The following is a 57,671-nucleotide window of genomic DNA, read 5'->3' as shown; positions in this document are numbered from 1 at the left end:
GTAGATAATTATATTAAACGTGAGGAACCCAAAAGCATATTATGTATTCCAATGCTTAATCAAGGTAAATTGCTGGGACTGATTTATCTAGAAAATAATTTAACTACAGGAGCATTTACACGCGATCGCCTAGAAGTTCTCAAGCTTTTAACTATCCAAGCTGCAATCTCTTTAGAAAATGCCATTCTCTACAATAATTTGGCTGAAGCGAATGAGCAATTGGCGGATTACAGTCATATATTAGAGGAAAGGGTGGTAGTAAGAACAGCAGAACTTAACGAAAAAAATCAGCATCTGCAAGAAGCTCTAGAAGAATTACAAAGTACCCAAAGTAAATTAATTCAGAGTGAAAAAATGTCTTCATTAGGGCAAATGGTGGCGGGAATTGCCCATGAAATTAATAACCCTATCAATTTTATTCATGGTAATATCACTCACGCAACTGACTATGTTCAACAATTGCTAGATTTGATTAATCTCTATCAGCAACAATATCCCCATCCCTCAGAAATAGTGGAGCAAAAAATCGAGGAAATGGATGTAGAATTCTTGACAGAAGACCTTCCAAGAGTTCTCGATTCGATGAAGGTGGGAAGTTCCCGTATCCGAAATATTATTCTGAGCTTACGTAACTTCTCTCGTCTAGATGAATCGGAAATGAAGCCTGTCAATATCCATGAAGGCATCGACAGTACTCTAATGATTTTGCAGCACCGACTAAAAGAAAATAATAATCGCGCGGAAATTGAAGTATTCAAAGAATACGCACAACTGCCGGATATTCTTTGCTATGCTGGTCAACTAAACCAAGTGTTTATGAATATTTTAAGTAATGCGATCGATGCTTTAGAAGATTACAACAATGGAGAAGATTCTCCAAGGAAAAATCCCCAAATTCGTATTCGTACTGAATTAGGAGAAGTAAACACGTTGAAGATTCGGATTGCTGATAACGGCTATGGTATGACTGCACAGGTGATGCAGAAAATATTTGATCCATTTTTTACCACTAAGGCAGTAGGAAGTGGTACGGGGTTGGGGTTGTCAATTAGCTATCAAGTGGTAGTAGACAAACACAAGGGTCAGTTAAGCTGTGAATCAACTCTGGGAGAGGGGACTGAGTTTGTGATTGAGATTCCACTGCAACAATAAGGGAACTCCAAGAAATAAATTATCCAATTTGGATATTTTTTTATTTGGAAGTCTCTAAGACAAGCTAATGATACTGGAAAATTTACGTGAGTCTCTGTTGGAGACTCACGTAAATTTAGCATAGGGTTCGGGTGAGAACTTCACCGAACCGTATTCGGAAGATATCAACGAACGCTTGTCACCTCTACATTTGCCGCGATGGGCATAGCCCCGCCGGAGGCGATCGCCAAATCATTGAGAGATGGATGTTGTTTTTGTTTTGCTTGTAATTCCTCACCCAAATGCTTGTAAGCAGATGGATCTATTGGCATCAAAAACTCCCCAACCAAGTTCCCTGGTTGACGGCGGCTACTCAAACCCATATCCTGAAGCAACTCATCAATGTAATGGAATGTAAAAGGAGTTACACACGCTCCACTGACGAAAGCATAAGGTCTATCTTTCTTCCTCCATTCCAACTGTGCTGTTACGTCCTCTAGCATCTGTTGCGGGGATGGTAAAGGCATATTTCCTTTGATATACTCTGATAACCATCTCGCACCAATTTCTGCTGATAACTGGGCACAGAAAGTATAGTTATAACCAACAAAACCCATCTGGGGAACATGAGGGTGAATGAGATGGCGGTAAAGATGGATAGTGCCTTGCTCATCAAATACGTGTCTGCGGTACTTCTCTTCTAAAAAGGGGATATCCTGAAGAAAACCTGTGCCAAAGACAACAACATCTGCCTGTATTTTCTCGCCGTTACCCAATTCGACGCCAGTAGCAAAAAACTTGTCGATTTTTGTCTTCACAGCACGAATTTTGCCTGCGCGTATATGCTCAAAAAAGCCTTTAGGTACTAAGCCGATACTACAACCAATTAATTTGTTCATCGGTTGTTTGGGTAACATCCCACAAGCATCAAAGGGAAACTGCAAGCGCAGGATAGTCTCATTTAGTCGCCAGAATGCCCATACCAGTGGCTTCCCAAAAGTATGCAGCCACTTTTCCCATCCTTGAAGTTTATGATAGGGCATCCAAGTTTCTGCAAACCGAGTCAAGAAAATATACTTGATGTTGAACAAACCGAGAAAGAAGTTGGGAAATTTCCACAACGCTTGACGGAACACAAGGGTACATTCCTTAGCCTTGCTAGCTGCGAGATTCGCTAAATCGGTAGCTGACTTGCCAAAACCGACAACAACCACTCGCTTACCCTCAATTACAGAGCCGTCATTAAAGTCGTTAGTATGTATTACCTGACCTCCGGCAGCAATAAACTCTTCCATCCCCGGCAAGTTAGGAATGTAGGGAATATCATAAAGACCATTGCACACAATTACAAAGTCGAACTCGTAATTTTGTTTTTTGATCTCCTTACCATCTTCTTGAAAGCTAACATTAACAATCCATCCAGGGGTATTTCCTGATTTGCGCTCCACTTTAGTTACGTTTGCACCGAACTGAATTTTTTCTGTGACACCAAAGTGTTGGGCATAGGATTCAAGGTAAGCGCATATTTGCTCTCCTGAAGGCCATTCTGGATAAGAGGCAGGCATAGGATAGTCTGAGAAAGCATAGGTGTCTCTGGGATTTTGGATCGACAGTCCTGGGTAAGTTCTCGACCTTTCCCACACACCACCAAGTCCCTGCCGCTTCTCGAACAATGTAACTTCATAACCTTCTTCAAGAAACGTCTTGGCTGAGACTAATCCGCTCACTCCTGCCCCAATCACGCATATTTGTTTCGCTGTCATCTTGGATTTTCCTTAATTATTATCGGACGGAAAAGTACACGGAGTAAGGGCAATTCATGAATTGCCCTTACCTACCTGAAAATTAAAGTTTTGACTATTGTTTGCGTAAATCCTATATTAAATTGGCACAGGAATTTGATATGCGCTATCGTTAACTGATGAAGTCGGAAAATGATTGTCGCGGAGGTATTCTGACTGTTCTTGAGACTTGATTACATAAGTTAAGTATTCATATTGCGAGGGTAGATTTTTGCTCAGGTAATTGGCTTTTTCCTTAATTGCCTGAAATTTAGCTAGCGCCTTCTCGTCGTCAAGATGCTCCAGCAGAGGTAAACTGCCTTCAGGCTTATGATTGAGTCCAAGTAACATTACCGAATAAGAGTATGTCTCGAAGCCATGAAAATATGGATTGATATTCTTTTTATTTGGTAATCTGCTTCTCCACAACTTTAACTTTTCTTGCAGTTCCGCAGGAACTTTAATTTCTTGCTTAGTTGCTTGCCAAAACTTTGTATCTGCTCGATCGCTGGCACGGTAATGGAGTACCAAAAAGTCCCGAACACCATCTAGACAGTTAGCGATCGCTCTATTATAGTTGCGGATCAACTCTTCATTGAACGACTTCCCTGGAAAGTGATTGACTAACTCTTCAATTCCATGCTGAATAAAAAATATCCCAGTAGATTCCAATGGTTCAACAAATCCACTGGAAAGCCCTATTGCTACACAGTTTTTCACCCATGAGTTTCTGTTACGTCCAATCCTCATCTGGATATGAGAGGCTTTGCAATTATCAGCGACATTTCCTAGATGCTGGCGAAATTCTTGTTCTGCTTCCTCCGCAGAGATGAAGGCGCTGGAATAAACATACCCTGTACCATCTCTACCATACAAAGGTATATTCCAGACCCAACCTGATGAGAGAGCAGTTGCAGTTGTGTAAGGGTTGATGCCATTTTTCTGAATATCGGTTGGTATCTGCATAGCGATCGCGCGATCGCACAGTAGCGACTCTGAATAAGAAATGAATGGCTCACCAAGAGCTTGGTTAATCAAAAGACCACGGAAACCAGTACAGTCAATGAAAAGGTCTCCACTGATAATGCCATGCTCGTTAGTCTTGAGACTGTCTATACTTCCATCCTCAGTTAAATTTACATCTACCACATCATCAACAATTTGTTTCACGCCCCTCTGTATTGAATAATCTTTCAAGAACCTAGCAATTAGATTCGCATCAAAATGGTAGGCGTAAGGATACTGCCCTTCAGCATCAGCAAGTGTTATGAGATTTTTTTCAGAAAAATGTTTATCTGAGAATAAATGTTCTACTCTATCATCAAAGATTTTGCCGTTAAGATATCTAGGAGACCTTTGACGATCGCACAGCGTCGGTGCCATGAAGCAGGAGTAATCAAATGGCTCATTGGCACTCTTAAGTTTCAACCACCATTCAGAGATACTGAATCCATCAATAAAATCAAATCTTTCAAAAGGGTGGTAAAAGTGTCTTCTATCTGAATTCCAATCAACAAATTTAATCCCCATCTTATAAGTAGCATTGCATTTTGGCATCCATTCATACTCTTGTAATCCCAGAAAATCAAAAAATGACTTGATGCTACTAAAAGTTGCTTCCCCAACTCCAACCTTGGTAATATTAGAAGACTCTACCAGAGTAATCTGAATATTCTTTTTCAAGGCTTTGCTCAAATAAGCTGCCGTCATCCAACCTGCCGATCCACCACCAACAATTACAACATTTTGTATATGCTGTGACATAGTAAATTTTCTCCTTGCGGCTTTAATTAGGTATTAATTGTCAATTTCAAGAAGCTGGGTCGTTAATTTATGCAGCTATCAATGGTTGCTCAATTTTATGGGTTTTGGCATATACCAAAAGACTATTTGCAAATTGGGTGAAAACTGTAAATAAGTTCTCAACCATTTCAAAAGCTTCTTGTTGGGCTGCTTCTGATAGTTGAATATCTTGTAAGAATTGATCTATTCCAGATGAACCTTTCATGTGACCAGTTTCAACATCCAAATGTAAATCTGCAAAGTATCGGCATTGTTTTTGGGTAATTGTTTTAATTTCTTTGCCAATCTCTGCTGCTATGGACAACATTATATTGCCCGTTGCTTCAGTAACTTGAATGACTATTATTTTTTGGATAGGAGTAGCTTGCGAAGTATGTCGATAGAGTTGATAGTTCAACCAGCGAGCATTCTGAGTTTCTTCACTCCAAAGAAATTTCAACGCATCACTAAATTGCAAGGTTTTGTCAAATTCTAGGTTCTTCAAATCTTCCAGAAACCACAGCCAATGATCGTCATCTTCATAAGTATACTTGTTAATTAATGTCTGAATTGGATCGTTTGTTGGTTCTACTCGCAAAAAATACTTATTCAGTTCTGCAAAATTCATAATAAAATGAGCAGCGCAGGGTGCCCAAGCTAACCTTTGTCTGGGATTTATACTTTTATCTTGCATAAAAGTAAACAAAGGCAATTGAGCAAATTCTTGTTTTTTTTGTTCAATCAATGCTAGTACTTGTTGCATTTTTAATTGTGTCGATTTTCAATGTTTAATATTCAAGCAGAAGTAACTTTTTGACTTTATTTTGAGAAGGCAATCTGCCCAAGCTTTGGTTGTTAAATTCCCAAAAATTTTTGATAGTCATTAGCTCAAAGCCCACTATTTGAATAGCAAATAATAGACCTCTTGCAAAAGTCCCTAACACCCCACCCCCAACCCCTCCCCGCTCTTCGGGAGGGGAGACAAAGCGTAGCTTTGGCGGGGTGGGGTTCTTTCTTATTTTTGATTTATGCAAGAGGTCTAATGTCTACTTTGTTATATTGCAATACAGTTTAGTTAAGAGTGTGTAGATAATTGGTCTTTGAAGAACTGATAAATCTCGCTCGCATCTACACAGGGTTTTAGGTGTATTGTGTTATATCGTATTGAGGCTAACGCTAAATTGTAACCAGCTAATTTACTGTTATTGTTTTTACTTTAACTTCAACATATCTATGTAATAAACGTAGCTTTTACTTAAGTACGCTTGTTAAGAAATGGTCTTATGTGAGCGTTTCCTGCGCTCAGAAAAACCAAATCGGTCAGTTAAGCGTTCTACTCTAGCTAATATTTGAAAGCAGACTCGTATATACTTGGAAAGATTTTGAGATTTGTTATAGCTAAATATAGTATCAATAATTACTCATCATACTCCAGTACCACTTTAGACTCAGCAGTACGCCCAAATTCTTCTGGCGTATGTAGCCATAGTGCTTAGGCGTAGCCCGCACTTCTCTACGAGTTGAATTGAGATCACAACGTCTGTCTGGGAATTTTGCTATTATTTGCTACTTTAAAATATATGCAAATAATTGAAATTTCTCCATTCCAAGCATTTCGCCGGAGTGTAGCAACAGTGATACAGGTAGTTCCAAAGGAGCTACGCTATGTAACAATCCTGACATTACTGGGTGGTGCAGGCCCAGCGATCGCCATTTGGCTCAACAAAACGATCATTGATGAAATTACCCGCTTATTGAGTACAGGGACAACGCAGAATGCCATCGCCCTGATACTTTCGCAACCGTTGCTACTGTACAGTATTGCAGGTTCGCTGTTGGTCAATTTGGTTAGTGATGCGATCGCTAACATCAATGCCTTTGTATATACTTCTCTGCGGGATCGCATTTTCGGCTTTGTCCAAGGACAAGTAATTGAAAAGGTTGCCACTTTTGAAGATATTGCTCTGTTTGAAACACCCGATTTGCTCAATTTGGTGCAGTTGACCGAAAAGGGAGTGCAAAGACTTCCAGAACTTTGTCTCAGGCTGGTGACGATGTTAGAGGGAATTTTTATCTTCATTCCAGCCATACTGCTTTCGGTGTCCCTGGCTTGGTGGGTACCGCTAATTTTGTTTAGCTGCGTTACCCCTGTGATGTATGTGCAGATGAAATACCGTAAGCAAGCTTGGGGAGTAGAAAGAACTCAAGCGAGTGTTTTTCGGGAAATGAATTTATATAAAACGGTTTTAACCGGGGAAACATACGCCAAAGAAATACGCTTGTTTAGCTTGCAACCCTTACTACTAGAACGCTGGCACGGACTTTACCGTACCATTTTTAGGGCAATGGAACAAATCCGCCGTCGGGGGACAACAGCAGTTATTGGTTGGTCTTTATTGAGTGGGTTCGGCTTGGCGTTGCCATACATATATGTAATCCAGGGAGTGCTAGGCGGAACCCATACATTAGGAGATTTGGCACTTTACACTGGGGTAATTTTGGAAGTGCGGCGGAGTTTGGATAATCTGATGTCTGGCGGGTCAGAGTTATATAATATTGCACTAGCAACAACGCCGATTTTTCAGCTTTTGGAGTTAGAGCCGCATTTGTCCCGTTCTCATGCAGAGTTGCAATCAAAGCCAGTAACAAAGCTATCGGGAGAAGTCAGAGAATCGGCTGTTAACAATCGGAACTTTCAAAAAAATGGGAACGATCGCCGATCGCAAACAGGTATTGACATCAAAAATCTATCCTTTACCTATCCCAACAGCAATCAGCCAATTCTAAAAAACATCAACCTGACGATTCACCCCAACGAGATGATTGTACTGGTGGGTGAAAATGGTGCTGGCAAGACTACATTAGCAAAGCTATTATGTCGCCTCTACGATCCTAGCCAAGGTGCGATTATTTGGAATGGGCAAGATTTGCGATCGCTCCCATTAGAAGATTTGCGATCGCGTATTGATGTAGTCATGCAAGATTACGCTCGTTTTCCAACTACTGTGCGCGAGAATGTTGCTTTTGGGGATTTACTTAAAATAAAAGATGACGACGCGATTATGGAAGCGATCGCTGAGGCTGGTTTAGCAAGAGTAATTTCAAATCTCGATCGAGGTTTGGAAACTCTCTTAGGCAAACAGCTAGAAGGTGGTATCGATTTATCAGGAGGACAATGGCAAAGACTAGCGATCGCTCGTGCTTTGCTGCGACTCTCTCCAGCCGAACTAGTCATCCTTGATGAACCGACAGCAAACCTCGATCCGAAAACAGAACATGAGATTTACAATATTTTGCGTAACCTGGCGAAGGGGAGAATAGCCGTTGTAGTCAGCCATCGCCTCGCTTTGGCAAAACTAGCAGATCGAGTAGTAGTACTAGAACACGGTCAAATTATCGAAGTAGGCACTCATGATGAACTCATGGCACTAGGCGGACAGTATCACTTGATGTTTTGTCGTCAAGCTAGTAGTTATAACTGATACTATTTCTTTGTGATGCTGCGCTAAACCTTTGAAAATAATTGCTTACTCTTACACCGATCCGCTATTAGAATCTTCTCCCGATCGAGCCGATTGGGGATGGGAGGTGGATCGGGTTTATGAAGATTTGGGCAAGCCAGACTCTTCTTTCCGATCGCAATTACAACAATTATTTACCGATTGCCAAACTGAACCAGCAAATTATCTCCTGATTCGTCGGTTGGAAGAATTAGGAGATACTGTAGAGGAAATTAGCGATCGCCTCAATCAACTCGAAGTCATGGGAATCGCAGTAATCGCCACTGAACAGCCCTACACTTCCGAAAATTATCCTCTGGGCGCTGACTTGCTGAATTTGCTACACGCAATCCAACGTCAGCAACGTAGCCGTCGCATCCGCCAAGGACACGCCCGTAATCGTCTTGAGGTTGCACCGCCACCCGGTAAAGTTCCCTACGGCTATCGCAGAGGTAAGGGAAAATATACCATTGATCGCAGTACATCACCAGTTGTCAAAGATTTTTTTGAACACTTTTTACTTTATGGTTCCCTGCGGGGTTCAGTGCGTTACTTGGCGAAAAAATACGGCAAGAAAATCTCTGTCACCACAGGAAGACGCTGGCTGACTAATCCAGTTTATCGCGGCAATACAGCTTACCAAAATGGTGAAATTATCTCCAATACCCATATTCCGATAATTTCTAAGGAAGAAGCAGCCCAAGTTGACCGACTTTTGCGCCGTAACAGCCGTTTACCATCTCGAACTGCTAGCGCACCGCGTTCTCTGGCTGGGTTGGTTGTCTGTGCGGAGTGTCAGTCACATCTGACAGTTACCCGTGTTACCCAACGCAACCAAGATAAAGAGTATCTTTATTTACGTTCTACTAGCTGTCCCCAAAGCCCCAAGTGTAAGGCTATTCCCTACCAAGAGGTGTTGGAACATACCATTGAAACCGTTTGCCGTGATTTACCTCTGGCAGTAGCAGGAATGAATTTTCCCCAGTTGGATGCATTCAAGAATAGTTTAGGGCAAGCGATCGCGCGTCAGCAAGAAATACTTGCTCAGTTACCCGCTTTAATTGAAACTGGAATTTTAGATGCCGAAACAGCAAAGTTAAGGGCTTACAAACTCCGCACAGAAATTTCTGCACTCGAAGCAAAGTTGGCGATTCTCCCTCCAGTTAACTTGCGTTCTGTTGCTCAAGCTGTTTCTATACCACAATTTTGGTTAGATTTATCGGAAACAGAACGAAGATTTTACTTTCGAGAATTTATTAAGCAAATTGAGATTGTTTGTCAGAATAAAGAATTAAAACTCCAAGTTATTTTTATTTTTTGATTGATATCATGTCCGGTTGATTACTTATCAAACCCGAAGAACCCCACCCCGCCAAAGCTACGCTTTGTCTCCCCTCCCGAAGAGCGGGGAGGGGATTAAGGGGTGGGGTGCAATGACTGTGGGAATCATAACTAATTATGCGGACATGATATTAATTAAAACGCTATTTTTGAGACGGTTGATCCTTAGTATACGCAACAGGTTTTGGCCCTGCATTCCGCACATTGATAATTTTATTCAGGATATCAAACCAAAAAGACGCACCCATAGCAATAGCAAAACCACTGACTATCCAACCGCAAATTAATTTAAAAACCTGTGATATTCTGATATAAACTCTATTCGATTCCGCCGTATCTAATAACTCAAACTGTTGATTAATATTTTGCCAGCCAATGGGTATAGAAGCATTTCCTAATAGCTTTTCAATCTCCTTTCTGGCTGCTTCATCGTTAATATAATCGATTCGTTGACTTGCACTTTGAGTAATAGTAGAGCGGATAACCGAATCCTCCGACAGTCTTTTAACCAAGTGAAATGTATCAGTATTGGTTAAAAAGGCAACTAATATTCCAATTAAAATAGCAACTCCTTTGGCATTTCGCTTATAAACACCGCTTGCTCGATCCATTGAGCGATCAAACCATGTTTCTACTTCATTTTTAAATTGATTCACTTCGTCTGTGAGATCGCCAATCTTTATTCTGCTACGTTGAGCAATTACACTAAGGCTCCTGATTAAACTATCAGGGACTTCATCAGGTAACTCCTTATTAACAAAATCTATAAATTTCTGGTCAATATCTCCATAAATTTCTTGAATTTTTGTGTAACTTGCACTAGTGGGATTATTAATACCTTTTTTAAGTTCTTTATAAGAGGCTAATATCATCTGTAAGTTAGTTTTTGCTTCTTCACTAGGATGTTTAACATGATTAATTAGCTCAGGAATTTTTAAGGTATCTAATAAAGTAATTGAAAATGTTTCAGAAGGAAGATAGGAAGGGCCGCTTTGTTTTTCTAGTACTAATTTATCAGGTTTTTTAGTAATTTCCTGGAAATGCTTTTCTATTTTACCCTTGGCTTGGTGATTCAATGTATTAATCAAAGGATCGTTATAAAGTTTCTGTACCAAATGGATTGCATTAATAATATCTGATTTTTCACTTTCACTACCACCTGATAAAAGTAATTCGATTGAAGTTCTTAAATGTTTTGCTCTCCATTGTAATAATGTGGCAATTAGTTCCTGAATTTCGGAAGCTAGCAGGCTCAAAATCAAGTAAATAAAAACCAAGCCAAGAGTAATATCTACAACTACAGGTAAATTCATTGACAGTCTCCAATAATTTTTAGCTATTTATTGTTATCGAAAGTGCTTAAAAAATTGTATGTCATAGATATCTAAATTCAAGATTTGCTTAATTAAAATTAAAAAAGCAAAATCAGTTTATTTAGACAGTTTTATTAAAGACTATTTTAAATTAAAAATTATTGAATTTACTTTATTGGAAAATAAATAATTAGATTTTTCGTAAAACTACTATTCAAAAATTTGGTAGACAAATTTTTGAAGTATTCAGTATATCATTTAATTGGTGTAGCAATCAGTTACAAAATTTCTGGACTTAGCCAGATAAAAAGTAAATAGATAAAATTTAAACTAAGCGTCCCCTTAAAAAGAAAATACAAGTTTATTTACGGACTATCTAACAGGTAATAAATAATTGGTTGTATTATTTTTATCATTTATTATCTGAAATGTGATTTAAATAACCAATATAAATTTTTCAAAAAATAGGGCTAATTATAAAAAATTGAGTTAATCTTGGAAACTAGCAATTGTTAAGAACATACGTTGTTACTGGGTGGCAACATGGGAGATTCGCTAGATGTCTCTATGTAATCAAACCAGCAAGTAAAATGATTACCAGAGAATATGCAAGAAGGAAGCTTTATTTGGAGTCATCTGGAAAAACAGCATCGCACGGTTGGCAAATGGATTGATTGGGTATGGCTAATAGTATTGCTGTTGGCAGCAGTATTACTGTTTAGCATCAATCTGGGAGGGTTGCCGCTGCGAGACTGGGATGAAGGTACTGTGGCACAGGTTGCTCGTGAAATTTGGCACGCTCCAGCAGGTTCAATGCCTTGGCTTTACCCAACGTTAGGAGGCGAACCATATCACAATAAGCCGCCTTTGATGCATTTGCTAATAGCTTGGGCTTATTCTCTAGGAGGCGAAAATGAGTTGACGACGCGCCTACCTGGAGCAATTTTAACAGCAACATCTGTACCTTTACTGTATTGCATTGCTCGAGAGATATTTCGCCACCGTTGGGCTGCTATTTATAGCGCCTTGATTTACCTAACAATGCTACCCGTGGTACGTCATGGGCGGTTAGCAATGTTAGATGGGGCGATGGTAAGTTTTTTGATGGTGATGATGTTGTGCGTGTTGCGATCGCGCCGAGATTTACGCTATTGTCTTGGTGTTGGCATTAGCTTTGGGTTTATTTGTTTAACTCAAGGATTGTTAGGTGTATTACTCGGTGCGATCGCAATTGTATTTCTGTTTTGGGATACGCCACGACTACTCACTTGTTACTATCTCTGGATCGCAATCTTAATTGGCATTCTACCTGTAGCTGGTTGGTATGGTGCGCAACTAATTCACTATGGTTATACTTTCGCCCAAATTGGTATTGCTAACCCATCACTAGGCCGAATTGGCTCAGTTGGAGAAGGGAATTCTGAACCACCTTGGTACTATGTGATTGAACTTCTCAAATACACATGGCCGTGGTTATTATTTTTACCACAAACTGTCCGCTTAACCTGGGAAAATCGCAACCTTAGTTGGGCAAAACTAGTAATGGCGTGGAGTGGGGTTTATCTGCTGGTAATTTCCTTCATGATTACCAAAGTTCCCTGGTATCTATTCCCGATTTACCCTAGTTTAGCTTTAGCTTTTGGTATCCAATTATCAGAAACGGAAAATTCGCCTTTACTCTCATCTTATCCCCGTGCTTGGGTTGCTGGTTTGGCAATACTTGCTGTGGCTGCTTCTGCTGGTAGCATATATTTCAGTGCGGGTACAACACCAAAAACAGACTTACAACTGATTTTTGCCGCAGTAGCTTTAACTATGACCTTAGCAGCTATTTTGGCAGAACGAGGTGACGGACAATTTCTGAAGATTTTGTTTTGGGGAAGTTATATTTCGCTGCTGCTGTTAATGAAATCTAACTACTGGGTTTGGGAATTATCTGAAGCCTATCCAGTTAAACCAGTCGCCGCCATGATTGTCCGGGCAAATCCAGCGACGAGGAAGATTTACACATCTTTTCCTTACCATCGTCCCTCGTTGGATTATTATAGCGATCGCACCATCATTCCCGCTTCTGTTGGTGAACTAGAATATTATTGGCACTACAACGGCCAACCCTACTTTTTACTTCATGCATCTGATTTCACCAATCTTGAACTAGAGTCGATGAAGCTAATTGACCAAGCTGAAGGTTGGAAGTTAGTCACAAAAGATACTAATCGGCTGTAAATGTAATGTGGGGCATTGGGCACTTGTACTGAGCCTGTTGAAGTATTGAGGATTGGGCATTAGACATATCCAGAAATTAATTATTCGTTGCCTAAAACTTTTGTAGAGACGTAGCACTGCTACGTCTCTACAAGTATTTTCACTCCTATGTCTATGAAGCATTTTCAACTAATCAGCGATCGCTCTTGAAGCGGACATAATGTAAAACCATGTCCTATTTGGGGTAATAAGACACGGTTTTATCAGAGTATTTAGTTATAATATTACAAAAATCAAAGTAGAATTTGATTTATACCAAAGTCATCGATTTACTGGGATTTGTTTCCTGAGTCATTAACTTTCTCTGTTGTGGGAAGAATTTGGCGATCGTAACTTGTCTTTTCTTGGGTCAAAGCGATCGCACCAAAGAAAATCGCACTACCTACAGCCAAGGCTACCATCGGACGCTTGAGTAGGATAAAATCTCTGAGAATCCTCGCTAAAGGTCGGCTTTGACGACGTAGCGACGAAGACATCATCAATTGTCTCCAAGTAAACGGATCGCGGACATAATGACCACTTTGGCAAACTACTAGCCTTTCCTGGCAATAGGGGCAGCAAAACAAGCCCATGCGTGTTTTAACTGGTTTAGGCGTAGCATTTCTTTGGCAAATTGGGCAAGTAACATAATGATTATCAAAAGTGTGTATATTCATTTACCTCGTCCGCCTAGTCCACTTACTCGCTCTATAACAATAGCTATATTGAATTGGGGTCAATCAATGTACGATCTGATATCAGGCAATCAATCATACATACATTCTATTACTACCAAGGATGCCTCAATAGTCGCAACACGAGTATAGCTAGATTTAAACAAGGATGACTCATGGTTAATGTTTACGGGTACTTCCACCCAGCCAAAAAACTTTGTTGTCTCTAGAAAAAATAGTGTTGGTGCCCACTCGCACCCCACTAGCCGCAGCTACGCTCAACTTAGGCATCGCTGACCCTTAAATAATAATTCTCTCTCATTTAACCATTCTCCCCACACAAATTTTCCACAATGACATTTTTAGCTAAAGCTTTGTAAGTTAAGCAAATAAAGTCTACTTGTCCGGTTGCTAAATAATGGCTCACAATGATAAGTAACAGATAAAAATTTAAATTTTTTCTTACATTTACCCCGCCTCTCAATGACTCTCTTGCCTCCCACTCAACTGAGGAAGGTAACGGAACAACCTGCCTTTCCTACACCTTCCGCTCGTTTAGCTCACCTAATTAATCGTTTTCAACCATCCCCAGAAACAGTGGTGCTGTTTTTAGCCATGCTCATTGGCGGTGGTACTGGTATGGGTGTAGTCACCTTTCACTATTTAATCCAGTTGGTTCACCAGCTGATGCTGGAAAATTTAATGGGTCAAATTGGCGCCTGGGGTGCTTGGACTTTAGCCTGCGTTCCTACCCTTGGCGGATTAATTGTTGGCTTGATGCGTTGGCGCACTCAAGACTTTGGCCCTGGACTTTCATCTCTCATCGCCGCCTCTCAGGGAACAGAAATTAGGCGACCACTAAGACCAGTTAGCAAAATGCTGGCCGCATCTGTTTCTTTAGGGAGCGGTGCTTCTTTGGGGCCAGAGGGGCCAAGTGTCGAAATTGGCGCAAATTTTGGGATGTTGTTCTCTGTGATCCTGAATGTATCTCAAGAACGACAACGTTTGCTATTGGGTGCTGGCGCGGCGGCGGGACTAGCGGCGGGATTTAATGCTCCCATCGCTGGAGTATTTTTTGCTCTGGAGGTAGTAATGGGAGCGACATCTTTCGCTACTTCTGCTGTCAGTGTGGTGCTGTTAGCTGCGGTGGTAGCAGCATTAATTGCCCAAATTGGTTTGGGGGCCCAACCTGCTTTTGATTTACCTGTTTACCAAGTTCGCAGTCCTTTGGAATTACCCCTTTACCTTGGCTTGGGTTTAGGGGCCAGTCTCGTTTCTCTGGCTTATACTCAATCAATTCGGGGAGCAAAAGCTTGCTTTGCTGGAAAAGTTCCAGGTTTTGCCTTTTTGGGACGAATTCCTGAGCCGATTCATCCAATTATTGGCGGTGCAATTATTGGCGCAGTTGCTTTGCAATTTCCGCAAATTCTGGGCGTCGGTTATGAAACTGTAGAAGCAATGCTTCAAGATGTGGAGTTTCCACTCTACTTATTGGTGGTGTTGTTGGTGGTGAAATTATTGATGACTGCAATTAGTGCAGGTAGTGGTTTCATCGGCGGTTTGTTTGCACCAGCAATGTTTTTAGGTGCTTCTTTTGGATCGGCTTACGCCAAAATGTTAGCCGTAGCATTCCCGACAATTTGCGATCAAATGGCGGCTCCCCCAGCTTATGCGATGGTGGGAATGGCAGCAGTGCTGGCTGCTAGTGTGAGAGCGCCGTTAACGGCTATTTTAATGCTGTTTGAATTAACCCGCGACTATCGAATTGTTTTACCGTTGATGGCAGCTGTCGGTTTGAGTGTTTGGTTAGTAGAAAGGATTAAACCAACTTTTAACTCTAACTCTAATCTACAACAAATTGGTCTTTCGGAATTGAAAGATGAACAATCGGAAATTGTGCAGCAAATTTTGGTAGAAGATGCCATGTACCCTTGTCCCAAAAAGTTACCTGCAACTTTGGGAGTATTAGATGCCGCTGTAGAAATGACCCGCGATCGCGTTCGTAGTGCTTTAGTATTTGATGAAGCAGAGCAATTAGTTGGTATAATTTCTTTGGAAGATATTAACCGTGCCCTTGCTATTTGGCAAACATACCCAAATTCTCTAACTGAAATTCCCGATAATTTATCCAGTCAAACCCTCATAGACATTTGTACTACTGAAATCCTCTATGCATGGCAAGATGAACTTTTATCTGAGGCTTTAGACCGAATGAGTCTTCGAGGTTTACATCAATTACCAGTGGTAGCACGAGACCAACCCGATCGCATTTTGGGTTTATTAGAAAAAGAGCAAATTGCATTAACCTGTAATTTAGCAGTTACGCGCAAGGCACTTCGCCACTATTTACCAGTCTTACCTACTACAGATATAGTCATTAGTCATTAGTCATTGGTCATTAGTCATTAGTCATTGGTCATCAGTCATCAGTCATTATTTTCACAAAGGACACTTGACTAATGACTGTTTATAGTCATTGTTTTTCACAAAGGACAAAGGACAAATGACAAAGAAGAATTGACTAATGACCATTTATTTATTAAGCCGTGGCTTCTATGGCTTCATCATGTTCACGATCTTCTGGATCTACCTGTCTCAGACGAATGTGCTTTTTGCCTAAAGTGATCAGAAACTCATCTCCTGGTTTAAGATTCATCTGTTTTGTATAAGCTGAACCTATAAGTAAGTTACCATTCGATTGCACACTAATTCTATAGCTAGCACTACGTCCACCACGCCCATTAGCACTGGGTGTACTGTCTAACTGAATGCCTTCAGCATCAATTAGGGCATTTAAGAACTTCATCATATTGACGCGTTCTATACCATTTTTGGTAACGGTATAGTAGCCGCACTTCTTGGCTTTGTCTTCTTTGCTCTCGCTCTCTAGCTCTTTGACTTTTTTGAGCAGTTCTTCGCCGAGTAAGGGTTCAATTTTTTTCTGTTTAGGCATCAACTTAGGTCGAAAATGAATGTTTGAAGTGTTTGAATCGATTTTATTTTAGCTGAGGTTGAGCTAACAGGAACATAATCCTTTAGTTTTTATCTCAACCTAGCCAAGTATATTACACTCAGATGCACAATTGTTATGCGATTACCAATATTGGCAAGACAATCTATTTGAGAAAATGCTGGCAATGCTGATAACTATATATATAGTTTGTGAATTACTGCTAGACTATATAAGTTTTAAGTTTTCTAAACTAACCTCAAGAGGTTGTCTATTTCTTAAGGATGAGAACTGAGTCACAGAATGATAAGCAAAACTGATCCTTAATCATTGGTCATTGGTAATTAGTCATTGGTTATTTAGAAACGACAAACTAAAGAAGTCTCAGAGTCGGAAGCCGACATCAGAATTTCTTTTCAAGGAGACGCAGCGCCAACGAAGATAAAGGACAAACAACAAAGCTTGCCAAAATGAAATTAACTACCAGAGGACACTATAGTGTAAAGGCGTTGCTAGATTTAAGTTTACAGCCAAGATATGGGCCTGCATCTGTGAGAGCGATCGCAAAACGCCAAGATATTCCAGCTCCTTACCTCGAAAAACTACTAATAGAAATGCGCCGTGCTTCAATAGTTAAATCAATTCGTGGTAGCATCGGCGGATATCAATTGGCAAGAGAGCCTGCACAAATATCTATAGGAGAAATTTTAGAAGCTGTTGGCGAGACTAGCCATTTACCTCATCACACCCCAGCACCAACACAAGCTGAAGATTGGGTAACGTTTAGCCTCTGGCAGAGACTCAACCAAAAACTCAAAGAAGCTTTATACAGTATTACTCTGGCAGACCTTTATTACGATGCTCGCAGTCGGCAAGCTTCCCTTGGAGAAGAAGCTAGTTTTGTGGTTTAGTCAAGAGTCAATAGTCAAAATATTGACCCTTGACTTTTAACCCAAGACTTGCAACTTATGACTAATAATATCTATATCTTAATAATTGCAGCATTTTTAGATTATTTAATTGGCGATCCTTGGGATTGGCCTCATCCAGTGCAAGTTATGGGGTGGGTAATTTCTCGCCTGACCAAATTTTTTCTCCACTTGTGTCAAAATTCTCTAACACAACGCCTAGCTGGAATTGTACTAGGCATTATCTTGATAATTGGTAGCGGTCTTGTTGGCTTTTTGATGATTCAAATTGCCAGATGGGTTCATCCACTCTTAGGTATTGCAATAAATAGCATTCTTTTGGCTAGTTGTTTTGCTGGCAAAAGTTTGCGAGTAGCAGCGGAGGCTGTTTTACAACCTTTAACAGTCGGAGATTTAGAGAAGGCTCGAAAGATTTTAAGTAATTACGTTGGTCGAGATACCCAAAACCTCTCACAAGCAGAAATTTTGCGGGCCGTTTTAGAAACGGTTGCAGAAAATGCCACCGATGGGGTAATGGCTCCGCTTTTTTATGCAATTGTTGGTATCTTTATACCAGTTGTGGGGCCAACTCCTTTAGCTTTAGCATATAAAGCCAGCAGTACTCTTGATTCAATGGTGGGCTATCGGGAAGCACCCTATACTTATTTAGGATGGTTTTGTGCGCGGTTAGAAGATTATTTGACTTGGCTACCTTGTCGGTTAACAGTTGTGACTCTGGCGCTGCTATCGGGTAAACCGATTCATATTTGGCAAATTTGTCGTCGGGATGCAATTAAAGATCCTAGTCCCAATTCTGGCTGGAGTGAGTGCGCCTATGCTGCATTTTTAGGTGTGCAGATGGGGGGTACAAATTGGTATCGGGGAGTAGCTAAGTACAAACCACTGCTAGGAGATGCTATTTATGCCATTACTGCAACTTCTATTCAGAATGCTTTACAGCTGACTCGATATTGTTTTTTGCTATGGTTAGGGATAGCGATCGCAATATTCTTAATACTCCCAAATAGGTAATGATAAATATAAAGTTAGGAGTTAGAGACGCGATTAATCGCGTCTGTACAGGAGTTAAGAATAAAAACTCCTAACTCTTAACTCATCACTCCTAACTTATCACTCGCTATGTCTGCCAAAGTAGTTGAAATTCTCTCATCCGAAGAAATCCGTCGTACCTTGACTCGTCTTGCTTCTCAAATTGTCGAAAGGACGCGTGATTTGTCTCAACTGGTGCTTCTTGGTATTTATACCAGGGGTGCGTTATTAGCCGAATTATTGGCGCGTCAAATTGAGACACTGGAAGGTGTAGCTGTGTCAGTCGGCGCTTTGGACATTACATTTTATCGAGATGACCTTGACAAAATTGGATTGCGGACTCCAACGAAAAGCGAAATTCCTTTTGACCTTACGGGGAAAACGGTTGTACTCGTGGATGATGTGATTTTCAAAGGACGGACGATTCGCGCGGCTTTGAACGCAGTCAACGATTACGGTAGACCAGAGGTGATTCGTTTAGCTGTGTTAGTAGACAGGGGCCATCGAGAATTACCAATCCACCCAGATTTTATTGGTAAGAAGTTGCCTACAGCTAAAGAAGAAATTGTCAAAGTTTACTTACAAAATTGTGATGGACGAGATGCAGTCGAGTTGATTGCAGATTAGGCTATGGAGGCAGGGGAGCAGAGGGGCAGGGGGCAGGGGGCAGGAAGTACAAACTTTTTGTGTCTGATAGATAAATCTTGCATTTTGTCCCTCATGTACTTGAAAAGTAATGTCAGTAATCAAGCGGACATGAGATTACGGGTAAAGTTAACTGTCAAAAGGAGTCTGTAGAACCTTGTTAAAAAATAAAGATTGTTTGGCTGTCTTGTCAGCAAACCACAACTTCTAATGAGAAAATAAGACATTCCAACCAAGCGATCGCCATTTGATTGTTAACAAACCTGTTAATCAGACCCAATTTTTTTGAATTTAAAGGAAACAAAAGCATTATGGGACATGACTTAGAAAATTAGTGCCTTAAAATACTCCTGAAAGCCAGTCTTTGTTTAATAAGGTTTGTGTAGAATTTGGTGGTGAGGTTATTTACTTGATTCTCAATTGCAACAATCCAGGTTTCATTTATGAGTCAGTCTTTTTCTCAAAACCAAGCAAGACGAAATCGCCAAAAGAGACTCTGGCAACAAAAATGGAGTTTAAAGACTAAAGCAATAGTTTGGGCACTAAGTATCAGTGTCCTTCCTGTGGTTGCAATTGGAACGGCTACTTACAACTATGGAATTAGTTTAATTAACACACAAATTCCGCAAGTAAGACAAGAGAGTGCAAGAAGTTCAAGAGAAAATGAACTTGCTCTACAAAGACAATTGTCACTCTTGTTAACTGGTATGGGAGTGACAGCAATTTTAGCAGGTGCGATCGCTGTTTTTGTGACGAATCGAGTTATGAGTCGAGTCAGCAAGGCAGCTGCAATCTCTAATAATATTAAAAAGAGGCTACGTCCAGACAGTGAGTTTACTCAAGTCTTCATCGCTAGCCAAGATGAATTAGTGATGTTAGAGAGAAACATCACCTTATTTACAGACCTACTTTCGGTTTTGGTACAGGAGAAAGAAGCCGAAGCTGATTATTCCCAACTATTAATCAAAATTACCCGTTGGGTTCGAGAATCATTCAATGAAGAAGATGTTCTCAAAACTACCTCAGAAGAAATTCGTAAAGCTCTAAGCATTGATCGCGTCACCATCTTTTGCTTTGACTCCAACTATAATGGAACCTTTATCGCCGAATCAGTAGCACCCGGTTTACCTAAAATATTAGGGGTTACAGTCTCTGAGCCGGGATTTGAGGCAGGGTATATAGAAAAATATCAAAATGGTAACATCCATGCTATTGATAATATCCATCAAGGCAATCTCAGTGATGCTGATATTGAGTTGCTGGAGCAATTTGCTGTCAAATCTAGTTTATTAGCACCTATTCTCAAAGGCAAACGGCTATTCGGTTTATTGATTGCACATCAATGTTCTAGACTTCGCTTTTGGCAACAATCTGAGATTGATTTGTTCTCTCAGATAGCCATGCAAGTAGGATTTGCCCTTGACTACGCCAACCTTCTACAACAAGTAGATACCAAAGCAGATAACGCTCAGGTATTTATCGAAATTAACCGCAGCATTCGCCAATCGCTCAACGAAGAAGATGTCCTTAAAACGACGGTGCAAGAGGTTCGTAAGGCATTGAGTACTGACCGAGTACTGGTTTATAGCTTTTACCCTAATTGGTCTGGAATTATAATTGCCGAATCAGTGGTTCCAGGTTATCCCAAAGTTTTGCGGTCTGAAATCCAAGACTTATGTTTTGGTCAGGGTTATGTAGAAAAGTATCAATCTGGTCGTGTTGTAGCCACAAACAACATTTACCAAGCTGGTTTGGCTGATTGTCACATTAGCCTGCTTGAATCCTTTGCTATCAAAGCAAATCTGGTCGCCCCCATTCTCAAAGATGAACAATTATTTGGCTTATTAATTGCCCATCAATGCTCCAGACCCCGTGATTGGCAACAATCTGAGATTGATTTATTTGCTCAGATAGCGATGCAAGTCGGGTTTGCTCTCGACCATGCAAGACTGCTGCAACGCATTGAGGCTGAGGGTGTGCAAAGTCAGTTGTTAGCAGATACTATCGGCATTATTCGCCAATCACTCAACGAAGAGGATGTCCTCAAAACAACTGTGGAAGAGGTTCGCAAAGCTCTGAGTAGCGACCGAGTGATGGTTTATAGCTTTGATGCTGATTGGTCTGGAACAGTGATTGCTGAATCAGTTGTTCTCACTTACCCAAAAGTTTTGCGAGCTGAAATCCAAGACCCATGTTTCGGTCAAGGCTATGTAGAAGAGTATCAGTCTGGTCGCGTTCTCGCAATCAATAACATTTATGAAGCTGGTTTAGCTGACTGCCATATTAACTTGCTCGAATCCTTTGCTGTCAAAGCAAATCTAGTAGCTCCCATTATTAAAGATGAACAGCTATTTGGCTTGTTAATTGCACATCAATGCTCCAGACCCCGTGATTGGAAACAAACTGAGATTGATTTATTTGGCCAGATAGCGATGCAAGTAGGATTTGCTCTCGACCATGCAAGACTCCTGCAAAGAATTGAAGCTGAAAGGATGCGAAGCCAGTTATTAGTGGATATTATCCGCAGCATTCGCCAATCCCTCAAGGAAGAGGATATCATCAAAACTACTGTGGAAGAGGTTCGCAAAGCACTGAGTACTGACCGAGTGTTAGTTTATAGCTTTTACGCTAATTGGTTCGGAATTATCATTGGTGAATCAGTGGTTCCAGGTTATCCCAAAGTTTTGCGGTCTAAAATTCACGATTCTTGTTTCACTCAAGGCTATGTAGAAAAGTACCAATCTGGTCGCGTTGTCGCAATCAACAACATTTATGAGTCTAGTTTGGCTGATTGTCACATTAAACTGCTCGAATCTTTTGGTGTGAAAGCAAATTTAGTAGCCCCAATTATCAAAGATGAACAGCTATTTGGCTTGTTAATTGCACACCAATGTTCTGAACCCCGTGATTGGCAACAATCTGAGATTGATTTATTTACCCAGATAGCGATGCAAGTAGGATTTACTCTCGATCATGCTAGGCTCCTACAAGCGTATCAAACTGCTGAAGCTAATTCTGATGAATAGTAGGGGCGCGCAGCTGTGCATAGGTGTCAACTTAATGCTAAACCCGCTTGGTGACAACGTTTTGCCCTCACCCCCAGCCCCTCTCCCCAAGGGAGAGGGGAGCTAGACATTCATTCCCTTCTCCCTTGGGAGAAGGGGTTAGGGGATGAGGGCGTAAGGGATTTGCAAAACGCCTCTCCGATATAGTTTTCGGCTTAAGTTGACACAAATGGCATCTGTGCGCCCCTAATTGATATATGTATTTTTACGTTACGCTTAGTGTAACTTTTGACGAAGAAGCTGCTAAAGCGATCGCTAATGGTAAAATTCGATGTTCCTGAATTTGAATCCTGGCGTGGAGTGTTTCTGCTGTATCATCTGGCAGTACTGGGACTGCGGCTTGCATTAATATTGGGCCGCTATCCATTTCTAAGCAAGCTATATGCACTGTACAACCAGTAATTTTTACCCCAGATGCCAAGGCTTGTTCTACAGCATGGATTCCCTTGAAACTAGGTAACAAACTAGGATGGATATTAATAATCTTCTCAGGAAAGGCATCAATGAAAACTGATGTTAATAGTCGCATCCACCCTGCCAAAATCACCCATTCTACATCGTAGTGCTGTAATGTCTGCACAATTTTACGATCGAACTCTTCTCGGTTTTGATAGTTGCGGTGATTTAATAAGACAGTTTCTACACCTCTATTAGCTGCTCTGACGGCTGCTTTCGCCGAGGGATTATTGTAAATTAAAACTTGAATTTGGGCATTTAGCCGCCCATCTTGGATAGCTTGGGCAACTACATCAAAATTGCTGCCATTCCCAGAAGCCATAATTCCCAGTTTTAAAGGGGCGAATTGTTGGTAATCATCGCTAATGTTGGGAGAAATTAAGCTAAGGGTAGAATCAAGGCGGAGAGTCATAACAGCTAGGAGGGTTAATTTATAGATGCCAAAAATATATACTAAGTCGTGGTTGGATAATGATACAGTAGCCGCGTGGATTTTTCTCGCACCAGCATTAATTTTGCTGGGTGTTTTTATCATTTGGCCAATCGTCTATTTGTTCTATCTCAGTTTCACTGCTGGTAGTTTCAGCTTAAAAGGTATTTATTGGATAGGCTTAAAAAACTATTGGCGCTTGCTACTCGACCCCGATTTCTGGCAAGTTCTGGGTAACACCTTTTATTTTACTGTTGCCACCATCATTCCCAGTTTAGTTATCTCCTTGGGATTGGCAGTACTATTAAACCGTTCTATTCCCTTGCGGGGCATTCTGCGGAGTGCTTATTTTCTACCTTCAATTATCTCACTTGTGGCAGCCGGTTTGGGATTTCGCTGGCTGTTTCAAACATCAGGGCCAGTTAACGGACTTTTAGATTTTTTTGGCATTTCAGAAATCCCCTGGCTAGGAGATACATTTTGGGCAATGCCAGTAATTATTTTAATGAGTATTTGGAAACAACTCGGTTTCAATATGGTAGTTTTTTTAGCAGGGTTGCAAGCAATTCCTTCCAGTCGTTATGAAGCAGCAGACTTAGATGGAGCGAATGCTTGGCAACAATTTTGGTATATTACTTTGCCCGGATTGCGCCCGACTGTGATATTTGCAGTCATTACTACCGCAATTTTTACATTGCGGAGTTTTGAGCAAGTTTTTGTGATGACTGGTGGTGGCCCACTGAATTCTACTAATCTGCTGGTTTACTACATTTATCAAGAGGCTTTTGGACAGTTTGATTTTGGTTATGCAGCAGCAGGAACGACTGTGTTATTAGCAGTGACGTTAATACTAGTTTATTTGCAACTGCAAACTTGGGGAGAGGAGTAGAAGAGGGAGGGGGCAGGGGGCAGGGGGCAAGGGAGGTAGGGAGGAGTTTTGGAAGTTGCTAAATCATGCTGCAAAGATGTAGTGCATTCAACTATAGGAATCCGGTTTGATTTCTGAAAAAAATTAAGTATTTGTAGGGTGCGTTATGACTTTAGTCTAACGCACCAAACCCTTGAAAATGGTGCGTTACGCTTCGCGATAACACACCCTACGTGTTGTTCAAAAATCAAATAGTAATCCTATAGAAACAGCTAGAGTTTTTATTTCTTTGATAGGCTGCGATATTCCCAAGGATTTATAAATTTAGTATCGCTCCAAACGCCGAGCCGTTGTTCCTTCGCTTTGGCTTCGGCTTGTTGAACTAAGTCTTTACTAGGACATTTATTTAAATAGGGACGATAGACTTTTGCTAAACCTTCTTGCAACAATACCTGTTGTACAAAAGTGCCATTTTTTAAACGGACTTCGGCAATTTTACGCCCATAGCGATCGCTATCAGTAATATTCAAAGTCACGCGATCGCCTCCTTGTTGCACCAGTTGTTGCACCCGTTCTTGGGCTTTCACACCCCAAGTAAATTGATTGCGATCGCTAGTACGTTTACTTTGCTTTTCTTTGTTGGTATGAGCTATTTCTGGCGCATCTACACAAGCAAAGCGCACGGTAAAGTTTTTGCCATTGGTATCTTTGACTACTAAAGTATCGCCATCACTGACTCGCTCAACTGGTTCTCCAGAATTACCAATAAAGCGATCGCAGCCCATCAAACCCCAAATTATGATAGTTGCACAAAGCCAAAATCGCACTGGTTTAGTTAATTTCCCCATCCAAATTTACCTGCATTACCTCTGTGGGATTGATAATAGCAAAATACAAAGATATATTTGTTAACTGTTGACATAGTTACACAGGTAATTCAAAAAGCGATCGCACTTTGATTGCTTCTGTAACAGTAATCATCAAACATCTGCCTCCAGTTGACTGTGGAAGACAGCAAGTATCTATTCTATTGTCATATTCCCGGAGCTGCTACACTAGTTATGAAAGACCTAAAACAAGTAATAATCAAATAACTAGCGGTATATCCACCAAACCTGAGTCAGGTGATTCCTACAAAAAAAACTATGAAAGCTGAAGCAGAAAACCATTTCAGGCTGACTTGTGAAGTAGAAACTACCCTAAAAGTGATTGGCGGACGCTGGAAAGTTTTGATTATTAGAGAATTAATGATAGGTGTCAAACGCTTTGGTGAGTTGCAACGAGCTTTACCTGGAGTTACGCAAAAGATGCTAACCCAGCAACTCAGAGAAATGGAGGAAGATGGAATTATTCATCGAGAAGTTTATCCCCAAATTCCACCCAAAGTAGAATATTCACTGACACCTTTAGGAGAAACTTTGCAACCAATTCTCTATGCTATGCACGAATGGGCTGTGCAACATTTAGCTCAAACAAATCATCATTAATATTGAGCATAGGTAATAAATAATAATTGTTAACTTACAATTTGAGCTAGCACATTTCTCCAAATTACGAATTACGAATTACGAATTACGAATTACGAATTACGAATTATTTTATTCGTTGCTTCTTAAATATTCAATCGCTGCCTCTAATTTTGAAGGGTAACTTTCAGCAAACCTTTCAAACCAAAGTCCTTCAGACGAAAGTGGATCTACTTTGGTTAACCATTCTTTCGCCTGCACTTTTAAAACTTCTAGTTGTTTGGCCTTGAGTTGTTCTTGTCGAATTCTTTCCTGTTCTAGTTCTTGCTGTCTTTTTAATTCAATAGCAGCATCCTCTTCGGCAAAATCAGCCTTAACATCTGCCAAAAGCTTATCCATAAAAGATGCTGACTTTGGCGATGATGGAATAAACGATTTGGCGGTGGCTGATTTTGACTGCTGCTGTTGTGGTTGTACTTCTTGACATTCAGTTTGGAGTTCAGCTAATAGCTTATCAAGGGAATCCATTTTTGCAATTCCTAATAAATAGTATAGCTAGTCATTAATAGCATTGAGTAGCACTTCCGATAGACTCAAATCTTCCATATCTTCCATAGTAATGGTGTCACAGATATCAAACTTAGCACCAGCACTTTGGAGTTCATCATCTAAGACTTTGAGAAAGCGGGTAGCTTGTTGATCTGTGCCAACTTGAATAAAAGAAATAGCTAATTCTTCATCTCGTTCGATGCGACGAGAAGCTTCAATAATTACCCTCATGACTGCTTTGCGATCGTCCGGTTCACCATCAGTAACCACTAAAATTGTTTCACCATTTGGCTTGGTTTGACCGGCTGCTTTGCGTTGAAGATAATCATCAGTTGCATGTTTTAACACACTTGCCAAGTCAGTTGTACCAGAGGGATCGTTCTCTCGAAAAATTTGTGATACCTTGCTGGATGTGACATTTTCGTATCGTTTAAATTTACCAGAAAATACATAGATAGTAATGCCATCTGGGTCAAATTGCTCACACTTGCTAGCTAAAGCCAAAGTTGATTCTTGGGCTGCAATCCACCTAGTTCTACCACCCTTTTGATCTTGGGTTGCCATGCTACCGCTTTTGTCAATAATCAAGGTATAATCACGATTTTCTAGCATTATTCAATTCTCCAATTAATAATTAACAGTTACTGAACTATGGGCGATCAACACATTAGTCAGTTATGGCGTTGCTCAAGACATCTGCAAGGCTCATATCTTCTAAGTCGTCTAAAGTGACGGTATCGCAAATATCAAATTTAGCGCCGACACTTTGCAACTGATCATCCAAAGCTTTGAGGAACTTAGTTGCTTGGGCATCTGAACCTACTTGAATAATCGAAATTCCTAATTCTTCATCACGCTCCATTTGGCGAGTAGCATGAATGATCACTTCAAACACAGCCTTGCGATCGTCTGGTTCACCATCGGTGATAACTAAAATTGTCTCTCCGTTTGGCTTGGTTTTACCGGCTGCTTTGCGTTGAAAGTAGTTATTGAGGGCATCCTGAAGTACACCTGCTAAGTTTGTGGTGCCAGAAGGATCATTTTCGAGAAATATCTGGGCGACTTTGGCTGAGGTGACATCATCGTAGCGTTTAAATCTCCCAGAAAACACGTAAACGGTGATCCCATCTGGGTCAAACTGTTCGGCTTTTCTGGCCAAGGCGAGAGTAGACTCTTGAGCGATTTCCCATCTACTTCTACCACCCACTTGGTCGGGTGTAGACATACTACCGCTTTTATCAATGATTAAGGTATAGTCGCGATCGCTCATCATAATCTTCCTTTGATTGTTACACTGTGGTTCTAGTCTTAGTCTAATCCACGAATTTAACGATACCGTAAGTACTTTAAGGTTTCGTATCAATTATGCTATTCAAAAAAGCCGCATCACAGTTGATGAATGCGTTGGCGTAGCCCGCCACAGCGATCGCCTAAGCAAACCTAACCTCATCTCTTTGTTCCCCCAGAACACAATCCTCTCAATCCCCAATTCCCTGTTGCATCCGTAGTGATTCTGGGAATAATAAATACTACTCATGCTGACACACAGGGAACTAAACAAAAGCTATTTAGCTCCATTTTAGAAATAAATTTGGGTATGAACCATTCTCGATACTTAGATAACCACGAGCAAAAAAACACACGAGAGCAAAACTTCTCCCCAGCATTTCTGCATCAAATAATTAATGGCATCTCTGACCCAATTTTTGTCAAAGACCGTCAACATCGTTGGGTATTACTGAACGATCACTACTGTGATTTCGTCGGTCATAGCCGAGAAGAATTAATTGGCAAGTCAGACTATAATTTTTTTCCGCAAGTAGAAGCTGATGTGTTCCGGGAAATAGATGAACTGGTTTTCACGACAAATATTACTAATGAGAACCAGCATCTTTTTACTGATGCTCAGGGTATAACCCATCTCATCTCTACAAAAAAGTCTTGCTTTCAGGATGAGACTGGTAATCAATTTCTGGTTGGTAGTATTCGAGACATCATTTTACAGAATGAAGTCGGGAAAGTTCAAGATGTGACTGGCATTACCGATAGTACCAATCTTATGGAAACCTGCGAGGCACTTCGGGAAACCCTGGAAGAACTGCGCCAACAAAACGAAGAATTAGCGATCGCTCGTGAAAAGGCTGAATTAGAACATCAGCGTTACCAGGATTTGTTCGATCTCGCCCCAGATGCTTACTTGGTGACGGATCTAGTCGGTATCATCAAAGAGGCTAACTATATAGCCGCAGCCTTACTATCTGTGAGACAAAAATTTCTGGTAGGTAAACCATTCATCCTGTTTATCGCTGAATCAGGCCGCCAAACCTTTATGAACCAATTGGCAAGTTTACAGCAAGTGCAGGATTGGGAAATCGATCTACAGCCACAAAGAAGTGCAGCCTTTCTGGCTCGGATCAAAATGGTTGCTATGTATAATTCACAGGGTCAGCAGGTCGGCTGGCGTTGGTTGCTTTGCGACATCAGCGAACAGCAAGCTGCGCTGCACAATCGCCAGCAAGCAGAGAAAGACCTACACCGCCTTAATGCTGTACTCCAAGCTCAACAAGAAGCTTCCATCGAAGGAATTCTGATTATTGATGAAAATTTTACAGTTACATCATTTAATCAGAAATTCTCCCAGTTATGGCAAATTCCTGCGGCACTAATCCAAAAAGGGGACGATCGCCAACTCGTGCGATGGGTACTAGACAAACTAGTAAATCCAGACGAATTTGTAGCGAAAGTGAAGTATCTTTACCAGCATCCAGAGGAAAGCAGCCATGATGAAATTTTCCTCAAGTCTGGAAAGATTTTTGAGCGCTATTCTGCACCCGTGCGTAAACAGCAAGGGGCTGGCGATGAGATATCACCTTTAGGAGATTACTACGGTAGGATTTGGTATTATCGCGACATTACCGAATATAAGCAAGCAGAGGCAGAACTCAGGGCTTCAAAGCAAAGGCTGGCATTGCTGATTGAACAAACACCTTTAGCCATTATTGAATGGAATACCAACTTTGAGATTCAGACATGGAATCGCGCAGCAGAAAGAATCTTTGGGTACACCACAGAGGAAATGCTGGGGAATCGTTTTGAGATCGTAGTACCTGAAAATGCCAGAAAGCACGTAAATGAGATTATTACTGCCCTGTTAACACAACGTGGAGGAAGTTTTAGTGTCAACGAGAACATCACTAAAGATGGCAGGACGATGGTCTGTGAGTGGTATAACAACCCCTTAGTCGCTCCTGATGGCCAGGTGCTTGGCGTTGCTTCAATGGTGTTAGACATCACAGAACGCAAACGCGCTGAAGAGGAACAGCAAAAATTTGTCGCATTGATTGAAAACAGCAGCGACTTTATTGGCATTGCTTCAATGGAAGGACAAGTTGTCTATGTAAACCCTGCTGGACTCAAGATGGTGGGACTTAGTAACCTGGAGGTAGCCAAAACCAAATTCTTGGATGATTTTCATTCACCAGAAGCTTTTGTAGAGTTGAAAGAGCAAATTACTCCTTTAATGATTCAACATGGTTTCTGGCAAGGCGAGTTTCGCCATAGACATTTTCAAACAGGTATAGAAATTCCCACTGATTGCAGCATCTTCATGGTTAAACATCCTGAAACAGGAGAGCCTTTCTGTCGGGTAGCTGTTGCTAGGGACATTACAGAACGCAAACAAGCTAAGGAAGCCCTGCTAAAGTCGGAAGCGCAACTCAGACAACAAGCCGAAGAACTTAAAGTTGCACTCCGGGAACTTCAAAACACCCAAACTCACTTGATTCAAACTGAAAAGATGTCTAGTTTGGGTCAACTAGTTGCAGGAGTAGCACACGAAATCAACAACCCAGTCAATTTTATCTATGGCAACCTCACTCCTGCCAAAGAATACACCCAAGATTTACTTTCACTTTTGCAACTTTACCAAAGTCATTATCCTGAACCTGTGCTAGAAATTCAGGATTTTGTAGAACAAATCGAACTAGACTTTTTGAAATTAGATTTCCCACAAATAATCAACTCAATGAAAGTTGGGGCAGACCGCATTCGCGAGATTGTACTTTCCCTGCGAACGTTTTCGCGCTTGGATGAAGCCGAAATGAAAGCTGTTGATATCCATGAGGGAATCGACAGTACTTTGATGATTTTGCAAAACCGCCTCAAGGGTAATGACCAGCGCCCAACAATTGAAATAATCAAAGAATACGGCAAACTACCGCTGGTTGAATGTTACGCAGGGCAGCTAAATCAAGTATTCATGAATATTTTGTCAAATGCGATCGATGCCTTGGAAGAGTCATTTGTCATCTGTCATTTGTCATTAGGAAACAACTCTAAACAAAGGACAAATTACAAAGGACTAATGACTTCTCCGACAATTTGCATTCGCACCCAACTACAGCAGCCAAATCAGGTAACAATTAGGATTGCCGACAATGGATTGGGGATACCAGAAGATGTCAAAAAACAACTATTTGATCCCTTCTTTACTACCAAACCCATCGGCCAAGGTACGGGGATGGGGCTTGCCATTAGCTACCAAATCATTACAGAAAAACATGGCGGTTCTTTAGAATGTCTTTCGCAGCCAGGACAAGGCGCTGAGTTTGTGATTAAGATTCCCCTGATTCAACATCCGTCAACATAATTCGTCATTTCGTTAGCTAAATACCTCCACTTCTTCAGGAACCTTCATTTGGTCGAGAATTCCCCAAATTTCCTGTAACATCGGGTCTAACCCGGTGCGAGTAACCGCTGAAATCACAAAAACCGGGGCGTAGGAGAGATGATTAAGTTGGGTGGCTAACGCCTCCAAATCGACGGTTTCCCGATCGACTGCATCAATTTTATTCAGCGCCAAAATTTGCGGACGTTCTGCTAAACCCCGTCCATAAGCTTGTAATTCTTCCTTAATGGTGTTGTAGTCTCTAACCACATCATCACTAGTGGCATCAATCAAGTGAAGTAGCACCCGTGTGCGCTCGATGTGGCGCAAGAAATCATGTCCCAGCCCTGCCCCATGAGCTGCTCCTTCAATTAGTCCGGGAATGTCGGCGAAAACAGTACCATCGCCAGTAGGTTTCCGCACTACACCCAAATTTGGAATCAGGGTAGTGAAGGGGTAGTCTGCGATTTTCGGGCGTGCAGCGGATAAAGATGAAATTAAAGTAGATTTACCAGCATTTGGTAAGCCAATAATCCCGACTTCTGCCAAAAGTTTTAACTCCAGGCGCAGCTGCTTTATTTCCCCTGGTAATCCTGGGAGGGCATATTCTGGGGCGCGGTTACGGTTGCTCAAGAAATGCTGATTTCCCAGTCCACCTTTACCACCTTGGGCAATCAGCAAAGTCTGCTTCGGCTCAGTTAAATCTCCCAGCAGTTCGCCAGTTTCAGCATCATAAATGGTTGTACCGCAGGGAACTTCGATAATTAAATCCTTTCCTCCTGCCCCAGTGCAGTTATTTGGCCCACCACGAGTACCCTTTTCTGCCTGAAAGCGATGGTTGTATCTGAAGTCCAACAAAGTTTGTAGGTTTTCTTCGGCAACGAAAAATACCGAACCACCTCGTCCCCCATTACCACCAGAGGGGCCGCCAGTCGGCACGTACTTCTCTCGCCGGAAAGCGACAATACCATCGCCGCCTTTACCAGCTTCAATTTCAATTTTTGCTTGATCGATAAATTGCATCTTTCTAGAGTCCTGTTAGCGGATAGCTAGGGTTTAACCCGTGCTGAATTATGAGTTGCGAGTTATAAATTATAAGTTTTATAAGTTTTAAAATCTTATTCCTCACTATTTACTTGTAACTCACACTCCCTACTCCCCTGCCCCTTTTGCTCAAGATATGGCAATATTATAAAGTTGTAGCTAACCGCCTACGTAGAGGTTTAAAGTGGATACCATTGCAATTCCTGCTCTAAATCGGCCAGTGGATGCCACAGTAGAAATTCCCGGTTCTAAAAGTCTTACCAATCGGGCGTTGCTTGTCGCTGCTTTGGCGCAAGGTGACTCCATTTTAGAAAATGCCTTATTTAGTGAAGACAGCGAGTATTTTGCCAAATGTTTAGAGCAATTGAGTATTCCCATAACTCTCAATCCTAATCTGGCTCAGATTCAGATTGCAGGAAGGGGAGGTGACATTCCAGCTAAACAGGCAGATTTATTTGTGGGTTTATCAGGTACTACAGCACGGTTTATCTCGGCGCTGGTGGCACTGGGGAACGGTGAATATCGGCTAGATGGCGTTCCCCGGATGCGAGAACGACCAATGGGTGACATGCTGACGGTGCTGGAAACAGGTGGAGCAACTGTTAACTTCGAGGGTAACTCCGGGTTTATGCCCTACACTCTCTATAGCCAGGGATTCGCTGGCGGAAATTTTCGCTTGAAAGCCAACCAAACAAGTCAGCAACTTTCGGCATTGCTGATGATTGCGCCTTACGCTCAACAGGATACGATTTTTGAGGTTGAGGGTACATTGGTTTCTCAGTCTTACATCAAAATGACCTGTCGTCTGATGGCAGATTTTGGCGTGGAGGTGATTCAAATCGGCGATAATCAATTTCAGATTAAAGCCGGTCAACGTTACCAAGCTCGACATTACACAGTAGAACCCGATGCCTCAAATGCTTCTTACTTTTTTGCCGCCGCCGCCGTCACGGGTGGACGGGTGCGGGTAAAACATTTGACCAAACAATCCTGTCAGGGTGATATTCTCTGGCTGAATGTTTTAGAACAGATGGGTTGCCAAATTAAGGATGGGGATGATTACACCGAAGTGACGGGGCCGAAGCAATTGCAAGGCATCGACATTGATATGAATGATATATCGGATCTAGTGCAAACATTAGGAGCGATCGCGCCCTTTGCCAGTTCACCGATTACCATTCGGAATGTGGAACATATTCGCTATAAGGAAACTGACCGAATTAAAGCTGTAGTGACAGAGTTGCGGCGGCTAGGAGTTGAAGTTGAAGAATTTGCAGATAGACTGAAAATTCAACCTGGCCCCATTACCCCGGCGGCAATTGAAACCTATCACGATCATCGAATGGCGATGGCTTTTGCTGTCACTGGCTTGAAGGTTCCAGGGATTGTAATTCAAGATCCTGGTTGTACAGCGAAGACTTTTCCAGATTACTTTACCCGATTCTTCCAAATGCTCGAACAATAAGAGCTATTTTCGCTCAACTTATAGCTGTAGTCACACAGATTAGGACAGTATTGATTGCTCAAAGTTTTGAAACAACTGGGTTTTGACTCAGCACTCGGGCTAAACCCTAGCTATCCGCTAACAGCACTCAGCACTCAGCTTTACTTTTTCAGTGCCAGAGTTAAGCCATCTGCGATCGCTACTACACTAAGACTAACTCGCTGGTCTTGATGCAGTTTTTGATTAAAGGCACGAATTCTTTTAGTTCTATTATCTTGCACTTGGGGGTCGGCAACCCTGCCTGACCAAAGAACATTATCGATCGCAATCAATCCCCCCGGACGCACTAATTGCAGCGATCGCTCATAATAGCCATCATAGTTGCTCTTATCAGCATCGATGAAAGCAAAATCAAAAGTTTCTGCTTCTTTTGTTGCTAGTAGTCGATCTAAAGTCTGCAAAGCTGGGGCAATATGCAGTTGAATTTTATCTGCCACTCCTGCTTGTTGCCAATAACGTCTAGCGATCGTTGTAAATTCCTCACTAATATCACAGGCTACCACCTTACCGTCGCTCGGTAATGCCAATGCCACCACCAGGGAACTATAACCTGTAAATACCCCAATTTCCAAAGTTTTCTTAGCTCCTAGCAACTGCACCAGTAACGCCAAAAACTGCCCCTGTTCGGGAGCAATCTGCATTCTCCCGATTGGATACTGGGCTGTTTCCTGTCTCAGTTGGGTTAAAATTTCCGGTTCTCGGAGAGAGACTGACAGTAAATAGTCATAGAGGTTTTGTTCGAGTCCTAGTGTTTTAGTTGTCATGGGCATTGGGCATGGAGAATAGCGAATGAGTCTTTGATACTCGTGGACGAGTCTTTTTTACTCGTGGACGAGTCTTTGATACTCGTGAATGAGTCTTTGATACTCGCGGACGAGTCTTTTATACTCGCGGACGAGTCTTTTATACTCGCGGACGAGTCTTTTATACTCGCGGACGAGTCTTTTATACTCGTGAATGAGTCTTTTATACTCGTGAATGAGTCTTTTATACTCGCGGACGAGTCTTTGATATTCCTAAATGATTTTTTAAAAGCCAAAATTATATTTAAATGCAACTCAGTATGATGAGCAAAGCGATGTCTACGATGGGCTGCGCCTACGCTTAGGATATTTTAAATCATGCCAAACCTTAAAGAAGATGATAACGCTCTGCGCGAGATATTAATCCAAGCCAAAACTATCGCTGTTGTGGGTCACTCTGATAAACGCGATGCCTAAGGCAAGGGCTTCGCCCAACGCACTAGTTATCAAATCGCCCAATTCTTGCGACAAAAAGGCTATACAGTCTATGCCGTCAACCCGCTAATTAAAGACATTGACGGTCAACCCAGTTATGCTGCACTCCAGGAATTACCCGAACCCGTGGATATTGTTAACGTGTTTCGCCGTTCTGAGTACTTGCCAGAAATTTTAGATGAAGCAATTTCTATCAATGCGAAAACTGTATGGACACAACTGGGTATCTGGCATCAACCATCAGCACAAAAAGCTATAGATGCAGGACTGAATGTAGTTATGGATGCTTGTATCAAAATTGAATATCTGCGTCTGAAAGTAGGATTAACAGGGGATGTTTAGTTTTTATGCGTACAGATATTCTAACAACCATATAAATTGTTATTATTATGCAAAAAGCGTAGTTTACCGCCGTAGGCATCGCACACACATTTTATGTGTAGAGATATTGCATACTAGGTCTTTGTTTAAGTTACTTGCTTAAACCCTTCTAGAATAAAAACTATTGTGGGTATTTTATTACTAAAGTTGTTTTTATTGTGGGAGGTTATGATGAGCCGTCCAATAATTCTTGGTATTGTCGGCGATAGTGCGGCTGGTAAAACAACACTAACGCGAGGAATCGCTCAGGTACTCGGCCCAGAAAATGTCACGCTCATTTGTACAGATGATTATCACCGTTACGATCGCCAACAACGTGCAGAAATTGGTATTACTGCCCTCCACCCGGACTGCAACTACTTAGATATTATGCAGCAACATCTATCGTTGCTACGTACAGGACAGCCAATTCTGAAGCCAGTTTACAGCCATAAAACCGGTACATTCGAGCCACCACAGTACATCAAGCCCAGTAAATTTGTGATCATTGAGGGATTACTCGGTTATTCTACTCGTGCCGCCCGTGACTCTTACGACGTAAAAGTTTACCTTGCACCGCCTGAAGAACTACGCGCTAAATGGAAAGTCAAGCGAGACACCCAAAAGCGCGGTTACACTGCTGAACAAGTGCTAGCGGAACTAGAAAAGCGTGAACCAGACTCAGCACAATTTATTCGTCCGCAGCGACAATGGTCTGATATAGTCATTAGTTTCTATCCACCTGCTGAGAATGATGATGAAATCAATGGACATCTGAATGTCCGTCTGGTATTACGTCCGACAATTCCCCACCCAGATTTTACCGAGATTATCAACTCTGGCTATGGTAATTCTGACTCAGCAATCCGCTTGGGGCTAGACAGAGATATGAGTAAACCTGTAGATGTCTTAGAAGTTGATGGTCATGCCACCTTAGAACAGGTGAATAAGCTAGAGCATATTATTTGTTCTGATATGCCCCATTTACGAAATATTTGCGATCGCGAAAGTAATCCAGAACTGGGTAAAATTGCTGGTACAACTGGAGAAACACTGCAAAGTTATCCTCTGGCTTTGACTCAGTTGATCATTACCTACCATATGTTGAAAGCAACGCAAATTTATCAGTAATTAGCGACAATGAAGGGGTTTAAATGGTTTGCGTAGAGGCAAATCCGCTTGTTGTCAGACTTAGTTAATTAGCAGTGCAGTGTTAAGCTGTTGAATTATGCGATCGCTACGGCGATAAACTACGCACCTTGCTAATTACTCAAATTTCAGATATTGCTTATGATTGCAACTTTACAGGGGCTTGCAACAATTCAATATCTCTAATCTGAAGAATGCCACTACTCTCAAACTGCACACTGATTTGAATCTTGGCAGCATTCGCTTCTTTTTTAAAATAGGCACGCACTTTGTAAGGCTGAAAATTTTCCGTTTGTGAAACTCCTCTACCCCAAGTTGTTCTCATTCCGCTCGATTCTCTTGGTCTACCTACACCCAAACTTACTGCAATTGATTCTTCAGTGTTCAGCGCTTTCGCATTAAATTGACAAGCAAGAACACACTCTTGAACATCGGGTTCTGCAACTTCAAACAAGATGACTTTTCGCAAAGGATCTGTACTATTAGTTAGAAAGCGCTGAGTATTATCGTCATAAGCTTCAATTTGCCAACTTTCTCCAACAATTGTAATGCCTCCCTTTGTCACTGTGGAATCGGCAGGTGTGAATCGATGAATCAATACAAATGGCTCTGCGGCTTCGGGAATAGCAAGGGGTTTTTCCAGTTCCTTAAGGGCTTCCTGAGCTTTAGACAGAATAAAATTTGTCAGATTGTTGAATAGCTCGTCAAACATAGCGTACTTTGCTAATTACTCAAATTTCAGGTATTGCTCATGATTGTTACTTTACAGGCGCTTGCAACAATTCAATATCTCTAATCTCAAGAATGCCACTACTTTCAAATTGCACACTGATTTGAACTGTGGCAGCATCTGCTTCTTTTTTAAAATGGGCACGCGCTTCATAAGGCTGCAAATCTTCCGTTAGTAAAACTTCTGTAAACCATGAAGTTGTGACTCTTCCGCCCCATTGTCCTGTTCTCCGAAAACCTAAACTAACTTTAATTGGTTTTTCTGTGTTTAGCGCTTTGGCATTAAATTGACAAGCAAGAACACACTCTTGGACATCGGGTTCTGCAACTTCAAATAAGATAACATCTCGCAAAGGATCTGTACTATTAGTTAGAAAGCGCTGAGTATTATCGTCATAAGCTTCAATTTGCCAGCTTTCTCCGACAATTGCAATACATCCCTTTGTCACAGTGGAATCGGCAGGTGTGAATTGACGAATCAGCACAAATGGCTCTGCGGGTTCGGGAACACCGAAGCGCTTTTGCAGATCGTTTCCGACTTCTTGAAGTTTAGAGTCAATAAAACCTTTCAGATTGTTGAATAAATCATCGAACATAGCGATCGCCTATGGCAGCAGGTACATAATTGCATTTATTAAACTTGGTAACAAGCATATTTTCACTGAAAGTCTACTGTCATGAGGGGTAAAGCAAAAAACCTAATCATTAAACTCTTGACATCAACTTAGCAAATTGCTAAGTTTGAATAACTACGGTTTGACACTTCGAGGAAAGTTATTATGAGCTTTATTTTGAAAAAATTCATTTATTATGCATATTATTTCCAATACAGCACTAAAACTTTTTTATCAAAAGTATCCCGACGCTGAATCTAGTTTACGTGGTTGGAACAAAGTTGCAAAATTAGCCAAGTGGCAAAATATACTTGAAGTTCGCCAAGCTTTTAACTCTGCCGATCCAGTAGGTGAGCTTACAGTTTTTAATATTCAAGGAAACAAGTATCGCCTCATTACCTATATTGACTATCAAAGTCAAAAAGTATTTATTCGCAACGTATTAACTCATACAGAGTACGATACAGACAAATGGAAAAATGACCCTTGGTTTAAATAAACGTCCTACCTACATTGAACTGCTGCAAGCATTTCCTCCTCGTCCTATCAAGACTGAGGATGAGTTATTTGCTACTCAAAAAGTTATTAATTCTTTGATAGATAGCGCTCCGCTAACATTGGATGAAAAAGATTATCTTAATATTTTAGGCACTCTAGTTTACGAGTTTGAACAAACACAAGAGCCTGTGCCTGATATTTATGGAATAGATTTACTTCAAGTTTTGATAGAAGAGAATGGGCTACTTCAAAAAGATTTAGTACCCATTTTCAAAACAGAATCTATCATATCGGCCATATTGAAAAAGCAGCGTAAATTAACAACTAGACACATTGAAGAACTGGCGAAGTTTTTTCATATTTCACCTGCTGCTTTCTTTCCAAATAGTCTTGAGTAACTTGTTATTGGTTGATTGTGGAAGTGCGATCGCCTACGGCGGGCGGGTAAAATTAAAGATTTTCTCAAATAAAGATGATTTTGAGAGCAAACGAGGGATAACTAAGGATAGTTCTATGTGTGGTGCTATTTTCTTAGTTTAATATGACCTATTGCCTCAGAATTGCCGACCTACCTACAAATGAGCGTCCGCGTGAGCGATTAATGACGCATGGTGCAAAAATTTTAGCCACAGCGGAGTTAATCGCAATTCTTCTAGGCACTGGTCAAGGGCCGGGAAAACTATCTGCTGTGGGTTTGGGACAATATATCTTGAGCGAATTAGGCAAACATCAACGCGATCCTTTGGTAGTTCTGCGAGAAGTTAGCCCTGCTGAATTGATGCAAATTTCTGGTGTTGGTCCGGCGAAGGCGACAAGTATCTTAGCAGCAATTGAATTGGGTAAACGCGCCTTTCAATCTCGGCCCAACGATGGCACATTGATTGATAGCCCACTCGCTGCTGCTGCTACCCTCAGTCAAGATTTGATGTGGCAGGTACAAGAACGTTTTGCAGTGGTGCTGTTAGATGTCAAGAATCGCTTATTGGGTACGCAAGTAATTACTATTGGTACTGCAACCGAAACCTTAGCCTCTCCCCGTGATATTTTTCGAGAAGTTATTCGTCAAGGTGCAACGCGGGTAATAGTTGCCCACAACCATCCTTCTGGGAACCTTGAACCCAGCCAGGAAGATATAGAATTGACACGTCAGTTGTTAGCAGGAGCGCAGCTTTTGGGCATTCCGGTACTAGATCATCTGATTTTGGGTAATGGGAATCATCAAAGTTTACGGGAACTGACAACATTGTGGGATGAGCATCCACAGGGGGATTAGCAGGGGAGCAGGGGGGCAGGGGAGCAGGGGAGCAGGGGAGCAGGGGAGCAGGGGAGCAGGGGAGCAGGGGGGCAGGGGGGACAAGGGGGATAAGGGGACAAGGGGGATAAGGGGACAAAAGGTGAGAACTTGCAACAAGTCTTCCCCCTGCCTTAATTATTTACGCCGACCTACTTATTACTTGCTTTCCTGCATACTTCTGACTAGTTTAGTTACTAGCTTTCTGGGAGTAAATCTTACAGATTCAGCGAGTAGCTTATTTTTAATTCCAGGAACGACAACAGTTTTGTTTTCAAATAGACCACGATAGCCAATTTCGGCTACTGTTTCCGCAGTCATAATTTTTTGACCGCTTACCAATTTTGAGTCTTCCATTGCGGCTCTTTGTTGAAAACCAGATTCGGTAGGGCCTGGACAAAGCGCCGTTACCGAGACACCTGTACCTTCTAATTCATTAGCGATCGCTTCTGAGAATGATAAGACATAAGCTTTGCTAGCGTAATATACTGCCATCAGTGGCCCCGGTTGAAAAGCAGCAGTGGAAGCCAAGTTTAATATTTTTCCAGACCCCCGTTTAACCATACCTTTGAGAAATAACTTGGTTAAATGTGTCAGACATAAAACATTAACCTGTAGCAATTGCATTTCAGCATTCAGGTCAATTTCGTTAAATAATCCGTAGGTAGCAAATCCAGCATTGTTCACCAGCACATCAACATTAATCGATGCTTGTTCTAGCTCTCTAAAAATTTCTTCTGGGGCTGATGGGTTAGATAAATCCTTGGAAATAACTTTGACATCAATACCAAATTTCTTTTTAAATTCATCGGCTATTGTATTCAGCTTGTCCACGCTTCTAGCTACCAACACAAGATTGTAACCATCTTGAGCAAATAATTTCACGAATTCATAACCGATGCCGCCAGATGCACCAGTAATAAGAGCCGTTTGTTTGCGATTAGTCTGCATAATTTTCCTCTATTAACAGCTTGAAATAAAGAGACATCTGGTGAAAATAACTATGTGTTAATCCAGAAACCTTATAGATACGTAGGTTGTATCTATCCATTCTTTTTCACTCATGTCTTTTATAAATCATTAGTTATTTATTAACCTAACGTTCTTTAAGGTTGATTATTCTCTCTCCTGAATAATTAAGAAGTGCTAAGTCAACACAACTAATCACTGACTACACAACAAGCACTTATTTATTTCCATTGGGAAATTTCCAAGCGAACTGCTGCATTTGTTCCTAAGACTTTTTGCCCACGTTCAGGTAAAGAAACATACGCAACATATATACCAGAACTAGATTCGGAAGTCGGATTTAACTTTGTTACTGGCTCTTTTTCTTCAGAATTCCAACTGTATTTAGCCTCATAAGTGCTATTTGATTCGGCAACATCAGTAATTAGATAGTCAGACCACAAAGGTACTTGGTCGAGATGATGGTCACGTAACCAATTCGTCTCTTGTTTTGTAAAGGAATGCAGTGCTAAACGCAGGGCATATCTACAAGTATTATCATCACTAGCTGAGTTTCTGGGGATTAAGAAAGCTGTAAATAGGGGAACAGGTTTATCTGTTCGGGTTAATTCTTGTGTAATTGGGCAATAATGAGCGATCGCTTGCTCATATATAGGAATAGGAAGACTACGCAAAGCCACCCTAGTTTCTAGTTGATAAAAGTTCTTGTCCAAGTCTTGTAACTCAACATTGCTCAGAGAGAGTTTCACCTGAATATCACCAAACAAAAATCGTTGCAGGTTTTGATAACCTTCTTCGGAGTTCAATATGCCATAACGTCCACCATGAGAGCGATGAACATAAGCACGATGAGATCCCGCGATATAAGCTTTATCAATCTGAACTAAACCATCACTTTTCACTCCCACAGTCTTGCGTGAGAGACCAAAACTTTCTTCATAATCATGTGCATTAGTGCCGATTAAAGAAAAAACGCGGTCTGGTGAAAATCCATTCTCTATACTTTGTAGTTTTTCTAGCTGAAAGTCATCGGGTAACTCAGTTGTTGGCTTGACATTAGGTGTTAAATACTGATACATCCGCTGAGGGCCAAAGTCATCAGAATTATTCAATTGAAACTTGTCCCTCAAATTTTCCAGCAAGCCACTCCCAACCTCAAAATAAATGCCGCCATGAGGCGTAGCGTAGGTAAAGAATTTGTCAATGTAATCCGCAGCTTGCTCACCTTGTTCTGGATAAATCTTTTGAATCAAGCTGCGACAAACAAGACCTCCCATTGAATGGGCAATAAGATAAATTTTGTCAGCACCCGTCGTTTCTTTGACATTCTGGATCAAGTCTCTTAAACCCTTAGCTATCTCCTCCATCTCTTGTCGAACTACACTTGAGGAGCCAAAACTAGGTGTAGATATATCATAAAATCGATAGATCCAAATAGTTTTATGAAGTTGATCGGACAATCTTTTAATCTGATGGCTCACATTCTGATTGTCAACAATCGGTTGATAACCATGATCGGTCATTAGCCGCAGCAATGGACTCTCGAAAAAAAACTTCTGGGGATTTTCCTTCTCATCTACTCGAATATGCGTTGAACCACTATTGAATCCATAAAAGGGATCGTTGACTGTTTGCTCAACGTCTTTTTGTGTACCTGCATATCCACGAACGAAGACGATTGGTAAATACTGCATATATATCCTTGCTATTTCAATATTTTTTCTCGTTCCCAGGTTAAATCTGGGAACGAGTGCAGAATATCAAGACAAGTTGCCTTATAGCGGTTCTCAGTTGAGTGAGGTACAAGAATCCCATCCCCAACCCCCTTTCCGCTCTTCGAGAGGGGACTATGATGTACCTCATGTAATTAGTAAACGCTATAGTACAAACATTTTATTAATTCGTAGGGAATTCTCTGCGTTTAAAACACTACGATTTTACACGGGAGTTGTACTTAGAAAGTTTTCACGAACTCAATTAGGGCTTTCTTATCTTCATCTGGCAGATTTGAGCCAAAATAATGACCCTCATCTTCCACAAAGTCAGGAGATTTGTTGGCTCTTAAAAGTACACGTGCCAACTTACCCTTAATTCCACCGCCTGGTTTTAAATCTTGGAAAAGGCTGCTGAGATTGAGAGATGTAATTGCCTCTCTAATATTGATGCTTGCTAGCAAATTCACAGGCGTACCTTTAGGAACAGGAAGCTTAAATCTCGGATTCGGATCTCCTGGGGGAAGCTCTAATTTAGTATCTCTATCTGTCCTGCTGATAATTCCCTCACGCTTTTCAGGCCACAGAAGCTTTTCCATCGCATCCGTATAGGCTTCTACACGTCCTTTCACTGAAGGATCTTCGTTGTAAAGTCCTAGTGTGTTGTTGTGAAGAAGTGGTGCTGTTGCCCAAATGCTCACTAGTGAAGGTGTACGGTAATATCCCAAACCGCCATCAGGTATCTTAAATTCGATGGGTTTTTTCTCATCGAAGGGGTTGTACAACGTCAAAGTACCTGGTGAAGGCAGTTCTTTGTAAGTCTTGGACGAGAACTGATCCCAAATATGCCCCTTAGCGGCATTTGTCCCTAGCGATCGCGCCGCATTGGTTCCAATTAGTGTAACTGGATAACGCTGGTCATCAGACAAGAAGTTGTGGTCGAGGAAATTACTACTGAGTACAGACTCTTCGTACCATTTTTGAGCCTGTTCGGCGTCAGCGGCGATCGCAGCAGGTGGCTTTTTGCTGGAATGGCAACTAGCACAAGTGCTGGCAAAAACCAGTTTGCCACGTTTGAGAACTTCTTCATCTTTAGTCAAGAACTTTTCACCATCTGGTGCATCTTTCAGGTGCATCGGCTGGATGGTTTTTAAGAATGCTTCAGCATCAGCCATACGTGCTTCTGTCTGTCTCCAGCCTTCGCACTCCTTCCGCGCCTTTTCGATATCAAAAGGTTTTTGGGGAGTTCTGCCTAATAAAGGCTCATGAAGACTTGTCCAGTAATCGCCGCACATCCCAATATTGACGTAGACGCGTAATGAGGCAATTGGCACTCCTGTAGAGTCCGCACCATCCTTGAGAATATGATTTACATCCTTGGTTGAACCATCGTTCATTACCTCTGGATATTTGGGGCGATCGCCTAAATTAAAAATGGAATTGATCGCATTCGGATTATTGATGTGATCGGTGGCAATCCGAGAAGTATCAGATGTACCGGGTCTTTGAGAATCGAGTACTTGCTTAACAAAACTATTTTCTCCAACGCTGGATGCAAATAATTTATTTTCCTTAATGTACTGATTACCCAATGCTGGTACCAGGTTTTCCCATCTTGGATGTTCCTTGTCTTTGGGTGGATTAAGGGGATCTAACGCTACGTGACAGATGGCACAGGACTGCCCGATCACGTAGGGAGGCTCAACTTGTGAGTTTTTGGCATATTCAACAGGGTTCCATTTCGCCAAGTCAAAGTTGGGGTTGGGGAACTTACGCAACCCAATTACGCCAGTTGAGAGCGGATCTTTACATTTATCTAGCAGCAATCCGTATTCATCTGGTGCTGTCGCCTTTTCACATCCAGGATCGTTAATTGCGCCATAACGTTGCAATCGTTCGTCATGCATACGCGAGTCAATCAGCTTTAGCAAATCAACACCGCCATGTGTTCGCTTCGCTAAATCGCGATAGTACTTAGAATTACCGCCAGTCCATAAGTACCAAGTGCAACGACCCCGTTTCTCGGCATCTGTCAAATTCTCCTTTGTGTACTCTGGGAGATAACCGATACCTTCGCAGTTATCAGGGTATTCAGATACACCCGTATCCGAATACTCGGTACTTATGGACGTAGGTATTTCACTATACTCATCAGCTAGAGCTGTAGGCGTTCCATAAAAGCCGCAGACTATAAACATAGTCGCGAATAGGAGGAGCAGACAGCCCTTAAAAATTAGACTTGTCTTTTTCATAAAACTCTCTGGTCATAACACCTAAACCTTTCCCACTGCACCTCACGTTTGCAGAGGTACACTAATGCTTCATCACCAATTTCCCATTTTCCAGATTTAGTCTTGGGATATTTTGATGATTAATGTACCCTACTGAGGTTCGTTATATATGAAGTTACTACACAAATTTGCAAAACGTCATCAATAAACTTTTATACATTTCTAAATCAAAAATTTAAAAAATTGTAAATTTACAATGGTGTTCAATAAGCAATTTGCTATGGTTATATCGATTTCCTAGATACTTGGTTAGGTTTGTAACAAATTGTTAGCAGCTACTTTTAGCTACTTTTAAGGTTGCCTTAACCTTTTAAGAGAAATAAAAGACGGAAATTTTCACTTTTTTTAAGAATTGCTCTGTAAATACCGTAGGTTTACAAATTGCAAAAGTCTTTATATAACTGTAAAAACCAATAAGGATAAATATCCATGCTGAAACTGGTTAAGTAAATTTAAGTAACAAAAACTTAATACTTAGCACTCGCATCCGAAAACCTCCACTGTAGATTTGTAGACATAAAAAACTGCCCTCCCAGAAACACTAGAAAAATAGTTCTCTGGCGAGACTGTTAGTGCTACGAATAATTTTGACTTCTAATTTTATTGCCGAAACAATAGATAAAGACAGAGAAACACATGGAAAACGATATTATATTTGAGCCATTGAGATTCCGTAATCTCACAGTAAAAAATCGGATATTTCGCTCAAGTATTTCTGGCAGATGGGATAACTATGATGGTTCAGGTACTCAAGCCCGAATCAACTGGGAAGAAAAGTTTGCTCGTGGTGGTGTAGGAGCGATTATTAGTTCCTTTGTCCCAGTCGCCATCCGGGGAAGAATTATGCCTAATTACGCCACCATTAACTGTGATGAGCGCATTCCCTTTTGGCGAGAAGTAGGAAAAAGAGTCCACGAATATGACTGTAAATTTATTTTGCAATTAAGTCATTCGGGGCGACAGCAAGATATTGGCGGTGTAGAAAACTTAGGAAAAAAAGCCTTAAGTTCCACTAGCCAAACTGAGCCATTCCACGGCTTTTTGTGTCAAGCGATGACATTAACAGAGATTAAAGAAACAATTCAATACTTCGCCGATGGTGCTAGACGTGCCCGTGAAGCAGGTTTGGACGGAGTAGAATTGCACAGTGCTAATGGATATCTTTTTAATCAATTTCTCAGTTCTGGAATTAACGATCGTCAAGATGAATATGGTGGTTCATTAGAGAATCGAGCGCGGTTTTTGCTAGATGTAATTAGAGCAATCCGCAAAGAAGTAGGCAACGACTTTCATTTGCAATTCAAAATTAGTGCCGTTGACTATAACAACGCCGTCACCTTTTGGGAAAAACCAGGTAATACCATAGAAGATTCTATCCAAGTTTGTCAATGGGCAGAAGAAGCTGGGGCTGATGCCGTCCATGTGTCAACTGGTAGCTTATTTCCTCACCCGCTCAATCCCATTGGTGATTTTAATTTTGATGTAATTACTAGAACTTATGATGCCATGTTGTCAAGTGGTGTCGAAACCACACGTAACTACATTTTATTTCGCAAAGCATTTTTGCATCCAATTTTCAATTTTTTATGGAATCGGGTGAAAAAGCAATTGCCTCCTCAAGCATTTAGTGGTGATGATGTAAAAGACCCGAAAATCAAGCAGTTACTAATAGAGAACCAAGGCAGAAACTTACTAGATTCCAGAGAAATTAAAAAGCACGTTAATATTCCTGTATTATGTACAGGTGGTTTACAGCAAGCTTCTTATATTCGTCAGGCAATTAGCGATCGCTATTGTGATGGCGTTACAATGGCTCGTACTCTAATTGCTAATAATGACCTAGTTAAATCTTTTCAAGCAGGTAAAGACCTAGCAGATAAACCCTGTACCTATTGCAATAAATGTCTGCTAAATGTAATTGAAAATCCCTTGGGTTGTTACGAGCAGAATCGCTTCAATAGCTATGAAGAGATGATGGAAGAAGTAATGTCAGTCTTTCATGAAACTCAGTTTGCAAATTTATCTAGATAAAAAAGCGATGCGGATCGCATCGAAAATTTCGCTTACAAATAATCTCGAAAACATGGGGAGTGTTTCATGACTGAACAAACAAACCCTACCCTACTTCCAACCTCAATCAAGGGAATCTTCCAACGGATTTGGGTTGTGATTGTAGGTATTGTAGCAGTAGCAGTATTTTTCCTTTGGCCTGTTTTGTCTAACTCCCCAGTGGATTATGCTGATATTGAAAACCATTTTAAATATGGTTCAATCGGCAGCGAACCGGTCAATGGCATTCCTTACTGGATTTGGAAAGTTTTACCAGAATTATTCCCAGATAAATTACCTGGAAAAGGTTACACTTCTCTGGGATTTATCAAAGAACCTGACAAAGATTTGCCTATAGGTTTTTCGCAACGCAGAATCTTTATCGATCGAGTTGGGTTGAATTGTGCTGTATGTCATACAGGAACGCTGCGAAATACCCCCAATAGCGAACATCAAGTCATCACAACAATGCCTGCTAATGTGGTTAATTTGCAGGGATATATCAAATTCTTATCAGCAGTTGGTGTAGATCAGCGCTTTACTGCTAACCGAATGTTGCCAGAAATTGAAAAAATCAGTGGTGGTCTTAATCCCATTGAAAAATTACTTTATCGCTTCATTGCAATTCCTCAAACCAGAGATGCACTAATTAATCAGGCATCTCGACTTAATTTCGTTGAAAAACAACCAGATTGGGGCCCAGGAAGAGTAGATACTTTTAATCCTTATAAAGCAATTCAATTCCATTTCCCAATGGATAAATTGCGTGAGGATGAACTGATTGGTACTTCTGATTTCCCCTCAGTTTGGAATCAAAAACCCCGTGAGGGATTGCAGTTACATTGGGATGGTAATAATACTTCTGTTGATGAACGAAATAAGAGTGCAGCTTTAGGTGCTGGAGTCACACCCACAACAATCGATTTACCTCGAATTCAAAGAGTTGCCGATTGGCTTTGGGAACTACCACCACCAAAATATCCCTACGAAGTTAACGAAACTATAGCAGCAAAGGGAGAACAGCTTTTTCAAAGTAATTGTGCTAGTTGTCACGCTTTTGGTGGTACATATACAGGCAAAGTTGTGCCAATTCAAGAAATTGGTACAGACCCTCATCGTCTTGACTCATATACCTACAAAACGATGTCTAACCAAAATACTCTGTATACAGGGTATCCGTGGCGCTTTAAGAATTTCCGCAAGACGAATGGCTATGCAAATATGCCCCTTGATGGTGTTTGGTTACGTGGCCCTTATTTGCACAATGGCTCAGTTCCCACCTTACGAGATTTACTAGAAACACCAGAAAATAGACCTAAAGAATTCTATCGTGGCTACGATGTCATTGACAGAGCAAAAGTTGGCTTTGTATCTGATGTCGGCGTAGAAAACGGTAAGCAATACTTTAAGTTCGATACCACAAAACCTGGAAATAGTAATAGTGGTCATTTATATGGTACCGATCTTCCTACAGAAGATAAAAATGCACTAGTTGAGTACATGAAAAAGCTTTAAAAGGAGAGAAAAATGAATAATTACGCTAAATGGTTTAGTCGCGTTACTTGGCTTGGCATTATTGTTAATATGCTTTTTGTCATTCCCTCTTGCTTCTTTCCAGAACTAATGCTGACGTTCCTTCAAATGCATATACCAGTACCAATTATCTGGGTTCGTGCTACGGGAATGCTGTTGTTTATTATTAGTGCATTTTATATTCCTGGGGCACTTGACCCGTACCGATATCAGGCTACTGCCTGGATATCAATATTTCCTTCAAGAGCTTTTGGATCGACATTTTTCATTTGTGCAGTACTTTTCTTTGGGCAAGATAAAGGATTTTTATCCATTGCCTTTGTAGACCTGTTTTTTGGATTAGCGGAACTAATTCTTCTGACACTAGCAATGCGTAGCAAAATGCAATCGCTGCAATTCCAGTGAAGCAATTCTCCTAATTTTATCCCTAGTTTAGTGTAGGTATATTGCCTGCACTACAAACAGATTCTTCTGCAAAGGAGCAAAAGAGTGCCATGACAATACTCAAAGACAAAATAAGTAGGGTAATCACAAGCATTGTTTTAATTGCGATCCTTTTAGCTGGTGTAGTTGGGTATGTGGGATGGTACAACCTTTTTCGAGAGGTTCCCACATATTATGAATCGCCTGAAGAACACTTTAAATATGGTTCTATTGGCACAGAAGAAGCGCAAGGTGTTCCCTATTGGATTTGGCTGGTATTACCACGAATATTCCCTGATAAATTACCAGGGGCAGGTGGTTATACTTCCTTGGGAATCACATGGGAAGAGGGTAAAGAAATGCCAGTTGGGTTTACGAAAAAAACCATTGGCTTCCCTCGTGTCGGTATAACTTGTGCTGTTTGCCATACTGCTACCTATAGAAAAACAGAGAAAGATAAACCCACAATTGTGGCCGCTGCTCCTGCTAATAAGTTTGATTCGCAAGGCTATTTACGATTTTTGAGTGCAACTGCTGGTGATGCCAGATTTACAGCAGATTATATCCTTGACGAAATCAAATATAATTACAACCTTTCTTGGCTAGAAAATTTACTTTATCGCTATGTGCTAATTCCTCAAACTAAGAAAGCACTGCTGCAACAAAAAGAAGACTATAGTTGGACAGATTCTCGTCCTAACTGGGGGCCTGGTCGAATTGACCCTTTTAATCCAGTTAAATTCAATACTTTAAAGTTGCCCAAAGATAACACTATTGGCAACTCTGATATGATGCCTCTTTGGAATCAAAAGATGCACAAAGGGTTTGCACTCCATTGGGATGGGTTAGAAACTTCACTAACAGAAACGGTTCAAACTGGAGCAATTGGTGACGGTGCTACCAAAAAATCACTTCCTGTAGACGATTTACAACGAGTAGAAGATTTTATTCAAGAACTACCACCTCCTAAATATCCATTTGCGATTGATGAGCAAGTGGCTGCAAAAGGAAGTCAAATTTTTGCTAATACTTGTGCATCTTGTCACGCTTTTGGTGGTGAAAGAACGGGTACTGTTATCCCTGTAGAAGAAGTGGGAACTGACCGCCATCGGTTAGATATGTGGACGCAAGAAGGAGCGGATACTTACAATCATTTTGGTGATGGCTACCCTTGGGACTTTAAAAACTTACGCAAAACTAATGGGTATGTATCTGTTTCTCTAGATGGATTATGGTTAAGAGCGCCATATTTACATAATGGTTCAGTCCCATCTCTACAAGATTTGTTAGAAAAACCAGAGAATCGTCCTCAAGTTTTCTATCGGGGATATGATGTCTACGACCCGAAAAAAGTTGGCTTTATTACTGAGGGAGATGAAGCCAAAGCTATAGGTTTTAAATACGATACCAAGGTAACTGCTAATTCAAATCAGGGACATATTTATGGCACTGATTTATCTGATGAGAATAAAAAAGCCTTGATTGAGTATCTAAAAACTCTGTAATGAAAGTTGTTTGCTAAATAATGATGTGATTTAGAAACTTTCTGATATCGATCGTTTACTACCAAATGCTAAAAAACCGACTTGGAGATAATCGTGAAACCATATTTACCACAAAAAGATCCTGATGTTAATGCCCGAATCAATTGGCTAGATAAAAATCGAGAAGAGTACAAATTTAATTACGATTATCTAGCTCCTCTACCTGTAATTGATAAAGTTCCTCATAAGGAAATCTTCTCGGCAGAATATACTGCTAAACGCTTGGCAAGTATGGCAAGTCTTGTACCAAATATGCTAGCTGCCAAAGCCAGAAATTTCTTAGACCCATTAGATGAATTGGAAGAATATGAAGAACTTTTGTCACTACTACAAAAACCCGATGTCATAAAAAATTACAAAACAGACTCTTGTTTTGCGGAACAACGGCTCTCTGGAGCGAACCCATTAGCTATCCAAAAAATTGATGTATTACCTGATAATTTTGCTGTCACAGATGCACATTTTCAGAAGGTAGCAGGTACAGAACTTACTTTGGAAAAAGCACTCAAGGAAGGCAAGCTGTATTTCTTAGATTATCCTTTATTATCTGATATTAAAGGTGGTGTCTATGAGAATGTTAAAAAGTACCTTCCCAAGCCACAAGCGCTATTTTATTGGCAAAGTAATGATAGTTCTAATGGTGGTTCTCTAGTACCTGTTGCCATTCAGATTAATCATGATTCTGGTGCAAAAAGCGTGATTTATACACCAGACGACCCCCATTTAGATTGGTTTTTGGCAAAAACCTGCGTTCAAATTGCTGATGGCAACCATCAAGAATTGGGTAGTCATTTCGCCTATACCCATGCAGTTATGGCTCCGTTTGCGATTGTAACTGCGCGGCAACTAGCAGAAAATCATCCCATCGCTTTACTGTTAAAACCCCACTTCCGTTTCATGCTATTTGATAACGATTTGGGACGCACTCAATTTTTACAACCTGGAGGCCCAGTTGATGAGTTTATGGCAGGTTCATTGGCGGAGTCTCTTGGATTTGTGGCAAAAGTTTATCAAGAATGGAGTGTGGAAAAATTTACCTTCCCTCGGTTAATAAAAAGTCGCCGAACGGATGACCCAGCAATTTTACCGCACTTTCCTTTCCGGGACGATGGCATATTAATTTGGAATGCCGTTGAAAAGTTTGTGGCTGAATACTTGCAACTCTATTACAAAACCTCACAGGATATCAGTGACGACTATGAGTTGCAAAATTGGGCTAGAGAATTAGTGGCTCAAGATGGTGGTAGAGTCAAGGGAATGCCAGCCAAGATTGAGACTCTACAACAACTGATTGAAATCATCAGTGTGGTAGTATTCACTTGCGCTCCTCTACACTCTGCTTTGAATTTTTCTCAGTACGAATATATGGCTTTTGTACCCAATATGCCCTATGCAGCCTACCACCCAATTCCAGAAACTAAGGGCGTGGACTTGGAAACTATCATGAAGATACTTCCTCCCTTTAAACAAGCTGCCGACCAGGTGATGTGGACTGAGATTTTAACATCGTACCACTATGATAAATTGGGTTTTTATGATGAGGAGTTTGCTGATTCATTGGCGCAAGAAATTGTGGTGCAATTCCAACATAATTTGCATGAAATAGAACGCCAAATAGACATTAGAAATCAAACTCGTCCCATACCTTATAACTACTTCAAGCCTTCGCAAATTATTAACAGCATTAATACTTGAATTAGTTTTAGTAAAAAAGAGGAATCACAATGTCAAATCAGCAAGTAACCGTCACCGCTCGACTAAAAGTAAAGCCAGGTTTGGAAGACAATTTCAAGCAGGAATTTCAACCTGTAATAGCTCTCACTCTTACAGAAGAAGGTTGTATTAATTACGATTTGCACCAATCTGTTGACGACCCATCTTTGTTTCTGTTGCATGAAAACTGGGTCAGCCAAGAAATTTTAGCTCAACACTTAGAGCAGCCCTATATTAAAGCTTTAGGGGAAAAATCAAGACAATTTTTAGTTGAACCACCTGAAGTCAGGTTATGGCAGCAGATTGCGAACAACTCCTAGCTGGTGATAATAATGACATCAAGGGTGTTATTGTATGGTGCAACTGGCTATGCTGGAAAACTCATTGCTGAATCTGCTAAAAATAACGGACTGGAATTAATTTTAGCTGGACGCAATCAAAGTTCACTAGCAGCAGTAGCCAATGAATTAAGTTTGGACTTTCGGGTTTTTGGCTTAGATAATCCGCAAGCGATCGCTCGCTCTCTTGAGGATATAATTGCTGTCATCAACTGCTCTGGGCCTTTCTCCAAAACTTCAAAGCCACTTGTCGATGCCTGTCTCCAAACTAAAACTCACTATTTAGATATAGCTGGCGAAGTACCTGAATTTCAGGCGCTACAAGCACGAGATACTGAAGCTAAAAATGCAGGGATAATGCTTCTCCCTGGTGTGGGATTTGGAGTTGTCCCTACTGATTGTGTAGCTGCTTACCTCAAACAGAAGTTAGCGATCGCAATACGACTGATTTTAATCTATGAAACAGTTGGAGGTGTATCTCAGGGAACTGCAAATACAGTACTGCCAACTTTACATCATATCGGGGTAGTCCGAGAAGCAGGTAAGCTCATCCCATCTCGCCCAGCATCGAAAAGACGTAAAGTTGATTTTGGTTATGGGCCCGAGACAGCAGTAACAAACCCTTGGCGTGCTGATATTATCACTGCTTTCCAAAGTACGGGTATTCCCAATATTGAGGTTTATACTGTATTTCCTAATCCTGTGGGCTTTTTGATGGAGTCTAGCCAGTACTTGGGATGGTTATTTAACTCGTCTTTATTCCAAAGTGCTTTAACAAGTCTAATTAAAACTCTACCCACTGGGCCAACGGCGGCAGAACGAGCCAAAGGGCAAGTTCGAGTAATTGGTATTGCTGAGGATGAAACTGGTCAACAAGTAACTGCAAAGCTATTAGGGCCGGAAGCATACGATTTTACGGCGTTAGCGGCTGTAGCAGTGAGCAAACGGGTAATTAAAGGCGAAGTTAAGGTAGGATTCCAGACTCCTGCATCCGTATATGGCGCGGATTTTGTCCTTGAAATTCCGGGCGTTATCGGGTTCGACTAAAATTAGGACTGACGCAAAACTAATACCAATTCAATTGATGATTGCAACACATCCTTGGGTCAAGACGCGATGAATCGCGTCTCTACAAATGGTCTATGTGTTGCATTTTTTTTCAAATTGGAACTATACGCGCTCTGGGGCAATTCATGAATTGCCCCTACCTGGAAATAATTCTTTTTGCCTATTGTAAAGATATACCAGGAAACTGGGCTTTTAGGTTTGATATCTTCTTCAGTGAGATTGATTCTGCAAAACATCCTCAAGCATAGATGTTAATTCTTTATTTAACCGACCAGATTTGACAAACTCTGCATAAGTATCTGCCTCAATTGCCAACAGTTCTCCTCGAAATTGTTCTGTTGTAAAGCTCTGAAGATTGGGATATTCACCCTGTAATTTGTCAATTTCCATCCGTAAATCTGCAAGTTCGCCTTTGATTAGTGTCTCTTGATAACGACGAAACTCTGGGTCAATACCGGGGCGTTGGTCTGCCTGGAGGTGTTCTAAAACGCGTTCTAAGGCAACATGACGGGCAACGAATTCTAAATATTGCTCGCGTAAGGGTGCATCACCAAGCAAATTGAGTTTTTCCAGCAAAGGTTTGATGGTCAATCCCTGAACAAGCAGAGTAAATAAAACTACTCCAAATACTGTTGCAATGATTTTTTCTCGCTCTGGTAGTATTGTCGATACACTCAATGCCAGGGCAATGGAGACGGAACCGCGTAACCCACCCCACCATAGGATAGTTTGTTCTGGTAAAGAAATTTTCGATTTGGTGATGCTAGTACTCAATTTGCTGAGAATGTAAATACCAACTGCCCGCATCACAATCATTGCTGCGACTGTCACCATTATGATTTGCAGGTTTTCGCCTATTGCCCCTCTGATGTTGCCGATTCGCGGGTTAGCTTTTGGTGCTTTGCAAGCAGATATTACCCTGTTCCGCAAAGGTATAATTGCTGTAGTAGTGGGCACGATGTTAGCGGTAGCGATCGCTTTGACTCTAGGTTTGCTGGTGGGATTGCCGAGTTATGGTAGCGAAGTACTGGCTCGATCTAGACCAACGTTGTTAGATTTGGGAATTGCGGTAGCGGCTGGTGGTATCAGTGGCTACGCGAAAATTGAAACGAAAATCTCTGGTAGTTTAGCAGGTACTGCGATCGCTGTTGCCCTCATGCCTCCCATTTGTGTAATTGGCTTAGGCTTGGCACAAGGAAATTGGTCACTCAGTTTCGGGGCAACTCTACTTTATCTCACCAACTTGCTAGGTATTGCCCTCTCCTGTATGGTGACATTCGTGGTAGCAGGTTACACTTCAATGGCGCGGGCGCGTCAACCCCTAATTTGGACTATGGCATTGACAGCTATCCTACTAATTCCCTTGGGAGTCAGCTTTGCCCGACTTGTACGACAAGCACAACTAGAAAGCAGTCTCAGACGGGCATTATTGAACCGTACTGTCACCTTTGGCCGCTTGCAATTGCTTAACAGTAATACCAATTGGTTGACAAATCCCCCAGAAGTCCGTTTGAGCGTCCGGGCAAGAGAACCCGTCACACCTCGGCAAGTAGAATTATTAGAAGCATTTATCAAACAAGAGATGGGGCAACCATTCACGCTAATTTTTGAAGTTGGTCAAGTGGAGGAAATTAGAAGTTCTCAACCGACACCCTAAACTTGCTAATTTGGCATGAATCCCCAGAAAAGAACTGGGTAAGCTAAACGGGTTATTTACCCAATTCCCCTCAATGAAGTACAGCCCACAATTTGAGCGTGATTACCAGTTTTACCTAAAAAATGCTGAGAAATTTAATTTTGCACCTTATCAGCCAATTGTTGAAGTGTCAGACACGGGAAAGGATGCAAAGCACTGCTTTTGGAGGCTGGATAGCACCGGAAAACTACTTCCCTGTAGCGAACCGGAATTGCTGCGTTCTCTACTAATCTGCAAAAAATCCCTCGGCTTTCACTTAAAAATGTGGGCAGAGGGATTTGAGGAAATGGGGGAAGAAGTTGATTATTATATGAGTGAATTCATTTCACCTCCGAAGTGGGTGAGAGTAGCCCTTGAAAAAGCAATTTCAAAACATTCTTAATTTCCACCTATGAACTATTTAGAAATAGAGGAAGACCCAAAAGAATTTCTTAAGCAGATGATGAGTAGCTTTTCAGAGAAAATGTGGTCTGCTGGCTGGCTTTCTGGTTTGGAATTCCTGTTATGGAAAAAGGTCAGATCATGCTCGGATGACCTGACTTTGAGAGAAATTGCTGATTTGAATTTTTATGCCGGGCTAGCGGGGGGCTGGTGGATGTGGGATAAAGCTCAAAAGTCCGAAGTGTTCGTGAATTTTGCTGAGTGGATAGAGATTTACTCTTTAGAGGTAAATCGCCGTGAGACTATTCCCGGATCTTAAAATCGTTCGTCCTATGGAGAAATCCCTGAACTTCCTTAACACTTGTCTTGAGCGCATTAAATTCGTTTTCAGCGCGCTGCCATTTATGCTCGATCCGCTCATCCAAGCCATTGTGGCTCAATAAATTGGCATCCTTGTAATTCACGTAATCTTGTAAGTGAATATCCAGGCGCTTATCGAGATCCTTTATTTTCTCGGCATTGCTAGCGTGCATCTTAAGAGCTTCTTGGATGCCATCGACAGTAAAAGAAATTTTATTTATTTTGCTAATAATGTTGATGGCAACGCCAGAAAGCATCACCAGACTAGCAACAATCCCTAGAAATACTCCTGTATCTTGAAGTGTGAATTCAGTTTTGGGACTAGAAGTAACAGCTATTGTTGATCGGATAGTAATCATTATTTAATCACAATTTAAGCAAATCAATTATCGAAAAGATTTCTTCTACTCCCCAACCGCTGGAAAGCCCTAAAGAAGCTGAATCCTGGTTCCGAAATACTCGATATTCAAGCGCTAAAGATTTATTTGCGGCTATTGAAAACTTGCCGCTAAGTTCTGCTAAACATTGAACATCTACCCCAGACCCAGGATAGATCGAGCTACTATTCAACAAAACAATGTTATCAGTAACATTCCTTAACCTAATTCTTGATGTTGCAGTTCTATAAAAAGGTGAAACTGCATTCAATATATAAGTTCCAGCAGGTAATACAAACTCATTATTAGAAAGCGTAACTAAGGCAGTGTCATCAGTCGCAATACTATTAAGCTTTCGTTTATTCCAACTTCCTGCTGTAGCATTTCCCCCCTCTGTTCCAGATGGTTGTAATTCCCTTAATTGAATGTAAATAAGTCCACCAGAAACAGAGGGGGTATACAAAGGCATTATGTCAACTCCCGAACCAAAGCGTTACCATTAGCAGCTGACCAAATCCCACTAATTACGCCAGTGTAATAAAATGGTACTTCATAATATCCACTTGCTGATAATCTGGCAGTAAAAGCGCTTGCGGTTGCAGTTGCACCAAATTCAATAAACAAATTAGCAGTGCTGTCGTTCCAAATCGTTGCACCTTTGCGGTTGGAATTGGCAGCCAATATTGTCACGCTAGTAATGCTAGAAGCAACAGTGGTCGGTGTTGAATCATCACTAGTCGGTTGAATAACTGTTACTGCTGCCGGATTATATAAACCCATTATTCAATACACTCCGTGAAAGTTAATTTACAGTTATTAGCAGAAATAGCCGAAACCTTCCCAATGTAAAGATTAGATTGGTTAATTTCATAACTTCCTCTCGGTCTTAAAACAATCCCTCGACCAATAGCACCTTTAGTTTTATCACCCATAATCAAAGTGATATCAGAAGAAGAATTGTTTATAAAAGCTGCATACTGCCTGTTACTGTTGGCGTTTAAAACTGTATCGCCAACAGTAGCGGTCAAATCTTTATCCCCATGAAGACAGTTGCTAAATTTAACAACTTCAATCGTGTTAGAGGAGTTGTTAATCATAATTAATCAGTGGGGTCGTCGAGGTTATCAACAAACAACGCAGTGTCAACTTTGACGCGCACTGTAAATTCAAACTCTGGTGCTTCTGGTGTACCGGTTATTTGTTGTGATGCAAATTGAATCGGAGGCAGGTTAGCAGCAACCCTCGTTTCATTTACTTGTTCAGTAAGAGCGGATAGAGCTTGCATTAACCTGACAATACCTTTAACGCAAGAAGATCCTAAAGTCAGTGCTGCACCTGATTCTGTTGCCAAACTCAAATTTAATTTGACTTGATTATTTCCAACAAATTCGACTGACCCAGCGGGCAATTTTTCAGCTAATGCGATGTAGCTTAATGTCGTCATAAATTATCAATTTTGTATTCAAGAGTTTCTAGTTTGGCTCTAATTGCTCCTAACGTTTCTTCGGTTGAATCGCTTACGATTCCCGTATAAACCCAAACCCCTAAAGTTACTTCCTCTATCCAAGGCATTGCCTCAAACCGCAAGCGATAATCATTAGTAATTTGAGGAAACCTGACTAAATCAATGCTGTTGAGCTTAATCAGAGAGCGATTAAAGTCTGTTTCAGTACTGGGGACTGTTCCCAATCCTTCATAAATTATGGTGTCATCAATATGAATTCCACCTATTTGCTGATAAAGATATCCAGCACGCAACCAAGTTGGTTTTGCTTTGCTTGAGGATGCTCCAACTAGCAAGATGTGTTTATCGGTGATGAATGGTAATTCAACCGGATCAATGATTGGGGCTTTGACTCTGCGATTTTGAAGGTTGCCTGAGAGCTTTTGATAATAAAAAAGCTCCCAAGCTCCAACCGCTCCAACATCAGCTAATAATGCCATCGCCTAAGTCCCAATCTTCGGCCACAT

Annotated in this window: 51 protein-coding genes and 2 pseudogenes (1 of these 53 running past the window's edge); 28 read left to right on the top strand and 25 right to left on the bottom strand. The window is 41.2% G+C overall.

The annotated features are described in order from the left end of the window. A protein-coding gene (locus V7K61_RS05335) for an ATP-binding sensor histidine kinase (RefSeq protein WP_335051612.1) crosses the window boundary here: on the top strand, nt 1-1,152 show its end. It extends 4,467 nt beyond the left edge of the window; the window shows 1,152 of its 5,619 coding nt (coding positions 4,468-5,619); the start codon falls outside the window, past its left edge; it ends in the stop codon at nt 1,150-1,152. Nucleotides 1,153-1,316: 164 nt separating this feature from the next. Here the strand turns inward: V7K61_RS05335 and V7K61_RS05330 are convergent, their stop codons facing one another. From V7K61_RS05330 to V7K61_RS05320, 3 genes are all read right to left on the bottom strand, one after another. Continuing rightward, entirely contained in the window at nt 1,317-2,894 is a 1,578-nt protein-coding gene (locus V7K61_RS05330) for a flavin-containing monooxygenase (RefSeq protein WP_335051610.1), read from the bottom strand. A gap of 117 nt (nt 2,895-3,011) precedes the next feature. Continuing rightward, nucleotides 3,012-4,676: a tryptophan halogenase family protein gene (locus V7K61_RS05325; RefSeq protein WP_335051608.1), complete on the bottom strand. Its 1,665-nt coding sequence runs from the start codon at nt 4,674-4,676 to the stop codon at nt 3,012-3,014. Between the two features lie 67 nt (nt 4,677-4,743). Further along, nucleotides 4,744-5,457, bottom strand: a complete 714-nt coding sequence (locus V7K61_RS05320) for a hypothetical protein (RefSeq protein WP_335051606.1) — start codon at nt 5,455-5,457, stop codon at nt 4,744-4,746. 817 nt (nt 5,458-6,274) lie between these two features. On the opposite strand from V7K61_RS05320, the gene V7K61_RS05315 reads away from it, so the two are divergent. After that, nucleotides 6,275-8,176, top strand: a complete 1,902-nt coding sequence (locus tag V7K61_RS05315) for an ABC transporter ATP-binding protein (RefSeq protein ID WP_335051604.1) — start codon at nt 6,275-6,277, stop codon at nt 8,174-8,176. Nucleotides 8,177-8,207: 31 nt separating this feature from the next. Next, nucleotides 8,208-9,515: a recombinase family protein gene (locus V7K61_RS05310; RefSeq protein WP_335051602.1), complete on the top strand. Its 1,308-nt coding sequence runs from the start codon at nt 8,208-8,210 to the stop codon at nt 9,513-9,515. 163 nt (nt 9,516-9,678) lie between these two features. Here V7K61_RS05310 and V7K61_RS05305 read toward each other — a convergent pair whose 3' ends face one another. Beyond that, a complete protein-coding gene (locus tag V7K61_RS05305; protein ID WP_335051599.1) occupies nt 9,679-10,848 on the bottom strand; it encodes a hypothetical protein in 1,170 nt (389 codons plus the stop codon). A gap of 606 nt (nt 10,849-11,454) precedes the next feature. On the opposite strand from V7K61_RS05305, the gene V7K61_RS05300 reads away from it, so the two are divergent. Next, complete coding sequence (locus tag V7K61_RS05300; protein WP_335051597.1) at nt 11,455-13,074, top strand: ArnT family glycosyltransferase; 1,620 nt, start codon at nt 11,455-11,457, stop codon at nt 13,072-13,074. 308 nt (nt 13,075-13,382) lie between these two features. On the opposite strand, the gene V7K61_RS05295 is transcribed toward V7K61_RS05300, so the two are convergent. Next, on the bottom strand, nt 13,383-13,769 hold the full coding sequence (locus V7K61_RS05295; protein WP_334897039.1) for a hypothetical protein: 387 nt from the start codon (nt 13,767-13,769) through the stop codon (nt 13,383-13,385). A 480-nt stretch (nt 13,770-14,249) separates the two neighbouring features. Here V7K61_RS05295 and V7K61_RS05290 point away from each other — a divergent pair, with 480 nt between their 5' ends. Then, complete coding sequence (locus V7K61_RS05290) at nt 14,250-16,154, top strand: chloride channel protein (RefSeq protein ID WP_335051595.1); 1,905 nt, start codon at nt 14,250-14,252, stop codon at nt 16,152-16,154. 151 nt (nt 16,155-16,305) lie between these two features. Here V7K61_RS05290 and V7K61_RS05285 read toward each other — a convergent pair whose 3' ends face one another. Beyond that, on the bottom strand, nt 16,306-16,719 hold the full coding sequence (locus tag V7K61_RS05285) for an AbrB family transcriptional regulator (RefSeq protein WP_335051593.1): 414 nt from the start codon (nt 16,717-16,719) through the stop codon (nt 16,306-16,308). A gap of 467 nt (nt 16,720-17,186) precedes the next feature. Between V7K61_RS05285 and V7K61_RS05280 the strand changes: the two genes are divergently transcribed. The 4 genes from V7K61_RS05280 (at nt 17,187) to V7K61_RS05265 (ending at nt 22,345) form a co-directional block, all read left to right on the top strand. Continuing rightward, complete coding sequence (locus V7K61_RS05280) at nt 17,187-17,627, top strand: Rrf2 family transcriptional regulator (protein WP_289798377.1); 441 nt, start codon at nt 17,187-17,189, stop codon at nt 17,625-17,627. Between the two features lie 57 nt (nt 17,628-17,684). Further along, nucleotides 17,685-18,656 (top strand): adenosylcobinamide-phosphate synthase CbiB, encoded by a 972-nt coding sequence (gene cbiB, locus V7K61_RS05275; RefSeq protein WP_335051591.1) that lies wholly within the window; start codon nt 17,685-17,687, stop codon nt 18,654-18,656. A 108-nt stretch (nt 18,657-18,764) separates the two neighbouring features. Further along, nucleotides 18,765-19,301 (top strand): bifunctional pyr operon transcriptional regulator/uracil phosphoribosyltransferase PyrR, encoded by a 537-nt coding sequence (gene pyrR, locus V7K61_RS05270; RefSeq protein WP_094353001.1) that lies wholly within the window; start codon nt 18,765-18,767, stop codon nt 19,299-19,301. A 461-nt stretch (nt 19,302-19,762) separates the two neighbouring features. Then, entirely contained in the window at nt 19,763-22,345 is a 2,583-nt protein-coding gene (locus tag V7K61_RS05265) for a GAF domain-containing protein (protein WP_335051589.1), read from the top strand. A 244-nt stretch (nt 22,346-22,589) separates the two neighbouring features. On the opposite strand, the gene purN is transcribed toward V7K61_RS05265, so the two are convergent. Continuing rightward, complete coding sequence (gene purN / locus V7K61_RS05260; RefSeq protein WP_334720095.1) at nt 22,590-23,252, bottom strand: phosphoribosylglycinamide formyltransferase; 663 nt, start codon at nt 23,250-23,252, stop codon at nt 22,590-22,592. Between the two features lie 25 nt (nt 23,253-23,277). Here purN and V7K61_RS05255 point away from each other — a divergent pair, with 25 nt between their 5' ends. After that, entirely contained in the window at nt 23,278-24,159 is an 882-nt protein-coding gene (locus V7K61_RS05255; RefSeq protein WP_335051586.1) for a carbohydrate ABC transporter permease, read from the top strand. Between the two features lie 260 nt (nt 24,160-24,419). Here the strand turns inward: V7K61_RS05255 and V7K61_RS05250 are convergent, their stop codons facing one another. Beyond that, the gene (locus V7K61_RS05250) at nt 24,420-24,986 is read right to left on the bottom strand and encodes a thermonuclease family protein (protein WP_335051584.1); all 567 of its coding nucleotides are present in this window, start codon (nt 24,984-24,986) and stop codon (nt 24,420-24,422) included. Nucleotides 24,987-25,283: 297 nt separating this feature from the next. On the opposite strand from V7K61_RS05250, the gene V7K61_RS05245 reads away from it, so the two are divergent. Beyond that, nucleotides 25,284-25,625 carry a winged helix-turn-helix transcriptional regulator gene (locus V7K61_RS05245; RefSeq protein WP_334720091.1) on the top strand — a complete coding sequence of 114 codons (342 nt, stop codon included), beginning with the start codon at nt 25,284-25,286 and terminating at the stop codon, nt 25,623-25,625. 111 nt (nt 25,626-25,736) lie between these two features. Here V7K61_RS05245 and V7K61_RS05240 read toward each other — a convergent pair whose 3' ends face one another. Genes V7K61_RS05240 through V7K61_RS05230 form a run of 3 tightly spaced genes read right to left on the bottom strand, consistent with a single transcriptional unit; the run spans nt 25,737 to nt 27,426 of the window. Then, nucleotides 25,737-26,132: a salt stress protein, Slr1339 family gene (locus V7K61_RS05240; protein ID WP_335051581.1), complete on the bottom strand. Its 396-nt coding sequence runs from the start codon at nt 26,130-26,132 to the stop codon at nt 25,737-25,739. 27 nt (nt 26,133-26,159) lie between these two features. Further along, nucleotides 26,160-26,765 carry a vWA domain-containing protein gene (locus V7K61_RS05235; RefSeq protein WP_335051579.1) on the bottom strand — a complete coding sequence of 202 codons (606 nt, stop codon included), beginning with the start codon at nt 26,763-26,765 and terminating at the stop codon, nt 26,160-26,162. A 55-nt stretch (nt 26,766-26,820) separates the two neighbouring features. After that, entirely contained in the window at nt 26,821-27,426 is a 606-nt protein-coding gene (locus tag V7K61_RS05230; RefSeq protein WP_335051576.1) for a vWA domain-containing protein, read from the bottom strand. A 324-nt stretch (nt 27,427-27,750) separates the two neighbouring features. On the opposite strand from V7K61_RS05230, the gene V7K61_RS05225 reads away from it, so the two are divergent. Next, nucleotides 27,751-30,801 (top strand): PAS domain S-box protein, encoded by a 3,051-nt coding sequence (locus tag V7K61_RS05225; protein ID WP_335051574.1) that lies wholly within the window; start codon nt 27,751-27,753, stop codon nt 30,799-30,801. A 12-nt stretch (nt 30,802-30,813) separates the two neighbouring features. Here the strand turns inward: V7K61_RS05225 and obgE are convergent, their stop codons facing one another. Then, the gene (gene obgE, locus V7K61_RS05220) at nt 30,814-31,842 is read right to left on the bottom strand and encodes a GTPase ObgE (RefSeq protein ID WP_335051572.1); all 1,029 of its coding nucleotides are present in this window, start codon (nt 31,840-31,842) and stop codon (nt 30,814-30,816) included. Nucleotides 31,843-32,047: 205 nt separating this feature from the next. Here obgE and aroA point away from each other — a divergent pair, with 205 nt between their 5' ends. Beyond that, nucleotides 32,048-33,328 carry a 3-phosphoshikimate 1-carboxyvinyltransferase gene (gene aroA, locus V7K61_RS05215; RefSeq protein WP_335051570.1) on the top strand — a complete coding sequence of 427 codons (1,281 nt, stop codon included), beginning with the start codon at nt 32,048-32,050 and terminating at the stop codon, nt 33,326-33,328. A gap of 140 nt (nt 33,329-33,468) precedes the next feature. Here the strand turns inward: aroA and V7K61_RS05210 are convergent, their stop codons facing one another. After that, entirely contained in the window at nt 33,469-34,131 is a 663-nt protein-coding gene (locus V7K61_RS05210; RefSeq protein WP_335051568.1) for a class I SAM-dependent methyltransferase, read from the bottom strand. 483 nt (nt 34,132-34,614) lie between these two features. Here V7K61_RS05210 and V7K61_RS05205 point away from each other — a divergent pair. Both V7K61_RS05205 and V7K61_RS05200 read left to right on the top strand, forming a co-directional pair. Continuing rightward, nucleotides 34,615-34,947, top strand: a pseudogene (locus V7K61_RS05205) (CoA-binding protein); the annotation flags it as partial. Between the two features lie 210 nt (nt 34,948-35,157). Then, complete coding sequence (locus tag V7K61_RS05200) at nt 35,158-36,096, top strand: phosphoribulokinase (RefSeq protein WP_334779963.1); 939 nt, start codon at nt 35,158-35,160, stop codon at nt 36,094-36,096. Between the two features lie 157 nt (nt 36,097-36,253). Here V7K61_RS05200 and V7K61_RS05195 read toward each other — a convergent pair whose 3' ends face one another. Together V7K61_RS05195 and V7K61_RS05190 are read right to left on the bottom strand one after the other, a co-directional pair. After that, nucleotides 36,254-36,826, bottom strand: coding sequence for a hypothetical protein (locus V7K61_RS05195; protein WP_335051566.1), 573 nt, complete (start codon nt 36,824-36,826; stop codon nt 36,254-36,256). A 46-nt stretch (nt 36,827-36,872) separates the two neighbouring features. Continuing rightward, complete coding sequence (locus tag V7K61_RS05190) at nt 36,873-37,439, bottom strand: hypothetical protein (RefSeq protein ID WP_335051564.1); 567 nt, start codon at nt 37,437-37,439, stop codon at nt 36,873-36,875. Nucleotides 37,440-37,653: 214 nt separating this feature from the next. Between V7K61_RS05190 and V7K61_RS05185 the strand changes: the two genes are divergently transcribed. From V7K61_RS05185 to radC, 3 genes are all read left to right on the top strand, one after another. Then, nucleotides 37,654-37,956: a type II toxin-antitoxin system HigB family toxin gene (locus V7K61_RS05185; RefSeq protein WP_094352981.1), complete on the top strand. Its 303-nt coding sequence runs from the start codon at nt 37,654-37,656 to the stop codon at nt 37,954-37,956. Further along, nucleotides 37,937-38,353: a helix-turn-helix domain-containing protein gene (locus tag V7K61_RS05180; protein ID WP_292817013.1), complete on the top strand. Its 417-nt coding sequence runs from the start codon at nt 37,937-37,939 to the stop codon at nt 38,351-38,353. The genes V7K61_RS05185 and V7K61_RS05180 overlap by 20 nt, the downstream gene beginning before the upstream one ends. A gap of 143 nt (nt 38,354-38,496) precedes the next feature. Further along, entirely contained in the window at nt 38,497-39,228 is a 732-nt protein-coding gene (gene radC, locus V7K61_RS05175) for a RadC family protein (RefSeq protein WP_094344442.1), read from the top strand. 177 nt (nt 39,229-39,405) lie between these two features. Here radC and V7K61_RS05170 read toward each other — a convergent pair whose 3' ends face one another. The 3 genes from V7K61_RS05170 to V7K61_RS05160 form a co-directional block, all read right to left on the bottom strand. Beyond that, nucleotides 39,406-40,197 carry an SDR family NAD(P)-dependent oxidoreductase gene (locus V7K61_RS05170; RefSeq protein ID WP_335051561.1) on the bottom strand — a complete coding sequence of 264 codons (792 nt, stop codon included), beginning with the start codon at nt 40,195-40,197 and terminating at the stop codon, nt 39,406-39,408. Nucleotides 40,198-40,436: 239 nt separating this feature from the next. Further along, nucleotides 40,437-41,909 (bottom strand): esterase/lipase family protein, encoded by a 1,473-nt coding sequence (locus tag V7K61_RS05165; protein WP_335051559.1) that lies wholly within the window; start codon nt 41,907-41,909, stop codon nt 40,437-40,439. A gap of 260 nt (nt 41,910-42,169) precedes the next feature. Further along, complete coding sequence (locus V7K61_RS05160) at nt 42,170-44,125, bottom strand: hypothetical protein (protein WP_335051557.1); 1,956 nt, start codon at nt 44,123-44,125, stop codon at nt 42,170-42,172. Between the two features lie 729 nt (nt 44,126-44,854). Here V7K61_RS05160 and V7K61_RS05155 point away from each other — a divergent pair. The 7 genes from V7K61_RS05155 (at nt 44,855) to V7K61_RS05125 (ending at nt 52,865) form a co-directional block, all read left to right on the top strand. After that, complete coding sequence (locus tag V7K61_RS05155; RefSeq protein ID WP_335051555.1) at nt 44,855-46,249, top strand: NADH:flavin oxidoreductase; 1,395 nt, start codon at nt 44,855-44,857, stop codon at nt 46,247-46,249. 66 nt (nt 46,250-46,315) lie between these two features. After that, nucleotides 46,316-47,782: a c-type cytochrome gene (locus tag V7K61_RS05150; protein WP_335051553.1), complete on the top strand. Its 1,467-nt coding sequence runs from the start codon at nt 46,316-46,318 to the stop codon at nt 47,780-47,782. A gap of 12 nt (nt 47,783-47,794) precedes the next feature. After that, complete coding sequence (locus V7K61_RS05145) at nt 47,795-48,205, top strand: hypothetical protein (RefSeq protein ID WP_335051551.1); 411 nt, start codon at nt 47,795-47,797, stop codon at nt 48,203-48,205. Nucleotides 48,206-48,294: 89 nt separating this feature from the next. Next, nucleotides 48,295-49,728 carry a c-type cytochrome gene (locus V7K61_RS05140; protein WP_335051549.1) on the top strand — a complete coding sequence of 478 codons (1,434 nt, stop codon included), beginning with the start codon at nt 48,295-48,297 and terminating at the stop codon, nt 49,726-49,728. A gap of 93 nt (nt 49,729-49,821) precedes the next feature. After that, nucleotides 49,822-51,462, top strand: a complete 1,641-nt coding sequence (locus tag V7K61_RS05135) for a lipoxygenase family protein (RefSeq protein ID WP_335051547.1) — start codon at nt 49,822-49,824, stop codon at nt 51,460-51,462. Between the two features lie 29 nt (nt 51,463-51,491). Then, nucleotides 51,492-51,800: a putative quinol monooxygenase gene (locus V7K61_RS05130; protein ID WP_335051545.1), complete on the top strand. Its 309-nt coding sequence runs from the start codon at nt 51,492-51,494 to the stop codon at nt 51,798-51,800. Between the two features lie 12 nt (nt 51,801-51,812). Next, on the top strand, nt 51,813-52,865 hold the full coding sequence (locus V7K61_RS05125) for a saccharopine dehydrogenase family protein (protein ID WP_335051543.1): 1,053 nt from the start codon (nt 51,813-51,815) through the stop codon (nt 52,863-52,865). Between the two features lie 231 nt (nt 52,866-53,096). Here the strand turns inward: V7K61_RS05125 and V7K61_RS05120 are convergent. Then, nucleotides 53,097-53,747, bottom strand: a pseudogene (locus tag V7K61_RS05120) (cation:proton antiporter domain-containing protein); the annotation flags it as partial. Between V7K61_RS05120 and V7K61_RS05115 the strand changes: the two are divergent. From V7K61_RS05115 to V7K61_RS05105, 3 genes are all read left to right on the top strand, one after another. Beyond that, nucleotides 53,722-54,543, top strand: coding sequence for a DUF389 domain-containing protein (locus V7K61_RS05115; RefSeq protein WP_335051541.1), 822 nt, complete (start codon nt 53,722-53,724; stop codon nt 54,541-54,543). The pseudogene V7K61_RS05120 and the gene V7K61_RS05115 overlap by 26 nt on opposite strands. A gap of 73 nt (nt 54,544-54,616) precedes the next feature. After that, nucleotides 54,617-54,964 carry a hypothetical protein gene (locus V7K61_RS05110; protein WP_335051539.1) on the top strand — a complete coding sequence of 116 codons (348 nt, stop codon included), beginning with the start codon at nt 54,617-54,619 and terminating at the stop codon, nt 54,962-54,964. Between the two features lie 9 nt (nt 54,965-54,973). Beyond that, nucleotides 54,974-55,282: a hypothetical protein gene (locus tag V7K61_RS05105; protein WP_335051537.1), complete on the top strand. Its 309-nt coding sequence runs from the start codon at nt 54,974-54,976 to the stop codon at nt 55,280-55,282. On the opposite strand, the gene V7K61_RS05100 is transcribed toward V7K61_RS05105, so the two are convergent. From V7K61_RS05100 to V7K61_RS05075, 6 genes are read right to left on the bottom strand one after another with little or no spacing between them, the layout of a single operon-like run. Beyond that, nucleotides 55,266-55,682, bottom strand: a complete 417-nt coding sequence (locus V7K61_RS05100; RefSeq protein ID WP_335051535.1) for a hypothetical protein — start codon at nt 55,680-55,682, stop codon at nt 55,266-55,268. The genes V7K61_RS05105 and V7K61_RS05100 overlap by 17 nt on opposite strands. Before the next feature lie 7 nt (nt 55,683-55,689). Beyond that, entirely contained in the window at nt 55,690-56,169 is a 480-nt protein-coding gene (locus V7K61_RS05095) for a hypothetical protein (protein ID WP_335051533.1), read from the bottom strand. Then, nucleotides 56,169-56,480 carry a hypothetical protein gene (locus V7K61_RS05090; RefSeq protein ID WP_335051531.1) on the bottom strand — a complete coding sequence of 104 codons (312 nt, stop codon included), beginning with the start codon at nt 56,478-56,480 and terminating at the stop codon, nt 56,169-56,171. Before V7K61_RS05090 ends, V7K61_RS05095 begins: the two co-directional genes overlap by 1 nt. Beyond that, the gene (locus V7K61_RS05085) at nt 56,480-56,797 is read right to left on the bottom strand and encodes a hypothetical protein (protein ID WP_335051529.1); all 318 of its coding nucleotides are present in this window, start codon (nt 56,795-56,797) and stop codon (nt 56,480-56,482) included. Before V7K61_RS05085 ends, V7K61_RS05090 begins: the two co-directional genes overlap by 1 nt. Before the next feature lie 2 nt (nt 56,798-56,799). Next, entirely contained in the window at nt 56,800-57,144 is a 345-nt protein-coding gene (locus tag V7K61_RS05080; protein ID WP_335051527.1) for a hypothetical protein, read from the bottom strand. Continuing rightward, nucleotides 57,141-57,644, bottom strand: coding sequence for a hypothetical protein (locus V7K61_RS05075; protein ID WP_335051525.1), 504 nt, complete (start codon nt 57,642-57,644; stop codon nt 57,141-57,143). The genes V7K61_RS05080 and V7K61_RS05075 overlap by 4 nt, the downstream gene beginning before the upstream one ends. Nucleotides 57,645-57,671 lie beyond the last annotated feature (27 nt).

The sequence above is a fragment of the Nostoc sp. genome, assembly GCF_036918015.1.
GTDB lineage: Bacteria > Cyanobacteriota > Cyanobacteriia > Cyanobacteriales > Nostocaceae > Nostoc.
The sequence above is the reverse complement of the archived record's forward strand: the minus strand, read 5'-3'. Positions and strand labels throughout refer to the sequence as shown.

Excerpts from the sequence above, each read along its gene's own strand:
- V7K61_RS05330 (WP_335051610.1), bottom strand. The coding sequence starts at position 2,894 with ATGACAGCGAAACAAATATGCGTGATTGGGGCAGGAGTGAGCGGATTA.
- V7K61_RS05325 (WP_335051608.1), bottom strand. The coding sequence starts at position 4,676 with ATGTCACAGCATATACAAAATGTTGTAATTGTTGGTGGTGGATCGGCA.
- V7K61_RS05320 (WP_335051606.1), bottom strand. The coding sequence starts at position 5,457 with ATGCAACAAGTACTAGCATTGATTGAACAAAAAAAACAAGAATTTGCT.
- V7K61_RS05315 (WP_335051604.1), top strand. The coding sequence starts at position 6,275 with ATGCAAATAATTGAAATTTCTCCATTCCAAGCATTTCGCCGGAGTGTA.
- V7K61_RS05305 (WP_335051599.1), bottom strand. The coding sequence starts at position 10,848 with ATGAATTTACCTGTAGTTGTAGATATTACTCTTGGCTTGGTTTTTATT.
- V7K61_RS05300 (WP_335051597.1), top strand. The coding sequence starts at position 11,455 with ATGCAAGAAGGAAGCTTTATTTGGAGTCATCTGGAAAAACAGCATCGC.
- V7K61_RS05295 (WP_334897039.1), bottom strand. The coding sequence starts at position 13,769 with ATGAATATACACACTTTTGATAATCATTATGTTACTTGCCCAATTTGC.
- V7K61_RS05290 (WP_335051595.1), top strand. The coding sequence starts at position 14,250 with ATGACTCTCTTGCCTCCCACTCAACTGAGGAAGGTAACGGAACAACCT.
- V7K61_RS05285 (WP_335051593.1), bottom strand. The coding sequence starts at position 16,719 with ATGCCTAAACAGAAAAAAATTGAACCCTTACTCGGCGAAGAACTGCTC.
- V7K61_RS05280 (WP_289798377.1), top strand. The coding sequence starts at position 17,187 with ATGAAATTAACTACCAGAGGACACTATAGTGTAAAGGCGTTGCTAGAT.
- cbiB (WP_335051591.1), top strand. The coding sequence starts at position 17,685 with ATGACTAATAATATCTATATCTTAATAATTGCAGCATTTTTAGATTAT.
- pyrR (WP_094353001.1), top strand. The coding sequence starts at position 18,765 with ATGTCTGCCAAAGTAGTTGAAATTCTCTCATCCGAAGAAATCCGTCGT.
- V7K61_RS05265 (WP_335051589.1), top strand. The coding sequence starts at position 19,763 with ATGAGTCAGTCTTTTTCTCAAAACCAAGCAAGACGAAATCGCCAAAAG.
- purN (WP_334720095.1), bottom strand. The coding sequence starts at position 23,252 with ATGACTCTCCGCCTTGATTCTACCCTTAGCTTAATTTCTCCCAACATT.
- V7K61_RS05255 (WP_335051586.1), top strand. The coding sequence starts at position 23,278 with ATGCCAAAAATATATACTAAGTCGTGGTTGGATAATGATACAGTAGCC.
- V7K61_RS05250 (WP_335051584.1), bottom strand. The coding sequence starts at position 24,986 with ATGGGGAAATTAACTAAACCAGTGCGATTTTGGCTTTGTGCAACTATC.
- V7K61_RS05245 (WP_334720091.1), top strand. The coding sequence starts at position 25,284 with ATGAAAGCTGAAGCAGAAAACCATTTCAGGCTGACTTGTGAAGTAGAA.
- V7K61_RS05240 (WP_335051581.1), bottom strand. The coding sequence starts at position 26,132 with ATGGATTCCCTTGATAAGCTATTAGCTGAACTCCAAACTGAATGTCAA.
- V7K61_RS05235 (WP_335051579.1), bottom strand. The coding sequence starts at position 26,765 with ATGCTAGAAAATCGTGATTATACCTTGATTATTGACAAAAGCGGTAGC.
- V7K61_RS05230 (WP_335051576.1), bottom strand. The coding sequence starts at position 27,426 with ATGATGAGCGATCGCGACTATACCTTAATCATTGATAAAAGCGGTAGT.
- V7K61_RS05225 (WP_335051574.1), top strand. The coding sequence starts at position 27,751 with ATGAACCATTCTCGATACTTAGATAACCACGAGCAAAAAAACACACGA.
- obgE (WP_335051572.1), bottom strand. The coding sequence starts at position 31,842 with ATGCAATTTATCGATCAAGCAAAAATTGAAATTGAAGCTGGTAAAGGC.
- V7K61_RS05210 (WP_335051568.1), bottom strand. The coding sequence starts at position 34,131 with ATGACAACTAAAACACTAGGACTCGAACAAAACCTCTATGACTATTTA.
- V7K61_RS05200 (WP_334779963.1), top strand. The coding sequence starts at position 35,158 with ATGAGCCGTCCAATAATTCTTGGTATTGTCGGCGATAGTGCGGCTGGT.
- V7K61_RS05195 (WP_335051566.1), bottom strand. The coding sequence starts at position 36,826 with ATGTTTGACGAGCTATTCAACAATCTGACAAATTTTATTCTGTCTAAA.
- V7K61_RS05190 (WP_335051564.1), bottom strand. The coding sequence starts at position 37,439 with ATGTTCGATGATTTATTCAACAATCTGAAAGGTTTTATTGACTCTAAA.
- V7K61_RS05185 (WP_094352981.1), top strand. The coding sequence starts at position 37,654 with ATGCATATTATTTCCAATACAGCACTAAAACTTTTTTATCAAAAGTAT.
- V7K61_RS05180 (WP_292817013.1), top strand. The coding sequence starts at position 37,937 with ATGACCCTTGGTTTAAATAAACGTCCTACCTACATTGAACTGCTGCAA.
- radC (WP_094344442.1), top strand. The coding sequence starts at position 38,497 with ATGACCTATTGCCTCAGAATTGCCGACCTACCTACAAATGAGCGTCCG.
- V7K61_RS05170 (WP_335051561.1), bottom strand. The coding sequence starts at position 40,197 with ATGCAGACTAATCGCAAACAAACGGCTCTTATTACTGGTGCATCTGGC.
- V7K61_RS05165 (WP_335051559.1), bottom strand. The coding sequence starts at position 41,909 with ATGCAGTATTTACCAATCGTCTTCGTTCGTGGATATGCAGGTACACAA.
- V7K61_RS05160 (WP_335051557.1), bottom strand. The coding sequence starts at position 44,125 with ATGTTTATAGTCTGCGGCTTTTATGGAACGCCTACAGCTCTAGCTGAT.
- V7K61_RS05155 (WP_335051555.1), top strand. The coding sequence starts at position 44,855 with ATGGAAAACGATATTATATTTGAGCCATTGAGATTCCGTAATCTCACA.
- V7K61_RS05150 (WP_335051553.1), top strand. The coding sequence starts at position 46,316 with ATGACTGAACAAACAAACCCTACCCTACTTCCAACCTCAATCAAGGGA.
- V7K61_RS05145 (WP_335051551.1), top strand. The coding sequence starts at position 47,795 with ATGAATAATTACGCTAAATGGTTTAGTCGCGTTACTTGGCTTGGCATT.
- V7K61_RS05140 (WP_335051549.1), top strand. The coding sequence starts at position 48,295 with ATGACAATACTCAAAGACAAAATAAGTAGGGTAATCACAAGCATTGTT.
- V7K61_RS05130 (WP_335051545.1), top strand. The coding sequence starts at position 51,492 with ATGTCAAATCAGCAAGTAACCGTCACCGCTCGACTAAAAGTAAAGCCA.
- V7K61_RS05125 (WP_335051543.1), top strand. The coding sequence starts at position 51,813 with ATGACATCAAGGGTGTTATTGTATGGTGCAACTGGCTATGCTGGAAAA.
- V7K61_RS05115 (WP_335051541.1), top strand. The coding sequence starts at position 53,722 with ATGATTTGCAGGTTTTCGCCTATTGCCCCTCTGATGTTGCCGATTCGC.
- V7K61_RS05110 (WP_335051539.1), top strand. The coding sequence starts at position 54,617 with ATGAAGTACAGCCCACAATTTGAGCGTGATTACCAGTTTTACCTAAAA.
- V7K61_RS05105 (WP_335051537.1), top strand. The coding sequence starts at position 54,974 with ATGAACTATTTAGAAATAGAGGAAGACCCAAAAGAATTTCTTAAGCAG.
- V7K61_RS05100 (WP_335051535.1), bottom strand. The coding sequence starts at position 55,682 with ATGATTACTATCCGATCAACAATAGCTGTTACTTCTAGTCCCAAAACT.
- V7K61_RS05095 (WP_335051533.1), bottom strand. The coding sequence starts at position 56,169 with ATGCCTTTGTATACCCCCTCTGTTTCTGGTGGACTTATTTACATTCAA.
- V7K61_RS05090 (WP_335051531.1), bottom strand. The coding sequence starts at position 56,480 with ATGGGTTTATATAATCCGGCAGCAGTAACAGTTATTCAACCGACTAGT.
- V7K61_RS05085 (WP_335051529.1), bottom strand. The coding sequence starts at position 56,797 with ATGATTAACAACTCCTCTAACACGATTGAAGTTGTTAAATTTAGCAAC.
- V7K61_RS05080 (WP_335051527.1), bottom strand. The coding sequence starts at position 57,144 with ATGACGACATTAAGCTACATCGCATTAGCTGAAAAATTGCCCGCTGGG.
- V7K61_RS05075 (WP_335051525.1), bottom strand. The coding sequence starts at position 57,644 with ATGGCATTATTAGCTGATGTTGGAGCGGTTGGAGCTTGGGAGCTTTTT.